Below are 54818 nucleotides of genomic sequence, written 5' to 3'. Positions count from 1 at the left end.
CGAAACGGCGGAAATGCTATAGCTCGAAGCGCGGGGATCCCGTGGATAAGGATGCGGCGTCCGGCGGCTGTTGCCCGTGTTCCGAAGGGTCGGCGCCTGTTGTTCTCCAGGGGGCGCTCCGGGGGGCGGCGGGTGGCCGCAGCGGGGATGAAAGCCGGGTTTTCGCCGGGGATCCGGCTTATCCACAGGATCCGGCCGGTTTCTTCACAGGATGTTGGGGACGGATGAAACAGTTCCATCTACATCTCGTATCCGATGCGACGGGCGAGACCATCAACAGCGTGGCGCGGGCCTGCGTCATCCAGTTCGACGTGCGGCCGATCGAGCATTTCTGGAACCTCGTGCGCACCGAGCGCCAGCTCGACATGGCGCTGGAGGGCATCGCGGACCATCCCGGCCTCGTCATGTTCACGTTGGTGGACGAGAAGCTGCGCCGCCGGCTCCAGGATTTCTGCCGCGAGCGTCAGGTGCCCTGCATCCCCGTGCTGGATCCGCTGATCAACGCGCTCGCCGCCTTCCTGGGGGAGGAGTCGCAGCGCCAGCCAGGCCGGCAGCACGCGCTGGACGCCGAGTATTTCGGCCGCATGGACGCGATGGACTTCGCGCTCGCCCATGACGACGGCCAGGCGAACTGGAACCTGCACGAGGCCGACGTGATCCTGATGGGCGTGTCGCGCACCTCCAAGACGCCCACCTCCATCTATCTGGCGAACCGTGGTATCAAGGCCGCCAACATCCCGATCGTCCCCGGCGTCGCCCTGCCCGCGGAGATCGACAAGCTGACCCGCCCGCTGATCGTGGGACTGATCAAGGACGCCGACAGCCTGATCGAGATCCGCCGCAACCGGCTGAAGCTGCTGAACCAGACGGAGAACTCCGACTATGTCGATCCGGAGGTCGTGCGGGCGGAACTGCTGGAGGCCCGGCGCCTCTTCACCAAGCGCGGCTGGCCGGTGATCAACGTGACGCGCCGCTCCATCGAGGAGACCGCGGCCGAGATCATGATGCTGCTCGCCCGCCGCCAGACCGGGGACATGCCATGAGCGGCATCGTTCTCGCCTCCGGCTCGAAAACCCGCGCCGCGATGCTGGAGCGCGCGGGCGTCTCCGTCACGCTGCACCCCGCTGCGGTGGACGAGGAGGAGGTCAAGCTCTCCTGCCGGGCGGAAGGCCTCTCCGCCGACGAGGTCGCGGAGGCGCTCGCCGAGCTGAAGGCGCAACGCGTGACGCGGCACCATCCGGGGGCGCTCGTCGTCGGCGCCGACCAGATGCTGGAATGCGACGGGCAGTGGTTCGACAAACCGGCGACCCGCGACGGCGCGCGCGACCAGCTCCGCGCCTTGCGCGGCAAGCCGCACCGGCTGATCAGCTGTGCCGTGGTTGTGCGCGACGGGGAACGGCTGTGGCACCAGACCGACCGCGCGCGGCTGCACATGCGCCCCTTCACCGACGCCTTCCTGGACGACTATCTCGACCAAGCCGGCGAGGACATCCTGCATTCGGTCGGCGCCTATCATCTGGAGGGGCTGGGAGCGCAGCTCTTCCACCGGGTGGAGGGCGACTTCTTCACGATCCTGGGGCTGCCGCTTCTGCCGCTTCTGGGCTTCCTGCGCGTTCACGGAGTGGTCAAGGAATGAGTTTCAGCGGCAAGGCCAGACTGGCCGGCGTCATGGGCTGGCCGGTCGGCCATTCGCGCTCCCCCCGTCTCCATGGGTTCTGGCTGAAACAGTACGGGATCGACGGCGCCTATGTTCCGCTCGCCGTCCGTCCGGAGCACGCGGCAGCGGCCATCCGCGCCCTGCCTGCCCTGGGCTTCCACGGCTGCAACGTCACCGTCCCGCACAAGGAGACGGCCTGCCGCGCGGTCGACCGGCTCGACGCGACGGCCAAGCGCATGGGGGCGGTCAACACCATCGTCGTGCTGGAGGACGGCACGCTGGAAGGGCGCAACACGGACGGCTTCGGTTTCCTGGAGAGTCTGCGGGCCGGGGCGCCGGGCTGGCGCGCGGGCAGCGGGCCGGCGGTGGTGATCGGCGCCGGCGGGGCGTCGCGGGCGGTGGTCGCCTCCCTGCTCGACAGCGGCGTTCCGGAGGTGCGGCTGGTCAACCGGACGCGCGAGCGCGCGGAGGAGCTGGCGCGGGAAATCGGGGGTGCGGTCACCGTCGGCGACTGGGTTTCACGTGAAACGTTGCTGGAGGGCGCCGCGCTGCTGGTCAACACCACCAGCCAGGGCATGACGGGGGAGCCGCCGCTGGAGCTGAGCCTGCGCGCCCTGCCCGTCAACGCCGTGGTGACCGACGCCGTCTATGTGCCCCTGCTGACGCCCCTGCTCGCCGAGGCCAAGTCGCGCGGCAACGCCATCGTGGATGGCATCGGCATGCTGCTGCATCAGGCCCGCCCTGGCTTCCAAGCTTGGTTCGGCGTCGAGCCGGAGGTGACGGAGGAGCTGAAGCGCCACGTGCTGGAGGGCTGAGGCGCCATGATAGTGCTCGGCCTGACGGGATCCATCGGCATGGGCAAGAGCACCGCCGCGCGCATGCTCGCGAGGATGGGCGCGCCGGTCTGTGACTCCGACGCAATGGTCCACCGGCTGCTCGCGCGAGGCGGCGGCGCCGTGCCGGCGATTGATGCCGCCTTCCCCGGCGTGGTCCGCGATGGTGCCGTGGACCGGCGCGCGCTGGGCGCGGCGGTGTTCGCAGACCCTGCGGCGCTGAACCGGCTGGAAGGGATCCTCCACCCGCTGGTCCAGCGGGCGCAGGCCGGCTTTCTCCGACGTGCCGCGCGGCGCGGCGCGCGGGTCGCCGTTCTGGACATCCCCCTGCTGTTCGAAACCGGCGGGGAGCGGCGGGTGGACCGGACCGTCGTGGTCTCCGCCCCCTACCTCGTGCAGAAGGCGCGCGTGCTGGCGCGGCCAGGCATGACGCCGGAGAAGTTCGCCGCTATTCTCCGCCGCCAGACGCCCGACGTGGAAAAGCGGCGGCGCGCCGACCACCTCGTGCCCACGGGGCTCGGCCGGCGCCCGACCCTGCGCGCTCTGGCGCGCATAGTGAGAGATGTGAAGGGCCGCCGCGGCCGGCACTGGCCGCCGCGCGGTTATCAACCCGGACAGGTGATGCATGCGTGAGATCGTCCTCGACACCGAGACCACCGGCTTCAAGCCCGAGGAAGGCCACCGGCTGGTCGAGATCGGCTGCGTGGAGCTGGTCAACCAGGTGCCGACCGGCAACCGCTACCACGTCTACATCAACCCGGAACGGCCGGTGCCGCCGGACGCGACCGCGGTGCACGGGCTGACCGACGAGTTCCTGGCCGACAAACCCGTTTTCAACGACGTGGCGCAGGCCTTCGTGGACTTCATCGGCGACGCGCCGCTGGTCATCCACAACGCGGCCTTCGACATGGCCTTCCTGAACTGGGAGCTGAAGATCGCGGGATATCCGGTGATGCCGATGACGCGGTCCGTGGACACGCTGGCCATGGCGCGCCAGAAGTTCCCCGGCGCGCCGGCCACGCTGGACGCACTCTGCAAGCGCTTCGGCATCGACAACTCCAGCCGCACGTTTCACGGGGCACTGCTCGACGCCCAGCTCCTGGCGGAATGCTATCTGGAGCTGTTGGGCGGCCGCCAGGCGGGCCTCGCGCTCGCTGCCGGACCGGCGGCGAAGGGCGGATCCGGCGCGCGGATCGACCGCCCCTTCCGCGCCGCACGCCCCCACGCCCCGACGGCGGAGGAACTGGCGGCGCACGCGGAGCTGCTCGGCAAGCTCAAGAACCCGGTCTGGCTCGCCGAGTAGCCCCTCCTTTTCCCCTCAGGGAAGCAGGACGGTCGAGCCGGTGGTCTGCCGCGCCTGGAGCGCGCGGTGGGCCTCGGCGGCGTCGCGCAGCGGGAAGGTCTGGTTCACCTGGATCGACACGCCGCCGGCATGGACGACCTCGAACAGGTCGGCCGCACTCGCCATCAGCTCGTCGCGCTGGGCGACGTAGGTGAAGAGCGTCGGGCGCGTCACGTAGAGCGAGCCCTTGGCCGCGAGCGTCTGGAGATCCAGCGGCGGCACGGCTCCCGACGCGGCGCCGAACAGCACCATCAGGCCGCGCGGCCGCAGGCAGTCGAGGCTGTCCATGAAGGTCGTCTTGCCGACGCCGTCATAGACGACCGGCACGCCCTTCCCGTCCGTCAGCTCGCGGACGCGCGCCACGAAATTCTCCCGCGTGTAGACGATGGCGTGGTCGCAGCCATGGGCCTTCGCCAGCTCGGCCTTCTCGTCCGAGCTGACCGTGCCGATGACCGTGGCGCCGAGATGCTTGGCCCACTGGCAGAGGATCAGCCCCACCCCGCCGGCCGCCGCCTGCACCAGGATGGTGTCGCCCGGCTGCACCGCGTAGGTGGAGCGCAGCAGGAACTGCGCCGTCATGCCCTGGAGCAGCATCGCCGCCGCCTGCCGGTCCTCGATCCAGCTCGGCAGCGGGATCAGCCGGTCGGCGGGCATCACCCGCGCTTCCGCGTAGGCGCCGACGAAGGGCACGGCGTAGCCGACGCGGTCGCCGGGCTTCAGCGTCGTGACGTCCGGCCCCACCGCCTCGACCACGCCCGTCCCTTCCGTCCCGAGGATCGCCGGCATCTGCGGCAGCTTGTAGAGACCGGAGCGGTGATAGGTGTCGATGTAATTCAGCCCGACCGCGGTCTGCCGCAGCCGCACCTCGCCGGGGCCGGGGTCGGCAAGTGCCACCTCCTCCCAGCGCATCACCTCCGGCCCGCCATGCTCGTGAATGCGGATCGCGTGAACCATGTCGCCTTTTCCTCCGGTGTCGTTGTTTGAACCGGCTCTCATTGAGGAGAGCCAACTCGCTTTTGCGCAAAGGCGCTAACTTCAACGGCTGTTATCTCCCTCGCCCCTCTGGGGAGAGGGAGGGACCCAGCCCGCCAGGGCTGGGAGGGTGAGGGGGTCCCGCATTTGCCGAACTCTCCTGTCCCCCTGCAACCCCCTCACCCTAGCCCTCTCCCCAAGGGGAGAGGGAACGATGATGCATTGCTTTCGGGTGCCCTTCCGCTCAAACGGCGGCCTCCGCCGGTGCCAGGGCGAAGCGCCGCTCATGCTCCAGCAGCCAGGACTTGGTCCCCAGTCCGCCCATGCCGGAATAGCCGCCGGGTGCGCCGGAGCCGCCGACGACGCGGTGGCAGGGGATGAGGATGGGCAGCGGGTTGGCGCCGCAGGCGCCGCCGACGGCGCGTGGCGCGGTGCCGATGCCGCGGGCGAGGTCGCCGTAGGTGGCGACACGGGCGTAGGGGATGGTCCGCATCGCCGCCCAGACCTTCTGGCGGAAGGGCGAGCCAGCCGGGGCCATCGGCAGGTCGAAATCGGTGATCCGGCCGGCGAAGTACAGGTCGAGCTGCCGCGCGGCTTCCGCGAGGAGCGCGTCTGGATCGTCAGCACCAACCCGTCCCCAGTCGAGCGCCGCGAGCGCGCCCCCGGCGCTGGTGAGGGTCAGCGGGCCAAGGGGGCTTTCGACGGTCAGGCGTCCCACGGGATCACTCCGTTTGCAGCGCCCGCGCGAGGTCGTCCGGCGACGTGACCGGCGGCGAGCAGGTCGTTCCACGGCAAACATACGCCGTGGCGGCCCCGTCCCGCATCCCCTTTCCGGCGGCCGGATGCCCCTTCGGCAGCGCCGATCCGGGTGCCAGGACGGTCATGACGCGGTTCGGCAGGGAACGGCCGAGCACCGCACGGCGCAGCGCCAGCGTGTCGGGCGCGTCCGGCGCGCCGGCGATCACGACCTGCACCGCCTCCTCCAGCAGTTCGACCGCGTTGAGGAAGGTCGTCAGGGGGAAGAAGTTGCGGCCCAGCTCGCCGGAGAAGGCGGCGATCAGCGCGTCGGCCCGCTCGCGGTAGGCGGCCTCGCCCGTGCGGTGGTGGAACTGCGCCAGCACGGCGAGCATCGTGCCGTTGCCGCTGGGCGTCGCGCTGTCGGCGGCGGACTTGGTACGGACGATCAGGTCGCGGGCGTCGTCGGCCGTGTAGAAGTAGCCGCTGGCCTCCCCGTCCCAGAAATGCCGGTCCAGCACCGCGACCCAGTCCCGGGCCTGGTCAAGCCGCGCGGGATCTCCGGTCGCCTCGTGGAGCGCCAGTGCGGCGCGCGCCATGTGGGCGTAGTCGTCCAGCGTGGCGGCGTGCTTGGCCTGGCCCGCGCGCCAGCTGTGGCGCAGCCGGCCTTCCACCGTCATGCGGCCGCGCACGAAATCGAAGGCGCGCTCCGCCGCGGCGAGCCAGCCCGGCTCGTCGAAGACGAGCGCGGCTTCGGCGAGTGCCGCAATCATCAGCCCGTTCCAGTCCGCCAGCACCTTGTCGTCCCAGCCCGGCCGGACGCGCTTCTCGCGTTCGGCCCAGAGGATCGCCCGCGCCGCGGTGAGCCGCGCCTCGATGTCCGCCGGCTTCATCTTGAGCGAGCCCAACCGGTTGGGGATGTTCTTCCCCTCCCAATTGCCCTGCGGCACGATGCCGTAGACGCGCTTGAACAGGGCCGACTCTTCGGCGCCGAGCAGGGCGTCGATCTCCGCCTCGCTCCAGACGTAGAAGCGGCCCTCCTCCCCCTCGCTGTCGGCGTCGAGGGTCGCCGCGAAGCCGCCGCCCTCGGCGACCATTTCCCGCAACAGCCAGCCGACCGTCTCGCGCACGCGCTGCTCGTAGAGCGGATCGCGGGTTTCCTGCCAGACCAGCGTCAGCAACTCGACGAGCTGGGCGTTGTCGTAGAGCATCTTCTCGAAATGCGGCACGAGCCACATCTCGTCCGTCGAATAGCGCGCGAAGCCGCCGCCGAGATGGTCGTAGATGCCGCCCTGCGCCATGTGGGTCAGCGCCGTCTCCACCGCCTCGCGGTAGGCCGAGAGGCCAGTCCGCTGCCCGGCGCGCCAGAAGAGCGCCAGCACCGGCACCTGCGGGAACTTCGGTGCCGAGCCGATGCCGCCGTTGATGGGGTCCGTCTCCTCCAGCAGCCGCTCCGCGATCTGGTCGATCAGCGCGGGGTCGAGCGCGCCGGCCGAGGCACTCCGCGACATGCGCGACAGCGCGTCCTTCAGCGCGCCGACGTTCCGCACCACCTTGTCGGGTTCGTCGCGGTAGGTCTCGGCGATGCCGCGCAGCACGTCGGGAAAGCCCGGTCGGCCATAGCGCGGTCCCGGCGGGAAATAGGTGCCGCCCCAGAAGGGCTCCCCATCGGGGGTGAGGAACATGGTGAGCGGCCAGCCGCCCTGCTGGCCGAGCAGCGCCAGGGCCGCCTGGTAGATCTGGTCGACGTCCGGCCGCTCCTCCCGGTCCACCTTCACGTTGACGTAGAGGTCGTTCATCAGCGCGGCGACCTCCGGGTTCTCGAAGCTCTCGTGCGCCATCACGTGGCACCAGTGGCAGGCCGCGTAGCCGACCGACAGCAGGATGGGCTTGCGCTCCGCCCGCGCCCGCTCGAACGCCTCGGTTCCCCAGGCCATCCAGTGGACGGGGTTGTCCTTGTGCTGGAGCAGATAGGGGCTGGTCTCCTGATCCAGCATGTTGGCGGACATGGCGTTGCTCCTCTGCGTCGGCGTTTTTGGTGTGGCCCGGACGGTCCTTTCCTCCGGTAACCGGCCCGGCGGCGCTGCCGTTGCGCCCCGGCCTTCCTATCTCTTGTTCCGACTGTATAGTGGAGCGGGATCGCGCGGCGGCAAACGGGCCGCTCGCCGGACCGGCCGGACTTTTTCATTCCGGCCGTCCCGCCCCCGGCTCATGGGAGACAGCGGCCATGAAGATCACCGTCGACATCGATTGCACGCCCGACGAGGCGCGCCAGTTCCTCGGCCTGCCCGACGTTAAGCCGATGCAGGACGCCATGATGCGGGAGATCCAGGCGCGCATGCAGGCGAGCCTCGGCGCCATGGACCCCGACACCATGCTCAAGACTTGGCTGCCTGCCGGCATCCAGGGCATGGAGCAGATACAGAAGATGTTTTGGAACCAGATGGCCACGGCCATGGGACAGGATGGACGGAAGTGACGGATCCCAAGCCTTATTTCGAAGCGCATGTCTTCGTCTGCACCAACGAGCGGCCGGCCGGGCACAAGCGCGGGAGCTGTGCCGCCAAGGGGGCGGAGAAGCTGCGCGACTACATGAAGGCCCGCGCCAAGGAGCTGGGCGTCGGCGCGCGGGTGCGGATCAACTCCGCGGGCTGTCTCGACCGCTGCGAACTCGGCCCGACTCTCGTCGTCTATCCCGAGGGCGTCTGGTACAGCTACCGCAGCAACGCCGACCTGGATGAGATCATCGACACGCATCTCCTGAAGGGCGGGCGCGTGGAGCGGCTGATGCTGACGCCGGAGCAGACCGAGCTGCGGCCCGAACAGGTGGGCTGATCCGAACCCCATGACCGCGACCATCTTCGCCCTCGCCACCGCCCCCGGCCGCGCCGGTGTGGCGGTGGTTCGCATTTCGGGTCCCGGCGCCGCCGGAGCGCTGACGGCCCTCACCCGCCGTCCGCTGCCGAAACCGCGCGAAGCCACCTTCCTGCGCCTGCGCCATCCGGAAACGGGCGAGGTGCTGGACAGCGGCCTCGCCATCCTGTTCGTGAGCCCCCGCAGCTTCACCGGCGAGGACGTTGTCGAGCTGCACCTGCATGGCGGCCGCGCCGTGACGGCCGGCGTCATCGAGGCGCTCGCCGCCCTGCCCGGCCTGCGCGTCGCCGAGCCCGGCGAGTTCACCCGCCGGGCCTTCGAGAACGGAAAGCTCGACCTGACGGAGGCCGAAGCCGTCGCCGACCTCGTCGACGCGGAGACGGCGGCGCAACGCCGCCAAGCCCTGCGGCAGATGGAAGGCGCGCTCGGCTCGCTCTATGACGGCTGGCGCCAGGCTCTCACCCGCGCGCTCGCCCACATCGAGGCCGACATCGATTTCCCCGACGAGGACCTGCCGGGGGGCGTCGCCGACGCGGTGCGTCCGCAGATCGAACGGCTTGCGGCGGAGATCGAGGCGCACCTGAACGACAACGGCCGGGGCGAGCGGCTGCGCGAGGGGCTGCACATCGCCATCGTCGGCGCGCCGAACGCCGGCAAGTCCAGCCTGCTGAACGCGCTTGCCCGGCGGGAGGCGGCCATCGTGTCCGCGCGCGCCGGCACCACCCGCGACGTGATTGAGGTGCATCTGGACCTCGGCGGCTATCCCGTCATCCTCGCGGACACCGCCGGGCTGCGCGAGGCGGCCGCGGACGAGGTCGAGGAGGAAGGCATCCGCCGCGCCCTTGACCGCGCCGCCCGCGCCGACCTGAAGATCGCGGTGTTCGACGCCACGGCTCCCGTGCCGGACGCCGCCACGCTCGCCCTGCTCGACCGCAACACCCTTCCCGTCCTGAACAAGCTGGACGTGGCGGGCGTGGCTGAACCGGCGGTCGCCGGCCATCCCGCCGTCGCGGTGTCCGCCCGGACCGGTGCGGGCCTGCGCGATCTGGAGGAGCGGCTGACCGCGCTGACCGCCGATCGGTTGTCCACCGGCGGTGTCCCTGCCCTGACCCGCGCCCGCCACCGATCCGCCCTGGAGGAGTGCCGCGACGCCTTGACCCGCGCGCTCGGCGCACCACTCCCCGAACTCGCGGCGGAGGACGTCCGCCTGGCGAGCCGGGCGCTGGGGCGCATCACCGGACGGGTCGATGTGGAGGATCTGCTGGACGTGATCTTCCGGGATTTCTGCATCGGCAAGTGACGCGGTGTTTCACGTGAAACACGGGCCGATGTAGGCCTGCCGGACCGGCAGCTATCACTCACCCGTCATCCCCGCGAAAGCGGGGATCCAGAACCCCACAGCGCGAAGCTGTCGAAGGTGATCTGGATCCCCGCTTTCGCGCATAGACGCTAACTTTTGCACATCGGCCCGGTTATCCGAAGCCTGCAACCTCCCTCCTCGTCATTCCCGCGAAAGCGGGAATCCAGTTCCTCCCCAAGCGGAACCGTTGGAAACCCTGGATCCCCGCGTCCGCGGGGATGACGGTGGAGGGGTGGTCGGATGCTTGCTTCAGTCAGTCAGCCGTGAAAGTTAGCGCCTATGCGCTTTCGCGGGGGTGACGGTGAGGTGCAAAGTTCAATCGAACAGGCTGCGTTGGAACGCTTCGGCCAGTAACGTCCTTGCCGAGAACCATGCCAACATGCCTGTGACCAAAGACCCTATCACGGCACCCATTCCCGCGCGGACTCTTGGCGCGCCGCACGCACTCGGTTATGGTCGCGCCATGCAGAAATACGATGTCATAGTGGTCGGCGGCGGCCACGCAGGGTGCGAGGCTGCGGCGGCTGCGGCGCGGCTCGGCGCGCGCACGCTTCTCCTGACCCACAAGGTGGAAACCATCGGCGAGATGTCCTGCAACCCGGCCATCGGCGGGTTGGCGAAGGGGCATCTCGTGCGCGAGATTGACGCGCTGGACGGCGTCATGGCCCGCGCCATCGACCGGGGCGGCATCCAGTTCCGTATCCTGAACCGCAGCAAGGGACCCGCCGTGCGCGGCCCGCGCGCCCAAGCCGACCGTAAGCTGTACCGTCAGGCGGTGCAGCAAATTCTGGCGGAGCAGGAGAACCTGACCATCGCCGCCGGCGGTGCCGAGGACCTGATCCTTGACGCGGAGCAGCGCGTCCGCGGTGTCGTCACCGGCACGGGCGAGCGCATCGCGGCGGGTGCCGTCGTGCTCACCACCGGCACCTTCCTGCGCGGCGTAATTCACATTGGCGAGGAGACCACCCCCGCCGGCCGCGTCGGCGAGGCTCCGGCGCTGGGGCTGTCGGAGACGCTGGCGCGGCTCGGCTTCCCGCTTGGGCGCCTGAAGACCGGCACGCCTCCCCGGCTCGACGGCCGCACCATCGATTGGGCCGCACTGGAGAAGCAGCCTGGCGATCTGCCGCCCCCGCCCTTCTCCTACATGACCGACCGCATCGACACGCCGCAGGTCGATTGCGCCATCACCTGGACGACGCCGGAAGCGCACGCGCTGATCCGTGCCAACCTGAGCCGGGCGCCGATGTATTCCGGGCAGATCCAGGGCACCGGCCCGCGCTACTGCCCGTCCATCGAGGACAAGGTGGTTCGCTTCGCCGACAAGGAGCGTCACCAGATCTTCCTCGAGCCGGAAGGGCTGGACGACGACACGGTCTACCCGAATGGCATTTCGACCTCCCTGCCCCGCGACGTGCAGCTCGGCATCCTGAAGACCATGCCGGGTCTGGAGCGCGCGGTGATGGTCCGTCCCGGTTACGCGATCGAATATGATTTCGTCGATCCGCGCGAGCTGAAGCCGACGCTGGAGACGCGCCGCGCTCCCGGGCTCTTCCTCGCTGGTCAGATCAACGGAACCACGGGCTACGAGGAAGCGGCGGCGCAGGGCCTCATGGCCGGCATCAACGCCGCTTTGCGCGCCGGCGCTTCTGCCGACCGGACCGACGAGGGCTTCGTGCTGGACCGCGCCGACGCCTACATCGGGGTGCTGATCGATGACCTGATCGGGCGCGGCACCAACGAGCCCTACCGCATGTTCACCTCGCGCGCCGAATACCGTCTGCTGCTGCGGGCCGACAACGCGGACCAGCGGCTGACGCCGCGCGGCCTCGCCGTGGGCTGCGTCGGGTCGGAGCGGCGCGAGCGTTTCACCGCGAAGGCGGAGGCGCTGGCTGCCGCGCGCGCTCTGGTCGGCTCGCTCCAGGCGACGCCGGTCGAGCTGGCGCGTCAGGGCGTCCATGTGAACCAGGATGGCGTGCGACGCTCGGTCGCCGACCTGCTGCGTTATCCCGACCTCGACCTCGCCACCCTCTCCCGCCTCTGGCCGGAGCTGGCCGAGATCCCCGCGGACGTCGCCGAGCAGGTGGAGATCGACGGCAAGTACTCGGGATATCTTGATCGGCAAGAGGCCGACATCCGCGCCTTCCGCAAGGATGAGGCGCTGGCCCTTCCCGACGATCTCGACCCCGACGCCATCGGCAGCCTCTCGGCGGAGATCCGCCAGAAGCTGCGCCAGTCGCGTCCGGCGACGCTCGGTGCCGCCGCGCGGATCCCCGGCATGACGCCGGCCGCCCTTGTGGCGCTGCTGCGCCATGTGCGCCGCCGCGACAGCAACCCGGCCTCCAAGGTGGCGGCGTGAGTGGTGTGATGGACGCGTCCGCCTTCCAGGCGGCGACCGGCGTTTCACGTGAAACACTGGACGCGTTGAGCGCCTACGAGGCGCTGCTGCGCAAGTGGCAGCCGAAGATCAATCTCGTCGGCCCTTCCACCATGCGCGAGTTGTGGAGCCGCCACTTCCTGGACTCCGCCCAGCTCCACGCGCTGCTGCCGGAAGGCGCGCGCGTGCTGGTCGATCTTGGCAGCGGCGCCGGCTTCCCCGGCCTGGTGCTGGCGATCCTCGGCGTGCCGGAGGTTCACCTGATCGAGAGCGACAGCCGCAAGGCCGCCTTTCTGCGTGAAGCCGCGCGGGAGGCCGGCGTCAAGGTGACCGTCCACAACAAGCGGATCGAGGCGGTGCCCGCCTTCCCCGCCGACGTGGTCTCGGCCCGCGCGCTCGCCCCGCTCAAGGATCTGCTCGCCTGGGCCCATCCCTTCATCGGGGACCGTGGCCATGGGCTGTTTCCCAAGGGCCAGACCGTGGAAGACGAATTGACCGATTCCACCCCACATTGGAGGTTCACGGCTGAACGTTTCGACAGCCGGACCGACTCCACCGGAACCATCCTGCGCGTGAGGGGCCTCGACCGTGCCTGAGACCGAACTCGACTCTCTCCCCCCGACCGAAGCCCTGGAGGATCTCGACCCGTCCGACGGCGCGCCAGCCGCCCGGGTGATCGCCATCGCCAACCAGAAGGGCGGCGTCGGCAAGACAACCACCACCATCAATCTCGCCACGGCCCTCGCCGCCATCGGCAAGCGCGTGCTGGTAATCGACCTCGACCCGCAGGGCAACGCCTCGACCGGGCTCGGGATCCCGCGGTCCGACCGGCGCGTCGGCATCTACGATGTGCTGTTCGACGGGCTGCCGCTGGAGCGCGCCTCGGTCGCGTCCAGCGTGCCGAACCTGTCGATCGTCACCTCGTCCGCCGACCTTTCGGGTGCGGAGCTGGAACTGGTGAACGAGGACAAGCGCGAGTACCGCCTGCGCCAGGCGGTGGACAAGAGCGCCCTGGAATACGACTACGTGCTGATCGACTGCCCGCCGGCACTGGGCCTGCTGACGCTGAACGCGCTCGCGGCGTCGCACGCCGTCATGGTGCCGTTGCAGTGCGAGTTCTACGCGCTGGAAGGCCTCAGCCAGCTGGTGCGCACCATCGAGCGGGTGAAGCGCAGCTTCAACCCCGGCCTGGACATCCATGGCGTCGTGCTGACGATGTTCGACAAGCGCAACAACCTGTCGGACATGGTCGCCGCCGACGTGCGCGGCTTCTTCGGGGAGAAGGTCTACGACACCGTCATCCCCCGGAATGTCAAGGTGTCGGAGGCGCCGTCGCACGGCAAGCCGGTGCTGATCTACGACATGCGCTGCCCTGGCTCCCAAGCTTACATCCACCTGGCGGGCGAGGTGCTGCGCCGTGAAAAGAGGCTGAGCGCCTGATGGAAGACAACAAGACCGGCGCGCGGCGCGCCAGCCTCGGTCGCGGCCTCTCCGCCCTGTTCGGGGAGGAGACGGAGGACTACACCGCCCTCGACAAGGTGCGCCAGTCCAAGCAGGTGCCCATCGAGTTCATCCATCCCGGCAAGTACCAGCCGCGCCGGCAGTTCGACGAGGAGGCCATCCAGGGCCTCGTCGAGTCCATCCGCGACAAGGGCATCCTCCAGCCCCTTCTGGTGCGCCGCGACCCGGACTCGACCACGTCCTATGAGTTGATCGCGGGCGAGCGGCGCTGGCGCGCCGCGCAGATCGCCGGCCTGCACGAGGTGCCGGTCGTCATCCGCGACTTCACCGACCGTGAAGCGCTGGAAATCGCGCTGATCGAAAACATCCAGCGTCAGGACCTCACCCCTCTGGAAGAGGCGGAGGGCTATCGGCGCCTGATGGACGAGTTCGACCACACGCAGGAGGATCTGGCGAAGGCGCTCGGCAAGAGCCGCAGCCACGTCGCCAACATGCTCCGGCTGCTGGCCCTGCCCGATCCGGTCAAGACGATGGTCCAGGAGGGCGACCTCACCGCCGGCCACGCCCGCGCCCTGCTCACCGCCTCCGACCCGGCGGCGGTCGCCCGCGAGGTCGTGAAGCGCGGCCTGAACGTCCGCCAGACCGAGGATCTGATGCGCGGCGCGGCGCCCAAGGCCAAGAAGCCCGGTGCCGCAGGCGGCGGCGATCCCGCGCTGAAGGACGTGGACCTCATCAACCTGGAGGAGGAGATCTCCGCCCGCATCGGGCTGAAGGTCGCCATCACCCCCCAGGGCAAGCGCGGCACCATCACCATCCACTACCAGACGCTCGACCAGCTCGACGACGTGCTGCGCCGGCTCGGTGGCGGGGAGTGAAGAGTTAGCCCTCCTTGGGTTACAAGCACTGTCCCGTCATCCCCGCGAAAGCGGGGATCCAGAACTCCTCAAAAGGGACGACATGGCTAAGTTCTGGACCCCCGCTTTCGCGGGGGTGACGGACAAGTGGGTGCTTTGCGCCGAAGGGCAGGAACGAAAAAAGGCGGCGTCCCATCCGGATCGCCGCCTTTTCCTTGCCCGGAAGCCGCCCTTACAGCAGCGTCTCGATCACCCGGTCGGGCGGGGCGTGGTTGTCGACGAAGGTCTTGATGTTGATGACGACCTTCTCGCCCATGTCGATGCGGCCCTCGATGGTGGCCGAGCCCATGTGCGGCAGCAGCACGACGTTGTCGAGCCGCAGGAGCTTCGGGTTGACCGCCGGCTCATGCTCGAACACGTCCAGCCCGGCGCCGGCGATCTCGCCCTTGGCGAGCATCCTGGTCAGGGCGGTTTCGTCCACCACCTCGCCGCGCGCGGTGTTGATGATGTAGCAGTGCGGGCGCAGCAGCTTCAGGCGGCGCTCGGACAGCAAATGGTAGGTGGCCGGCGTGTGCGGGCAGTTGACCGAAACCACGTCCATGCGCGCCAGCATCTGGTCCAGGCTGTCCCAGTAGGTCGCTTCCAGCTCGTTCTCGACGTCCGGATGGACGCGGCGGCGGTTGTGATAGTGGATCGACATGCCGAAGGCGCGGGCGCGACGCGCGAGCGCCTGGCCGATGCGCCCCATGCCGAGGATGCCCAGCCGCTTGCCGGAGATGCGGTGGCCCAGCATCGTCGTCGGCCCCCAGCCTCCCCATTGGCCGGAGCGGACCAGCCGCTCGCCCTCAGACAGGCGGCGCGCCACGGCGAGCAGCAGCGCCATGGTCATGTCGGCGGTGTCCTCGGTCAGGACGCCGGGCGTGTTGGTCACGCAGATGCCGCGTTCGCGCGCGGCCTTCAGGTCGATGTGGTCGACACCCGTTCCGAAGGAGGCGATCATGCGCAGCTGCGGACCGGCGCCACGGATCAGCTCGGCGCTGATGCGGTCGGTCACGGTGGGCACGAGCACCTCGGCGGTCTTCAGCGCGTCGGCGATCTGCGCCTCGTGCATCGGCGTGTCGTCGGGGTTGAGCCGCGTGTCGAACAGCTCCATCATCCGGGTCTCGATGACGTCGGGCAGCTTCCGGGTCACGACGACCACCGGTTTCTTCTTTTCGGCCATCTTGCGTTGATCCCTTCCAGGCCGGCTCTTCGCGGCGCACTGTTGCCATAGCAAGCAGTCCACGGGCTGTCCAGACACCACGTGGGTGCGCGCTTGCAACAGCGGTGTGACGAAGGCGGGACAGGGGCCGCCGCACCTTGCCGCCGGGCTTTACCCCTAACTATAGTGTTCTGAATTCGGCTTTTGCTTTAGGGATTTCGCGCGTGCAGAGGATGTCCACGTTCCGCCTTCCGCTTGCCCTGGCTCTGGCTCTCGCCGGCGCGGCTGTCGGCGCGTCGGGTGCGTCCGCGGCCACCCCCGCCACCCAGCCGGCACAGGCCGCCGCGGCACCGGCGGCACCCCCCGCCGCACCGGCCGCGGCACCGGAGAGCGGCGGCAAGGCGCCGGACAAGGCGGACAAGTCGCCGGTGCATGGCACCGGCCTGCCCCTGCCCCGCTTCGTGACGCTGCGCTCGAACGAGGTCAACGCACGCAGCGGGCCGGGCGTCCGCTACCCCGTGGAATGGGTCTTCGTGCGCAAGGAAATGCCGGTCGAGATCACGGCGGAGTTCGACACCTGGCGCCGCATCCGCGACTGGGAGGGCAGCGAGGGCTGGGTCCACCAGAGCATGCTGTCGGGCAAGCGCAGCATCATGATCCGCGGGGAGACGCGCACCATCCTCAAGGAGGCGCGCGACGGCGCGCCGGCCGTGGCGCGTGCGGAACCGGGGGTGATGGGCTGGCTGCAGCGCTGCCAGGGTCCGTGGTGCGAGGTCAATCTCCAGGGCTACAAGGGCTGGCTCCCTCGCGACGCCTTCTGGGGCGTCTACGAAAATGAGGTCGTCGAGTGATTGTCAGCCGCGTTCGCGCCCCAGACGGCGGGCGTTGGCGCTGACCGTGCGGTGAACGGGCGCCAGCCCCGCGCTCGCCACGGCGGACCAGGCCTCGGCGAGCCGCAGCCCGGCGGCCATGCCCCCCATCATCATGCCCGATGCCATGGCGCCGGCCGCCCGGCTCTGCCAAGCGAGCCAGTCCGCGGGCGTGGGCACCCGCCCGAAGGCCGGGGATCCGGGCAGGAGCGGCCCGGCCGCGAGCGCCGTCCAGGCTTGGCCCAGCTCGGCCATTCCCTTCGCCATCGCCTGCCCGGCCTCCACCGCGGCTTCCAGCTTCTCGGTCCCCATGCGGACGAATTCGGGGTTGGCCATGGCGACGGGATCGCCGGCCGCGGCGGCCATCATCGCGGTCCGGTGGGTGATGGTCCGCGCCGCGGCGATCCCCACCTCCCCGCCCTGCACGCCGGTGCGCGCGAGTTCGCCCGCGAGCGCCAGCATCCGCGCCGGCGTGACCCGTTTTCCACCCCTTCGGCGCGTCATGCCGTCTTCCTCCCGAATGCGAAAAGCCCGAACCCCTCGAACAGCGGCAGGCTGCGAAAGGTCCGGGCTTCCGGTGCGGGACTTGACACTTGACGCAACCGGCCCGCGGGCCGGTCGCGTCAGCGGTTGAGCGTCACAGGGTGGAGAGGCCGCGCTCCAGGTCGTCGATGATGTCCTGCGGATCCTCGAGCCCGACCGACAGGCGAAGCAGGTTCGGCGTGATGCCGGCCAGCTCCTTCTCCTCGGGCGTCAGCTTGGAGTGGGTGGTGGTCGCCGGGTGGGTGCTCAGCGACTTGGAGTCGCCGAGATTGTTGGAGATCATCACCATGCGCAGTTCGTTCAGGACGTGGAAGGCCTGCTCCTTGCCGCCCTTCACGAAGATCGACAGCATGTTGCCGCCGCCGGTCATCTGCTTCCTGATGAGGTCGCGCTGCGGGTGGCTGTCCAGGCCGGGATAGAGCACGCGCTCGATCTTCGCGTGGCCTTCCAGGAACTCCGCCACCTTCTGCGCCGAGGCGCTCTGCGCGGCGACGCGCAGCTCCAGCGTCTCCATGCTCTTCAGCAGCAGCCAGGCGTTGAAGGGGCTGATGGTCGGGCCGGTGTGGCGCAGGTAGGGGTGGATGACCTCGGCGCCGTAGGCCTTCTCCTTGGTCAGGATCACGCCGCCCAGGCAGCGGCCCTGCCCGTCGATGTGCTTGGTCGCGGAATAGACCACGACGTCCGCGCCGAACTCGAAGGGGCGCTGCAGGACCGGGGTCGCGAAGGCGTTGTCCACCACCACCTTGGCCCCGGCCTTGTGGGCCAGCTCGCAGACGGCGGCGAGATCGACGACCTCAAGGCCCGGGTTCGACGGCGTCTCCAGGAACACCATCTTCGCCGGCCGCGACAGGGCGGCCTCCCAGGCGCCGAGGTCGGTGCCGTCCACGAACTCCGCCTCGACGCCGAAGCGCGCGGACAGCTCCTTTATCACCCAGTAGCAGGAGATGAAGAGCGCGCGGGGCGCCACGATGCGGTCGCCGGTGCGCAGGTTGCTCCAGAGTGCCGCGTGCACCGCCGCCATGCCGCTCGCCGTCGCGTAGGCCCACTCGGCGCCCTCGTAGGTCGCCAGGCGCTGCTCGAACATGTTCGAGGTCGGGTTGCCGAAGCGCGAGTAGACGAGCCGCGACCCGTCGTTGGCGAAGGCGCCTTCCGCCTCCTCCGCCGAGCCGTAGACGAAGCCGGAGGTCTGGTACAGGGCCTCGCAGGTCTCGTCGAAGGACGAGCGCTGGATGCCGCCATGGACCAGCTTGGACCGGGGCCGCAGCCCCGCGACGTTGGGTGTGCGATGATCGGTGCGCGCCATGCCATTTGCTCCTGACAAGCCGGCGGGGCCCACCGGCCAAACAAAAAACGCCCCGACCGAAGGGTCGAGGCGCGGACGCATCTCGGACCTTTTTAGCGGATTGTTTTACGTGGCCCGCAAGCCGGCCGACCAAATCACCACGTTGGTCCGGTTGTACGCCCACCTCCGCGCGTGCGTCAAGTGGGGGGTTGAAGCCTCGGTCTTCCCCGGCGGAGCATGGAGGGAAAAGGGTGCCGCCTTCCGAAGGGAGCGGCGCGCCCAGGGAAGTTCATGCAGCGCTGAAGTGAAAGAGCCGCGCGGCCACTGCTTTCACTCACGCGCGTGCAATGAAAGCCCTGGCTGATTATGGCTTTTTCATGAAGCCGGACTCCGCGTGGTTCCTCTTGAACTTGGCCTAGGACTTGCCAATATGGTGGTCGTTCTGGGAACAACCCACCTTTCGAGGTTCACCATGGCTGACCCGACCTATAACCGCTACGCGACCGAAGGCCGCGCGTTTGATCGGGGGTATTTCGACGAAGGCCTTCGGCAGCACATGCTGCGCGTCTACAACTACATGGGCGCCGGCCTCGTCCTGACCGGCCTCGTGGCCTTCCTGGTCTCGTCCAGCCCCTCCATGATGGCCGCCATCTTTGGCACGCCGCTGAAGTGGGTCGTCATGCTGGCGCCGCTCGCCTTCGTGATGGTGCTGTCCTTCGGCATCAACCGGCTGTCCTTCGCCTCGGCGCAGATGGTCTTCTGGGCCTACTGCGGCGCCATGGGCCTGTCGATGGCCGCGATCTTCCTGGTCTTCACCGGGGCGTCGATCGCGCTGACCTTCTTCGTCACCGCCGCGACCTTCCTGGCGATGAGCCTCTACGGCTACACCACGAAGGCCGACCTGTCGAAGATGGGCTCCTTCCTGATGATGGGCGTGATCGGCATCCTGATCGCCGGCCTCGCCAACCTGTTCTTCCAGTCGAGCGCGCTGCACTTCGCGATCTCGGCGCTGGGCGTGGTGATCTTCACCGGCCTCACCGCCTACGACACCCAGCGCATCAAGGAAGAATACGCCGAGGGCTACGGCCACGAGGCGCAGGGCAAGCTGGCGCTGATGGGCGCACTGACGCTCTACCTGGACTTCGTCAACCTGTTCCAGTTCCTGCTGAGCTTCCTGGGGCAGCGCGACGAGTAAGCATGAGGGTCCGGCCCACCCGGGCCGGAACCGGCTGATGAACCGCCCGGAGGCACCCCGCCTCCGGGCGGTTTCTTTTTTCCGTGGCGCCGCGCCCGCTCACGCTCCTTCCCGCTCCCGTCCCCGCTCCGCCGCCCCCTCCCCGCCGAAGCCCGCCGCCAGCCGGTCGATGAACAGGCGGACCGATGGCAGGAGGCCGCGCCGGGAGGGGAAGACGGCATGGACGATCCCCGACGGCAGCGTCCAGCCGGGGAGCAGCGCCTCCAGGTCGCCGCGCGCGAGGTCGCCGGCGATGAGGATGCGCGGCATCACCGCGATGCCGACCCCGCACAGCAGCCCCTGCCGCACCATCCGCAGGTCGTCGGTGACCAGCCGGGGGCTGTGCGGCACGCTGTGCGGCCGGCCCTCGGGATCCAGCAGGCGCCAGGCATGCACGCCCGACGCCTGCGGCATGTCCAGGCTGTCGAAGCCCGCGAGGTCGGCGGGTTGGCGGGGACGCTCCCGCCCCCCTCCCGGCCCCCCTCCCGAGCTCTCGAACAGGCGCGGGCTGGCGGCCAGGACGGACCCGTGCAGGTCCAGCCGGCGGATGACGAGGTCGGTGTCCTCCAGCGGCGGCATGCGCACGCGGATGGCGACGTCGAATCCCTCCTCGATCACGTCCACCCGCCGGTTGGTCGATTCCAGATGGACCCGCAGGCGCGGATGCTCCGCCATGAAGCGGCCGACGATGGGGCCGACGCGGTCCTCCACAAGCGACACCGGGCAGCTCACGCGGATCAGCCCCTGCGGCTCGGCCCGGCTGCGGTCGATGACCTCCTGGGCGGCCTCGGCCTCCGCGGCGACGGCGAGGCAATGGCGGTGGTAGGCCTGGCCCAGCTCGGTGACCGCGAAGCTGCGGGTGGAGCGCTGGATGAGCCGGACGCCCAGCCGCTCCTCCAGCACCGCCACCCGCCGGCTCAGCTTCGACTTCGGCACGCCGAGCGCGCGGCCCGCGGCGGCGAAGCCGCCATGCTCCACCACCTGGGCGAAGAGATAGAGATCGTTCAGGTCCTGCATCGCATCCGCCAGCTATCCGTCGAGCGACCGTTTCGCCCGGCCGCTCAATCGGCGTGCCATTGAAGCACGGGCCATCGTTCCAGAAAATAGGACGATCTGTGCGGAAAACGCCGTCTTACGGGCGCAGCGTTCCGAATCTACCTTTCCTGTCAACGGAGCGCGGGGCGGACCCGCCGCTCAAACGAAGGAAGATCCACCATGAAGCTCCTGCGCATCGATTCCAGCCCGCTCGGCGCCAACTCCGTCTCCCGCGAACTCACCGCCTCCGTCGTCGAGGCCTGGACGCGCGCCGAACCGGCGATCGAAATCGTCGAGCGCGACCTCGCCATCGCCCCGCCGGACCATCTGGACGGCCAGCTTCTCCAGGTCGTGAAGTTCCGGAACCTCGAAGGGCTGAACGATCGGCAGAAGCGCGAACTCGCGCTGACCGACAGGCTGGTGGACGAGTTCCTGGCCGCCGACGTCGTGGTCATCGGCGCCCCGATGTACAACTTCTCCATCCCGAGCCAGCTCAAGTCCTGGATCGACCGCATCGCCCAGCCGGGCCGCACCTTCCGCTACACCGAAAAGGGTCCGGAAGGGCTGGCTGGCGGCCGCAAGGTGATCATCGCCTCCACGCGCGGCGGCGCCTACGCCGGCACCGCCTATGAGACGGCGATGGACCACCAGGAGGCCTACCTGCGCGCCTTCCTCGGCTTCATCGGCGTGACGGACGTGACGGTCGTCCGCGCCGAGGGCGTCGCCATGGGTCCGGAAGCGCGGGAAAAGGCGCTGGGCGCCGCCAAGGCGCAGATCGACGGGCTCCTCCTCGCCGAAGCCGCCTGACGCCTTGAACCAGGGTTAAGCCGGGCATGAAAAAAGGGGCCGCGCACGAGGCGCGGCCCCTTTCGCTTACCGTGAGCAAACCGGAGACCGGCTCACTCCTTCAGGTCTTCCCACAGCTCCTTCACCTTGGCGAAGAAGCCTTCCGACTGCGGGCTGGACCCGCCGTCCTTGCCGGCCGTCTCGAACTCGCGCAGCAGCTCCTGCTGGCGCTTGGTGAGGTTGACCGGCGTCTCCACCACCGACTCGACGTACATGTCGCCCCGGTGCGGGCTGCGCAGCACGGACATGCCCTTGCCCTTCAGGCGGAACTGGTGACCGCTCTGCGTGCCGGGGGGCACCGTCACCTTGGCGCGGGTGCCGTCGATGATCGGCACCTCCACCGTGCCGCCCAGCGCCGCCGTCGTCATCGGGATGGGCACGCGGCAGTGGATGTTGGCACCGTCGCGCTGGAACAGCGGGTGCGGCGCCACCGACAGGAAGATGTAGAGGTCGCCCGGAGGCGCCCCGCGCAGCCCCGCCTCGCCCTCGCCGGCCAGCCGGATGCGGGTGCCGTCCTCGACGCCGGCGGGGATGTTGACCTGGAGGGTCTTCTCCTTGCGTTGGCGCCCGGCGCCGCCGCAGGCCTTGCAGGGGTCCTTGATGACGCGGCCCTGGCCGTGGCAGCCCGGGCAGGTGCGCTCGATCGTGAAGAAGCCCTGCTGGGCGCGCACCTTGCCGTGGCCCTGGCAGGTCGGGCAGGTCACCGGCTGGGTGCCGGCCGCCGCACCCGACCCGCTGCACACGTCGCACTGCGCCGAGGTCGGCACGCGGACCGTCGCCTGGGAGCCCTTGAAGGCCTCCTCCAGCCCGATCTCCAGGTTGTAGCGCAGATCCTGCCCGCGCCCGCCCTGGCCGGCGCCGCCACGGCGCCCGCCCATGAACTCCCCGAACATCTCGTCGAAGATGTCCGCGAAGCCGCCGCCACCGCCGCCGCCGAAATCGAAGCCGCCGAAGCCGCCGCCCGCACCGCCGCCGCGTCCGCCCTCGAAGGCGTCGTGACCGAAGCGGTCGTAGGCCGCGCGCTTCTGATCGTCCTTCAGGACCTCATAGGCTTCGCTGATTTCCTTGAACTTGCGTTCGGCTTCCTTGTCACCCTGGTTGCGGTCAGGGTGATACTGCATCGCCATCTTGCGATAGGCTTTCTTGAGTTCATCGGCACTCGCGCCTTTCTGAACACCAAGAAGCTCGTAATAGTCCTGCTTCGCCATGGACCGCGCGCCTCACCTAATCCACACCCAGCCTTGAACCCCCGTCTCCCCCGGCCCGGCTTGAGGCCCGAACATCTCCGGCCCGCCGCCCGGAAGGGGCGACGGGCCGGAGCATGCCGGACACGGGGGCCGGAAGAAAGCGGCGTGACTTACGCCGACTTCTTCTTGTCGTCGTCGACTTCCTCGAAGTCCGCGTCGACCACGCCCGGCTCGTTCGGCTGCGCGCCGGCACCGGCCGCACCGGCCCCGGCGGCACCCTCCTCGCCCTGGCCGGCCTTGTACATGGCCTCGCCCAGCTTCATGGCGACCTGGGACAGCGCTTCGGTCTTGGCCTTCACCGCGTCGAGGTCGTTGCTGTCGAGCACGCCCTTCAACTCGGCGATGGCCGCCTCGGCCGCGGTCTTCTCTGACGCCGGGATCTTGTCGCCGCCGTCCTTGATGGTCCGCTCGGTCGAGTGGATCAGCGCGTCCGCCTGGTTGCGGGCGTCCACCAGCTCGCGCCGCTTCTTGTCCTCGGCGGAGTGGGCCTCGGCGTCCTTCACCATCTTCTCGATGTCGGCGTCCGACAGGCCGCCCGACGCCTGGATGCGGATCTGCTGCTCCTTGTTGGTGGCCTTGTCCTTCGCCGTGACGTTCACGATGCCGTTGGCGTCGATGTCGAAGGTCACCTCGATCTGCGGCACGCCGCGCGGCGCCGGCGGGATGCCCATCAGGTCGAACTGGCCGAGCATCTTGTTGTCCGCCGCCATCTCGCGCTCGCCCTGGAAGACGCGGATGGTCACCGCGTTCTGGTTGTCCTCGGCGGTCGAGAAGGTCTGGCTCTTCTTGGTCGGGATGGTGGTGTTGCGGTCGATCAGGCGGGTGAACACGCCGCCCAGCGTCTCGATGCCCAGCGACAGCGGGGTCACGTCGAGCAGCAGGACGTCCTTCACCTCGCCCTTCAGCACGCCGCCCTGGATGGCGGCGCCGATGGCGACCACCTCGTCCGGGTTCACGCCGCGGCTCGGCTCACGGCCGAAGAACTGCTTCACCGTCTCGATGACCTTGGGCATGCGGGTCATGCCGCCGACCAGGATCACCTCGTCGATCTCGCTCGCCTTCAGGCCCGCGTCCTTGAGGGCCGCCTGGCAGGGGCCGATCGTGCGCTGCACCAGCTCGTCGACGATGGCTTCCAGCTTGGCGCGGGTCAGCTTGACGTTCAGGTGCTTCGGGCCGCTCTGGTCGGCTGTGATGAAGGGCAGGTTGACCTCGGTCTGCATCGACGAGGACAGCTCGATCTTCGCCTTCTCCGCGGCTTCCTTCAGGCGCTGCAGGGCCAGACGGTCCTTCCGCAGGTCGATGCCCTGCTCCTTCTGGAACTCCTCGGCGAGATAGTCGATGATGCGCGCGTCGAAGTCCTCGCCGCCCAGGAAGGTGTCGCCGTTGGTCGACTTCACCTCGAAGACGCCGTCGCCGATCTCCAGGACCGACACGTCGAAGGTGCCGCCGCCAAGGTCGTAGACCGCGATGGTGCCGCTGCCCTTCTTGTCCATGCCGTAGGCGAGTGCCGCGGCCGTCGGCTCGTTGATGATGCGCAGGACTTCCAGGCCGGCGATCTTGCCGGCGTCCTTGGTGGCCTGGCGCTGGCTGTCGTTGAAGTAGGCCGGGACGGTGATGACCGCCTGGGTCACCGGCTCACCCAGATAATTCTCCGCCGTTTCCTTCATCTTCTGCAGGATGAAGGCGCTGATCTGCGAGGGGCTGTACTTCTTGTCGAAGGACTCCACCCAGGCGTCGCCGTTGTCGCCGGAGATGATCTTGTAGGGGACGAGGTCCTTGTCCTTCTTCGTCAGCGGATCGTCGTAGCGGCGACCGATCAGACGCTTGATCGCGAAGAGGGTGTTCTCCGGGTTCGTGACGGCCTGGCGCTTGGCCGGCTGACCGACCAGACGCTCCCCGTTCTGGGCGAAGGCGACCATCGAGGGGGTCGTGCGCGCGCCCTCGGTGTTCTCGATCACCTTGGCAGAGGAGCCTTCCATAACGGCGACGCACGAGTTCGTGGTGCCGAGGTCGATGCCAATGACTTTGCTCATGTTCAGCCTCTGTTGTTCGGCAGATGCGCGGCGGCCCGTCGCTTACGGCACCGTCGCGATCCCCATGGGTTCGGTGGAACGAATTGGGGTGAGATCACGATCTGTCGCCCGGAGATATAGGGGGGTGCGTTTCGGGCTGCAACGTCTTGGTCACCCCCGGAACCCCGGAAAGGGAGAAATAATCCGGCCTCCCCGCCCGTGCCGGACTGCCCGGTCCTGCACGCGGCGATGGAAAGCGGTGGGACGCTAAAGCCGAAACGGAAGGGGGCGCCGCCGGGTTCCCGCGCAAGCGAAGAAACCAGCCCACCGTTAATGACTTGTAATAAAGGCGCAGAAGCGGGGCGCCCTCTTAAGCCTTTGTTAATGACGAATGTTGTAGATTCTTATTGCTGGACAATTGAGGGTAAGCCCTCGTCAGTCCTTGTCCCAACAATCTAATAGTGAAGGCCATTTTCCCCTGTGCTATACCCGGTTGGGGATGAGCTACCCAGTCGAAATGGTTAGCTCCGGCGTCACGATCGGGTTGGACGAAGGTCCAAGGGGGACAGCATGCGGGGTGATCGGCGCGACGTGGCATTGGCGATCAAGTCATGCCTCGACAGCCTTCAGGACGACGCGAACCGGGTCGATCTCGACGACCTCGCGCGTTTCATCAGCCTGGCGGCGCTGGCCGCGGAGGAGGCGGCCGTGGCCGCCGATCCGAAGGCCATTCACATGAAGGCCCTGATGGCCGGCGGCGTCGGCCACTGCTGACCCCTTGAGGCCGCCCGCCCGCCCTGGCGTTCCGGGCCGGAGAGTTCCGGCCCGAAGGATTGCGGCCTACAGAATCTCGGCGGAGCGGATCGCCGGATCGAGGCGCGACAGCGTGGCCGCGGCCTCCTCGTCGCCGTCCGCCTCGGCCGGCAGGGCGTAGCTGAACATCGCGACGGCCGCCCGGCCCTCGCGCTCCGCCCCGACGAACCACAGGTAATGCGCCTCGGCGCGCCCGTCCTCGACCGTCCGCATGACGGCCTGGGCGATCAGCGCGCCGTCCTCGCGGTCCTCCACCGTGCGGTCGCCCGCGCGGGGATCGTCCGGCCGCACGAAGCGCAGCGCCATCTCGCGTAAGACCTCCTCCACACCGCCCTGCCCCGGCTTCGGCGCCACCCGGTCGGTGACCAGCCGCAACGCCCCGGCCTCGCCGCGCGGCGGGCGGAAGGCGGCGACCGCATGGCCCTCATGCTCCTCGACCTCCGGCAGCCAGCCGGGCGGCAGCCGGAAGCGGACCAGCTCGGCCCATTCGATCGCCATGTCCTGGCCGCTTTCCCGGCTGCCTTCCTGCCCGCCGCCCTGCCCGCCGCCCTGGCTGCTGTCCATCACGTCGCCCTCCCGATGCTGCCCTTTCACGCGGCGCGCACCCTGGGCCGAAGCCGCGCGCACCGCCAAACCCGCTGATCCATGCCCCGGAACGTTGTTCTTTTGCAACAGGCGGCGGGCTTGAAGCGCCCCTGCCGAATGACTTGATTGCTGCATGATCGTTTCAGCGAGTTACAAAACCGACATACCGGCCTTCTACGGCCGCTGGTTTCTCAACCGCTTGGCCGAGGGGCATTGCCGGGTGGTGAACCCCTATGGCGGGCGCAGCCACCGGGTCGATCTCACGCGCGCGGCGGTGGACGGCTTCCTGTTCTGGACCAAGAACCTGGAGCCTTTCGAGGCGGCGCTGGAGGTGGTGTCGGAGGCCGGCTTCCCCTTCGTCGTGCAGCACAGCGCGACCGCCCTGCCCGCCGCGCTGGAACGCTCGGTGCCCCACTGGGAACGGCAGGTGGCCGCCATGCGGCGGGTGCGCGGGCAATGGGGGCCGCGCGCGGTGGTCTGGCGCTACGATCCCATCGCGGTGACCGACGCCACTCCGCCCGCCTGGCACCGAGAGACCTTCGCCCGGCTGGCCGGCGCGCTGGAGGGCGTCACCGACGAGGTGACCGTGTCCTTCCTCCAGCCCTACCGCAAGACCGCCCGCAACCTCGCCGCCGCCGGGATCGCCTGGCGCGACCCGGAGGCGGAGGAGAAGCGCGACCTGCTGGCGGAACTCGCAACGGTTGCCGCAGGCCACGGCATGGACCTGACGCTTTGCACCCAGCCGGATCTGCTGGACGCGGCCGGCGCCGCCCCGGCGCGCTGCGTGGACGCCGCGCGCCTGTCGGACGTCGCCGGCAGGCCCCTGAGGGCGCGGGAGAAGGGGAACCGGCCGGGCTGCCTGTGCGCGGAGAGCCGGGACATCGGCGGCTACGACAGCTGCCCGCACGGCTGCGTCTATTGCTACGCCGTGTCCAGCCGCGCCCTGGCGCAACGCCGCTTCGCCGCCCACGACCCGGACGGCGAGTTTCTCTTCGCGCGTGGCCCGGATAATCGGAAGCAGGTGGGATAGGGGATCTCCCCTCGGCCCGCGCTTGCCGCGCCGGCCCGACCGGCCCTACCTTGCCCGCGGCAATCCTCCATCCGCGATCAAGGGAGCCGGCACCCGTGTCGACCGTCCTGCTGCTGTGCGTCTCCAACCTCTTCATGACCGTCGCCTGGTACGGCCACCTGAAATTCCCCGACCGGCCGCTCTGGCAGGTGATCCTGGTGAGCTGGCTGATCGCGCTGGTCGAATACTGCTTCGCGGTGCCGGCCAACCGGCTCGGCTATCTCAACGGCTTCACCGCCGGCCAGCTCAAGGTGATGCAGGAGGTGATCACGCTGCTGGTCTTCGCCGGCTTCGCCGTCTTCTTCCTCGGCGAGCGGCTGAGCTGGCAGCATCTCGGGGCGTTCCTCTGCCTGGTCGGGGCGGTCGCCTTCCTGTTCGCGGACAAGCTCTGAGAAGGGGCGGCGGGCCTGCCGCCCCATCCAGGACGCGGCTCAACCGGCCTTGTGCGCGACCATGATGATCTCCGGGCGGAAGAGCCAGAACTGGCCGAGCCGCCCGGCCTTGCGGCGCAACGCCGTGGGCAGGCGGCCGACGGCACCCTCCACCGCCTTCAGGTAGGACAGGTAGCCCGTGCCGGCGAAGCGCACCGGCAGGTGCCGGCGCACGGCCATCGGCGCGACGTAGGCCGCCTCCATCCGGGCGAAGCCGGCCTTGCGCAGGGCTTCCTCCGTCTCGGCCCAGCTGTATTCGCGCAGATGCATGCAGACCGGCTCGTCCAGCCCGAAGATCTCCGACAGGTCCATCGGCCCGGCGTGCCGGTGCGGCATGCTGAGCACATAGCGCCCGCCCGGCTTCAGGATGGCGTGCACGTTCTCCATGTGCGTGACCACGTCCTCGGGGTGCAGATGCTCGACGACGTGGGTGGAGACGACCGCGTCGTAATGCTCCCGCGGCTCGAATCGCGCGAGATTGACGCCGTCGCAGCAGTGCCAGGCGACGTTGGTCGTCTCGTCGGTCCAGCGCTCCCCGCGTTCCCGCGTGACCTCGGTGGCGACGCAGCGGAAGCCCTTGCGGGCGAGGTAGGTCAGCAGACGGGCCTTGCCGGACCCGACCTCGTAGATGTCCCGCGCGCCCTTCAGCAGCGTCAGGAAATGCCCGAAGTCCAGCTCGTCGTCCTGGGTGGAGTCGTCCACGCCCTCGTTCAGCCAGGGGCATTTGCTGTAGAGCGCGGTGTAGCAGCGCTCGAACACGCTCCACCGCTCGTCCGGCCGCGACTCGCGCAGTTCGCGCGCCAGCCGGCGTTCCAGGTCCCAATGCTGCAGGACCATGCTTTCGCTGAGGGGATAGCCCGGCGCCAGGCCGAACTTGCGCTTGTAGCGGGTGACCAGATCTTGCGTATCGGTGGATTGCATCGTCGACCTCATTGAGGTACCGCACCTCATGAGGTTTTACACTTTGTCGTACCGATTTTCGCCTGGGCGGACGGTGCAGGACGCGGTGTATCGGGATAGGGACCGCGAGTCTTGCGGTCCAACCCTTTCGGGCGGGGCCGCCTCCTGGGGGAGGCGCCCCGCCCGACGGGAGCTTCAGGCCTTGGTGTCGAGGTGCTGTCCGCCGTCCGCGCCGCCCTTGGCGACGCCGACCATGGCCTCGCGCAGCAGGCGGCCATGGATGGTGTAGCCGGCCTGGAGAACCTGGACGATGGTGCCGGCCGGCTTGCCGGTGTTCTCGATCTCGAACATCACCTGATGGAAGTTCGGGTCGTAGGGCTCACCCATCGGCTCGAGCTTCCTGATGCCGGCGCGTTCCAGACCGGCGAGGAGCTGGCGCTCGGTCGCCTCGACGCCGACCGTCAGGCTCTTGACCAGCTCGTTCTCGGCCGAGTCGGCAGGCACGGCCTCCAGCGCGCGGCGCAGGTTGTCGGCGACGCCCAGCATGTCCTTGGCGAAGCCGCTCACCGCGTATTTGGAGGCGTCCTCCTTCTCGCGCGCGGCGCGGCGGCGGGTGTTCTCGGCCTCGGCCATGGCGCGCAGCGCCTGGTCCTTGAGGGCGGCGACCTCGGCCTCGAGCTGGGCGACGCGGTCCTGCGCCGAAGCGCCATCGGTCCCGGGCGTTTGAGCCTCGGCCTGCTCCGCGCCGTTGATCTCGGCGCCGGTGTCTTCGGTGGCGGGCTTGTTCTGCTCTTCGCTCATGACTCTCTCTTGTCTTTATCGGCTGGTCGTCGAAATGGCGTTGGGGCCGGGGTGAAGGGTTTCTAGCCGATCAGCCGGCCGATGACCTTGGCGGTATAATCCACCAGAGGAATGATGCGAGCGTAATTGATGCGGGTCGGGCCGATGACGCCGATCGCCCCGATCACCCGCTCGCGGCTGTTCTGGAAGGGCGAGATGATGAGCGTGCAGCCGGAATGGTTGAACAGCACGTTCTCCGCCCCGATGAAGATCTGCACGCCGTCGCCCTGCCCCGTGGCGTCCAGCAGGCGCAGCATGGCCTCCTTGGTCTCCAGGGCCTCGAACAGGGAGCGTACCCGCTCCAGGTCCGACAGGGCGGTGACGTCCTCCAGCAGGCGCGCCTGGCCGCGCACGATGAGCTGGCCGTCGTTGCCGGCGCTGCCGGCCCAGGTGGCGAGCCCCGCGGCGACGACCCGGCGCGACAGCTCGTCGAGCTGGGTCTTCTGCTCCTCGATCTCGCGCAGGACCTCCTGGCGCGCCTCGTCCAGCGTGCGGCCGACGAGCTTCGCGCTGAGATAGTTGGACACCATCTGCAAGGTGGAGGCCGGAAGCCCGACGGGCACCTCGATGACGCGGTTCTCGACCAGCCCGTCCTCGTTCACCAGCACCACCAGCGCGCGGCCGGGGCCGAGCGACACGAACTCGATGTGCTTCAAGGGCCGGTCGGTCTTGGGCGCCACCACGAGGCCGGCGCAGTGCGACAGGCCCGACAGCATGGTCGAGGCCTCGCCCAGCACGTCCTGCATGGAGCGCCCGGAGGAGGAGCATTTCGCCTCGATGGCGCCGCGCTCGTCCTCGCTCAGCGCGCCGATCTCCAGCAGCCCGTTCACGAACAGCCGCAGCCCCGCCTCGGTCGGGATGCGTCCGGCCGAGGTGTGCGGCGCGTAAAGGAGACCCTGCTCCTCCAGGTCGGCCATGACGTTGCGGATCGTCGCCGGCGACAGCGCCATGCCGAGCCGGCGCGAGATCGTGCGCGACCCGACCGGCTCCCCCGTCGCCACATAGGCATCGACGATCTGCCGGAAGATCTCGCGCGACCGTTTGTTCAGCTCGGTGATCATGCCCTGGGACAGCTGTGATGAGGCGCGCGCGGCGGCTGCCGCGCGCGTCGGCGTCGAACCGGACGGAATTTAAGAAGCCCCGGGGACCGAATCAACGTGCACGGCTCCGATGGGTGCGTTCACGCACGCCTATCCCGGAAGGGCGGTGGTCAGGCAAGAGGCGGCTGCTTGCGGAACCGTTCGAGCAGATCCGGGGGAATTTCATCGCCTTCGACGGGTGGTCCCGGACGCACCCGGGCCAGGATCGCGGCCATGTCCTCGCCGGTCGCGTTCCCCGCGCGACGGCGCAGGAACTCGTGCGGATCCTCCTGCGCTTCGATCCGCTGTTTGATCGCGGCAGCCACCCACTGGTCGAGTGAAACTCCCTCGCGTTGAGCGAGGCGCGTCGCCATCTCATGAACCGCTTCCGGGAGCTGCACGGGGATGGTGGCATTTTTCATGGCTTCAGAGCCCTAAAGAAATCCGCTGGTGTGAGAACCGAAAGACCGAATCTGATCCCTTCCCTGGCGAAATCCCTGATGTTGTAGGTCACCAGAGCATCCGCCCGCCCATTGACCGCCGCCTCCAGCACCATATCGTCATTCGGATCGGGCAACAGGGGCCGCCATCGGAAATGGATGAGCACCCCCTCGGCGAGGAATGCGAAGCTGGACAGAAAACGGTCGACTTCATCCCTCGAAAGGCCATGCGCGGACATCTGCTCCGGACGGTTCAGCACCGCCTCATATTCCACAAACAATGTGGTCGTCACCACAGGCCTGACAATGCCCTGCCTGACCAACTCCAGAATTTGGAAGGAAAGCCCATTCGGGCTTCGCATCGCGGCGGTCAGTATGTTGGTGTCCAGCACGACACGGATCATCAAGGGTCCACCGTCATCGCCTGGGCGAGGTTTTCCATCCCTTTGTATTCTGGCGCGGCGGAAGAGGAAGTGAAAGCCCTTTCCCCGTGAGACCCCGGCCAAGACCCTGGACGGCGGGGGCGTTCGCCGTTAGCTTGCGGCCCTTTTCAACAGACCCGCGGGTGAATTCCATGCGTCCGTCCGGCCGCGCCAACGACCAGCTGCGCAGCATTTCGCTGGAACCCGGCTTCAGCAAGCACGCCGAGGGCTCCTGCATGGTGCGGTTCGGCGACACGCACGTGCTGTGCACCGCCAGCGTGGACGAGGGCGTGCCGCGCTTCCTGAAGAACACGGGCCTGGGCTGGGTCACCGCCGAATACGGCATGCTGCCGCGCTCGACCCATTCGCGCACTGACCGCGAGGCGGCGCGGGGCAAGCAGTCCGGCCGCACGCAGGAGATCCAGCGGCTGATCGGCCGGGCGCTCCGCGCCGTCACCGACCGTTCCGCCATGGGCGAGAAGCAGATCAAGATCGACTGCGACGTCATCCAGGCCGACGGCGGCACCCGCACCGCCGCCATCACCGGCAGCTTCGTGGCGCTCCATCTCGCCTTCCAGCACCTGATGCGGATCGGTGCCCTGAAGACGATGCCCTTGGCCGACCATGTCGCCGCCGTCTCCTGCGGCCTGCACCAGGGCGCCGCCGTGCTCGACCTCGACTACGCCGAGGACAGCAAGGCCGGGGCCGACGCCAATTTCGTGCTGACCGGCCGGGGCGGCATCGTGGAGATCCAGGGCACCGCCGAGGACCGCCCCTTCAGCGAGGCGCAGTTCCTGGAGCTGCTGGCGCTGGCCCGCAAGGGCATCGGCGAGCTGGTGGAATTGCAGAAGGCCGCCATCGGCGCGAAATAAGGCCGGCCCTTCCCTCAACGATCCGCTCAACCCCGAACCCGCGAGGTCAGACCCATGCCCGACGGCACCCCCCGCCGCTTCACCGGCGACGCTCTCGTCATCGCCAGCCACAACGCCGGCAAGGTGCGGGAGTTCGCCGACCTGCTCGGCCCCTATGTCAGGAGCTTCACCTCGGCCGGCCAGCTCGGCCTGCCGGAGCCCGAGGAGACGGGGACCAGCTTCGTCGAGAACGCGGAGCTGAAGGCGCGCGCCACGGCCGCCGCCGGCCATGTCGCCCTGTCCGACGACAGCGGGCTGGTGGTGCCGGCGCTGGGCGGCGACCCCGGCATCTATTCGGCGCGCTGGGCCGGCCCGTCCAAGGACTTCGCCATGGCCATGCGCAAGGTCGAGGAGGGGCTCGCCGGCGGCAAGGACCGCCGCGCCTATTTCGTCTGTGCCCTCTCCCTCGCCTGGCCGGACGGCCATGTCGAGACGGTGGAGGGGCGCTGCTGGGGCACGCTGGTCTGGCCGCCGCGCGGGGAAAAGGGGTTCGGCTACGACGCGATGTTTAAACCGGACGGCCATGACATCACATTCGGCGAGATGGACCCGGTGAAGAAGCACGAGATGAGCCACCGGGCCGACGCCTTCCGCCAGCTTGTGGACCGATGCTTCAAGTGATTCCGGATCCCGGTTTCGGGATCTACGTGCACTGGCCCTTCTGCAAGGCCAAATGCCCCTACTGCGACTTCAACAGCCATGTGCGCGAGCGGGTCGAGCATGACCGCTGGCGCGCGGCGCTGCTGCGCGAACTCGACCATTACGCGGATCTCACCCCCGGCCGGATGGTGACCTCGGTCTTCTTCGGCGGAGGCACGCCCTCGCTGATGGAGCCGGCGACCGTCGGCGCCCTGCTGGAGCGCATCGCCGCGCGCTGGCCGGTCGCCGACCGGCTGGAGGTGACGCTGGAGGCCAACCCGACCTCGGTCGAGGCCGGCAAGTTCCGCGCCTTCCGCGCCGCGGGCGTGAACCGCGTCTCGCTCGGCATCCAGGCGCTGGACGACGCCTCGCTGAAGTTCCTCGGGCGCCAGCACAACGCGGCGGAGGCGACCGGCGCCATCGAACTGGCGGCGAACAGCTTCGACCGCTTCTCCTTCGACCTGATCTACGCCCGCCCCGGCCAGACCGTCGCCGCCTGGGAGGCGGAGCTGACCCGCGCGCTGGATTACGCGGTCGGCCACCTGTCGGTCTATCAGCTCACCATCGAGGAGGGGACGGCCTTCTTCCCGCTGCACGCGCGGGGCGAGCTGGTGCTGCCCGACGAGGACCTGGCCGGCGACCTGTACGAGGCGACCCAAACGCTTCTAAACGCGGCCGGACTGCCGGCCTACGAGATTTCGAACCACGCCCGGCCGGGCGAGGAGAGCCGGCACAACCTGACCTACTGGCGCTACGGCGACTATGCCGGGATCGGTCCCGGCGCGCATGGACGGCTGACGCTCGACGGGCGCAAGCTCGCCACCCGCGCCCACCGCGCGCCGGAGATCTGGATGGAGCGCGTCGAGCGCGATGGCCACGGCGCCGCCGAGCCGGAGCCCATCGACCGCGCCGCGCGCGGGTCGGAGCTGCTGATGATGGGGCTGCGGCTGGCCGAGGGCGTGCCGCTCGCCCGCATCCGCGAGGAGACCGGCCGTGACCTGACGGAGTTCACCGACCCGGCCGGCGTGAAGCGCCTCGTCGAGGGCGGCTTCCTGGAGATCGGCGACGGCACGTTGCGCGCGACGCACGAAGGGCGGCAGCGGTTGAACGCGGTGCTGGCGGCCCTGCTCGCCTGACCGTCACGGCAAGGGGAGAAACGGCATGCGGATCAGCCTCGTGGTGGCGGCGGCGCGCAACGGCGTGATCGGCCGCGAGGGCACGCTCCCCTGGAGCCTGCCGGGCGACCTGAAGCGCTTCAAGGAGCTGACCATGGGCAAGCCCATGCTGATGGGCCGGCGCACTTGGGAGTCGCTGCCCCGCCGCCCCCTGCCCGGCCGCGTCCATCATGTGGTGAGCCGCGGTACGCCGCCGGGCGAGCGCGACGGTGCCCACTGGCATGCCAGCCTGTCCGACGCGCTGGCCGCCTGCCGGGCGGCTGGCGTTCCGGAACTCGCGGTCATCGGCGGCGCCGAGGTCTTCCGCGAGACCCTGCCGCTGGCCGACCGGGTCCACCTCACGCGGATCGAACAGGAGGTCCCCGGCGACACCCTGATGCCGCCGCTCGGCGATGGCTGGACCGTCGCCGCCACCGGCCCGCTCCTGCATGAGAACGGGCTGGATTTCCGCTACGTCGATTACGAGCGCGCCGCCCCTCTCTCCTGAAACGCCCGGTTCCTGAAACGGCGATGCCCCTGCCCCGCCGGTGCGGAACAGGGGCATCGAAGGCGCGCGGGTGCTTTCCGCCGCGCGGGGACCCTACTGCCCCAGCACGTCGAAGCTGTTCGGCGCCGGGTCGAGCACGCGGGGGCCGGTGGGGGTGACCTCCATCACGGCGAGGCTGCGTTCGGCGAGCCCGCCCGGGGTCAGCCGGAACAGCCCGTCCACGCCTTCGAAGCCGCCCGGACCCTGGAGAGCGCGCGCCTCGAAGGGGCGCGGGCCGCCGTTCTGGCTCAGCACGGCGGCGATGGCCGTGGCGTCATAGGCCAGCGTGGCGACGCGCGGGGGCCTGGCGCTGTAGAGCGACTCGAAGCGCGCCTCGAAGTCGGCGCGGGTCTGCGGGCTGGGCGCGGCGAACCAGGCGCCGTTCAGGGCGGGCTCCTGGGCGAGTGCCGGCTCGTCCCACAGCCCGGCGCCGAGGAAGCGCACCTGCGCCGGGTCCACCCCGGCGCCGGCGAGCGCGGCCGCGAGCGGCTGCACGCGCGGGCTGACCTCCGCGAGCAGCACCGCCTGCGGCCGGGGGGCCGCCCCGGCGAGCTGCTGCGCCGGTTGGGCGGGGTCGGCGATGGCCGGGTCGTAGCGCTCCACCTGTGCCTGGCCGCCGAGCCGCTGCGCCGTCCCCTGCAGCACCCGCACCACCTGCTCGCCGTAGGGGGAGCGCGGCACCAGCGCCGTGTAGCGGGTGATGCCCTGGGCGCGGGCGTAGCCGACCACCCGCTCGACGTGGTTGGCCGGGGTCAGCCCCAGCACATAGGTGCCGTTGCCCGCCAGCGTGGCGTCGTTGGTGAAGGCGAGCACCCCCACCCCGGCGCCCTGGGCGACCGGCTTCACCGCCGCGACCTCCTCGCGGAAGAGCGGGCCGAGGATCAGGGTCGCCCCTTCCGCGGCGGCCTGCCGGGCGGCGTTGGCCGCCCCAGCCGGGGTGCCCTTGGTGTCGCGGGGCAGAAGCTCGAAATTGCTGCCGGCGAGATCGAACAGCGCGAGCTGTGCTGCCTGCAGCATCGGCTCGCCCACCGAGGCGCGCGGGCCGGACAGGGGCAGCAGCAGCGCCACCTTGGTGGGGCGCTGCGCCTCCTGAACGGGTTGAGGCGCTTGTGAAACCGGCGCGGGGACCGTTACAGTCCGCCCGCAGGCGGCCAACAGGCCGACGAACAGCAGGGAGAGGGCGCGGTGCCCCTCCCGACCGCGCGAGAAGGGTGTTGCCAAGCGTGCCACCAATCGTCTCCACATCCGGTCCGGCTTCAGGTGCCGGTGAAGGTAGCGACCCGAGGGCGACAAGTAAATCCGGCCCGAAGCCTCTTAAGGCCGGGCTCTACGTCGTGGCCACCCCGATCGGGAACGCCGCCGACATCACCCTGCGCGCGCTCGACACCCTGCGCGCCGCCGGCGCGGTGGCCTGCGAGGACACGCGGGTGACCGGAAAGCTGATGGGGATCCACGGCATCGACACGCCGCTGGTTTCCTACCACGAGCACAACGCGGCCCGCATGCGGCCGGTCCTGATCGGGCGCATGAAGGCGGGCGAGGCCATCGCGCTGGTCACCGACGCCGGCACGCCGCTGGTCTCCGACCCCGGCTACAAGCTGGTGCGCGAATGCGTGGCCGAGGGGGTGGAGGTCACCACCCTGCCCGGCGCCTCGGCGCCGCTGGCCGCCCTGGTGCTGTCCGGCCTGCCGACCGACCGTTTCCTGTTCGCGGGATTCCTGCCCAACAGGCAGACCGCGCGCCGCGCCGCCATCGGCGAGCTGAAGGGCGTGCCCGCCACGCTGGTCTTCTTCGAATCGCCGCAGCGCCTGCCCGAATCCCTGGCCGACATGGCCGAGCTGCTCGGCCCCCGCGAGGGTGCCGTGGCGCGCGAGCTGACCAAGCTCTATGAGGAGGTGCGGCGCGGCCCCCTGCCCGGCCTCGCCGCCCATTACGCCGAGGCCGGCCCGCCCCGGGGCGAGGTGGTCGTCGTGATCGGCCCGCCGGGTGCCGAGGACACGCCGGGCGAGGCCGACGTGGACGCGCTGCTGCGCGAGGCGCTGTCCCGCCTGTCCGTGCGCGACGCCGCGGCCGACGTCGCCGCCCGCACCGGCCAGCCCAAGCGCGAGGTCTACGCCCGCGCGCTGGAACTGGCGCGGGACGCCGGTCCGGGAGGCGCTTCCGGCGGCGGCGAAGGGGGACGGCGGTGACCAGCGCCCGCGACCACCGCCGCCGCGCCGAGGATTACGGCCGCTACGCCGAGGCGCTGTGCCGGCTGAGCCTGCGGCTGCGCGGCTACCGCATCCTGGCGCAGCGGCTGCGCACCCCCATGGGCGAGATCGACATCGTCGCCCGGCGCGGGGCCACGCTGGCCATCGTCGAGGTGAAGGCGCGCGCCGACTGGGACCGCGCCAACGAGGCGGTCGGCGCCCGCCAGCGCGGCCGGCTGGCCCGCGCGGCGCATGCCTGGCTCGCCGCGAATCCGCGCCATGCAGGCTTGGCCTTGCGCTTCGACGTGATGCTCGTTACCCCTTGGTCCTGGCCGCGCCACCTCCGGGACGCGTGGCGCGCGTGATGCGCCGTGCTGGTCCGCCGGGAACCGGGCGGCCCCCGCGAGCATTGCAGAAGATTGCGGAACATGGTTGCCGCCCGGCGGTCCCGAAGGCGCCGACACAGCCATGCCGAGTCCGCCAGGAAGAAGGACGCCAACCTTGACCAGCCTCGCCGAAGCACGGGACATCCTGCGCCGCGTCGGGCAGCAGCCGGACCACGAGATCGACGTCGCCGAGACGGCGCTGGCGCTGGGCGTGCTGGACCGGCCGGGCACGGACCTCGACGCCTACCGCCGCCACCTCGACGCCATCGCCCGCGACATGCAGGAGCGCGCGCCCGGCGTGGACGACCTGCGCGAGCGCATCGCGCTGCTGCGCGCGGTGATCATCGAGCGGCACGGCTATTCCGGCGACCACGACACCTACGACGACCTGCAGAACGCCAACATGCTGCGCGTCATCGACCGGCGGCGCGGCCTGCCGGTGGCGCTCGGCATCCTCTTCCTGCACGCCGCCCGCGCCGCGACATGGGAGATCACCGGGCTGAACTTCCCCGGCCATTTCCTGCTGCGCATGGACCATGAGGGCGAGCGCTTCATCCTCGACCCCTTCAACGAGGGGCAGGTGCGCACGGTCATGGAGCTGCGCGACCTGCTGAAGGCGACCGCCGGCTCGGCCGCGGAGCTGGAGCCCGCCCACTACCAGCCGGTGACGAACCGCGACGTGCTGCTGCGGCTCCAGAACAACATCAAGCTGCGCCACCTCTCCTCCCACGAGGTGCCGAAGGCCTTGAAGGTGCTGGAGACGATGCGCCTCTTCGCGCCGGACGAGCCGTCGCTGTGGCGCGAGACCGGCCTGCTGGAAGCCCACGCCGGCAACCTGACCGACGCCATCAAGGCGCTGGAGATCTTCTTGGCGCTGGCCGACACCGACCACCACCGCCACCAGGCGGCCTCGCTGATCCAGCAGCTGAAGAACCGACTGAACTGACGCCGCCCGCCGGCAAGCCCCGTCTCCCACGCGACCCGAACCGAAAGACGCCCGACCGATGAGCCTCGCTGTCGCCTTCCAGATGGACCCGATCGAATCCATCAACATCGACACGGATTCCAGCTTCATGATGGCGCTGGAGGCGCAGAAGCGCGGCCACAGGCTCTACCACTACCACCCGCGCGACCTGGCCCTGAACGGCAACCGTCTGAGCGCGCGGGTGCGGGAGATGACCGTCGTCCGGCAGAAGGGCGCTCACTACACGCTGGGCGAGCCGCGGCTGACGGACCTCACGGAGATGGACGTGATCCTGATGCGGCAGGATCCCCCCTTCGACATGAACTACATCACCGCCACCCACCTGCTGGAGCATGTCCAGCCCAAGGTGCTGGTGCTGAACGACCCTGCCGAGGTGCGCAATGCGCCGGAGAAGCTGTTCATCACGCGCTTCCCCGACCTGATGCCGCCGACGCTGATCACCAGCGACAAGCAGGCCATCCTGGACTTCCGCGCCGAGCACAAGGACATCATCGTCAAGCCGCTGTTCGGCAACGGCGGCGCCGGCGTCTTCCACCTGAAGCCCGATGACGAGAATCTGGGCTCGCTGCTGGAGCTGTTCGGCCAGCTCTACCGCGAGCCGGTGATCGCGCAGAAATACCTGCCGGAGATCCGCCAGGGCGACAAGCGCATCATCCTGATCGACGGCGAGCCGGTGGGTGCCGTCAGCCGCATGCCCCTGCAGGGCGAGGCCCGCGCCAACTTCCACGCCGGCGGCAGCGCCCAGAAGACCACCCTGACCGAGCGCGAGCGCGCGATCTGCACGGCCATCGGCCCGACCCTGCGCGAGAAGAACTTGGTCTTCGTCGGCATCGACGTGATCGGCGACTACATGACGGAGATCAACGTCACCTCGCCCACGGGCATCCAGGAGATCAACCGGCTGGACGGCGTCCAGCTGGAATCCCTCCTCTGGGACGCCATCGAACGCCGCCGCGCCGGTTGACCCGGCCGGCGTTTAGGGGCGTTTAAGTTTCCCTCTCTCCACCGGGAAGAAGGAAACCAAGCTGCCCTGGATCGTCAGCCCACCGCCGCCAGACCGCGCCGCAGCAGGTCCAGCACCGTGCGCACCGCCAGTTCCTGGCGGTCGAGCGGCAGGCCTCGGCGGCCGGGTTCGCCTTCGACCATGTGGGGCAGGGGCGGCATGTGGATGAAGCCCATGGGAAGGTCGAGGCCTTCGGTCTCGATCAGGTGGCGCGCCCGGTAGAAGAGGTGGTTGCAGACATAGCCGCCCGCGAAGTCGCTGAAGGTGGCGGGCAGGCCGGCGGCACCCAGCGCCTGGACCAGCGCCGGCACCGGCAGGCCGGAGCCGTAGGCCGTCTCGCCGCCCTCCACGATGGCGAGGTCGTCGCGCACCAGCCCGGCGTTGTCGGGGTGGGGGCTCTCGTCGCGGTTCCAGGCGATACGCTCGATCTGGATGAAGTCGCTGCGCGCCGCCAGCCCGAAGCAGACGGCGGCGGCCGGCTCGTGCCGCCGGACCAGCTCGGCGAAGAGGTCGCCGCAGGCGCCGTATTCGACGGGAACCACGGCGGTGACGACCCCCGGCTCCCCGGACAGCCGCTCCATCAGCAGGGCCGTCGGGTTGACGCCGTGCGGCCCGAAGGGCTGGAAGCCGGTGAGCAGGATGGTGTGCGTCACGCGCGGGTGCCTCGCCGGAGGTCCGGAGGGGAAGGGCAGGGGATCAGGGCCGCAGCAGGCCGATGATGTCCTTGACCTCGTTCAGGTTCTTCTCGGCGATGGCGGCGGCGCGCTCGCCGCCCTTGCGCAGCAGCCGGTCGATCTCCGCCTTGTCGGCCAGCAGCTCCTTCATGCGGCTCGTCATCGGCGCCAGCTTCTCGACCGCGAGATCGACCAGCGAGCCCTTGAAGGCGGAGAACTGGGCGCCCGCGAACTGGCCCAGCACCTGCTCGCGGCTCTGGCCGGCAAGCGCCGCGTAGATCGTGACGAGGTTGTCGGCCTCCGCGCGCTTCTCCAGCTCCTCCACCGTCTCGGGCAGGGGCTCCGGGTCGGTCTTGGCCTTGCGGACCTTCTGCGCGATGGTGTCGGCGTCGTCGGTCATGTTGATGCGCGAATATTCCGACTCGTCCGACTTGCTCATCTTCTTGGTGCCGTCGCGCAAGCTCATCACGCGGGTCGCCTCGCCGAGGATCTGCGGCTCGGGCTGCGGGAAGAACTCCACCTCGTAATGGCGGTTGAAGGCGCCGGCGATGTCGCGGGCCAGCTCCAGATGCTGCTTCTGGTCCTCGCCCACCGGCACGTGCGTCGCCTTGTAGAGCAGGATGTCCGCCGCCATCAGCACCGGGTAGGCGTAGAGGCCGAGATTGGCCATGTCCTTCTGCTTGCCGGCCTTCTCCTTGAACTGCGTCATCCGGTTCAGCCAGCCCAGCGGCGTGTGGCAGGACAGGATCCAGGACAGCTCCGAATGGCCGGACACGAAGGACTGGTTGAAGAGGATGTTCTTCTCCGGGTCGATGCCGGCGGCGATGTAGGCCGCGGCGACCTCGCGGATGTTGTTGCGCAGCACCTCGGGCGGCTGGTCGATGGTCAGCGCGTGCAGGTCGACGACGCAGAAGATGCATTCGTACTGGTTCTGCAGGTCCACCCAGTTCCGCAGTGCCCCCAGATAGTTGCCGAGGTGAAGCTGCCGGGTCGGCTGCATGCCGGAGAAGATGCGGTTCACGGGGGTTCTCGCTCGAAACGTCTGGGAGGCGCGTTTTATCGCCCCCGGCGGTCCCTTGCGTCAAGTTGCGCGGCGGGCGGACCGCCCGCTATTCGGCTTCAGCGCACGGACGCCGGCGATCCGTCGCGGCGCAGGAAGCCCTTGAGGTCCGCCACCGAGGCGCCGCCGAGCAGCTGGGCCAAGCCCGCGAAGGCGAGCGCGCCGGCCCCGACCAGCAGCGCCAGGGCGGCGAAGCGCGGGCCGGAGGAGGGGGCCTGCAGCCAGGGCGCCAGCAGGGCTTCCGCCCCGGCCAGCGCCAGCCCCATGCCGACGGCGGCGATCGCGATGCGCGGCGCGCGGCGCAGCAGCCGCTCGTCCAGCGCCAGCCGGCCGGCCCGCTTCAGTGCCGCGGCGAGCAGGGCCAGGTTCAGCCAGGCGGTCAGCCCCGTGGCCAGCGCGATGCCGACATGGCCCAGCGCCGGCAGCAGGGCCAGCCCCAGCAGCAGCGTCGCCACGGTGACGATGACGGCCACGCGCACCGGGGTGCCGGTGTCCTGCCGGGCGAAGAAGGCGGCGTTCAGCGCCTTGACGATGACGAAGGCGGGGATGCCCAGCGCGTAGGCGCCGAGTGCCGCCGCCGTGGCCCGCGCCTCCACGGGGCCGAAGGCGCCGCGCTCGAACAAGACCGACACGATGGGCAGCCCCGCCACCCCCAGCGCCACCGCCGCCGGCAGGCCGAGCAGCAGGCTGAACTCCAGCGCGCGGCTCAGGTAATAGCGCACCATCCGCTCGTCCCCCGCCGCCGCGAAGCGCGACAGCACCGGCAGCAGCGCGGTGCCGATGGCGATGCCGATGATGCCCAGCGGCATCTGGTTCAGACGGTCCGCGTAATAGAGATAGGACACCGCACCCGAGGGCAGGAGCGAGGCGAGCACCACGTTGAGGAACAGGTTGATCTGCATGACCCCGGCGCCGAGCGCCCCCGGCCCGACCAGCCGGAACAGCCGGCGCACGCGCGGGCTCAGCCGCGGCCGCCGGATCGCGAGCGTCACCCCGGCGGCGCGGCAGGCCCAGCTCATCCAGGCGAGCTGCACGACGCCCGACAGCGTCACCGCCGCAGCCATGGCCCGGCCGGGCTCCAGCCCCAGATGCGGGGCGGCGAGCAGCGCCGCGATGAGCGTCAGGTTGAAGGCGATGGGTGCCGCGGCGAAGGGGCCGAAGCGGTCGAGCGCGTTCAGCACCCCGCCCAGCAGCGCCACCAGCGAGACCAGCGCCAGGTAGGGGAAGGTCAGCCGCGCGAGATCGACGGCCAGTTCGAACTTCGCGGGGTCGTCGGCGAAGCCCGGCGCCAGCCCTCCCATCAGCCAGGGCATGGCCGCGACCGCCAGCACGGTGAAGGGGATCAGCAGCGCCAGCAGCACGGCCATCGCCTCTTCCGCGAAGGCCACGGCGGCGGCGCGCCCGTCCTTTTGTAGGGTCGCCGCGAAGAGCGGCACGAAGGCGACGCCGAAGGCGCCCTCCGCGAAGAGGCGGCGGAAGAAGTTCGGCAGTTTCAGCGCGACGAAGAAGGCGTCGGCGACCGGCCCGGCGCCGAGTAGTGCGGCGGTCAGGATGTCGCGGGCGAAGCCGGCCAGCCGGCTCAGCAGGGTCAGGCCGCCGACGGTGGCGATGGCGCGGGCGAAGCTCATGTCCGGCCCCGTATAGCCGCGCCCGCGCCCGCTGGAAAGCTTGGCGAAGGCCAGCCCGCGCAAGGCCGGCCAAGCCCTGAACTTTTGGGCCGATATAGGACCATCGGCAGATATAACAGCCCGCGCCTTTGAAGAAGTGGTATGAAAAGGGCATTCTGCTCTCCTGGGTTGGCCGGAGGCGGGCGGACGATTGGGCGAGGGCGAGCGATTGGGACGGGTTGCATGGATTCCGCGCCGGCTGGACGCCCGGCTGGTCCTTCCCGGGCTGGCCGTGGCGCTGGCCATCGGGGCGCTCTGGTGGAACCTGCTGGACCGGCTGCACCGCGAGGAGCAGCTTCTCGCCCGCACCGCCCGGCAGAACACCGCCATCGTCGCCCGGCTGGTCGAGGAGCATGCGGTCGCCACCTTCCGGCAGGTCGACGACCTGCTTCTCGACGTCGCCCGCTCCGACCAGCCGAACCTCGCCCAGCGCCTCGACAACCGGCGGGTCTTCGAGGAGGGGGTGGTCACCGCCGTCCGGCTCTACGACGAGCGGGGTGAGCTGCGCGACGCCGCCGGCCACACCTTGGGTGCCGGCCGGGCGCGCGCGTCCGTCGCCACGCGCGAGGAGTTCCTGAGGCACCGCGCCGCCGCGCGGCTGGGGCTGGTCATCGCGCCGGCCCTGTTCGCGGAGGGCACGGAGGAGATCGTGATCCCCGTGTCGCGCCGGATCAGCAGCCCCGACGGCCGCTTCGCCGGCGTCGCCGTCGCCGACATCCCCGCGGGCACCTTCTCGCGCTTCTACGCGATGATCGGCCTGCCGCCGGACAGCTCGGTCTCGCTGCTGCGCGGCGACGGCCAGACGCTCGCCCGCAACGCGCGGCAGGAGGAGACCGTCGGCAAGACCTTCCCGCACCTCATGCTCTGGAACCTGGTGGAGCGGGAGCCCGCCGGCACCTACCGGACCACCAGCCCGGTGGACGGGATCGAGCGCATCCACACCTACCGCCGCGCCGAGAGCTACCCGCTGATCGTGCTGGTGGGGGAGTCGGTGCAGGCCACCTTCGCGGCCTGGCGGGAGAGCGCCCGGCTCTACATCGGCTGGGCCAGCGCCGCGACGGCGGTGATCCTGCTCTTCACCACGGGCTTCCTGATCGAGTTCCAGCGCCGCCGCCGGTCGGAAAGGGCGCTGGGCATCCGCAACCGCGCCATGGCGTCGAGCGGCGACGGCATCCTCGTCGCCGACGCGACCCTGCCCGGAATGCCGATCCTCTACGGCAATCCCGCCATCGAGCGGCTGCTCGGCCTTCCCTTGGCGGAGGTCGCCGGACACGGCGTGCTGCGCGTGCTGGAAGGCCCGCTGCACGACGCCACCGTGCTCGAGCCCCTGCGCGGGGCCATCGCCGCCGGCCAGGATGTGACGGTGGAGTTCCGCAACACCCATCCGGGCGACCGGGCGGGCGACCGGGCGGGCGACCGGGCGGCCGGGCGGCCGGGCGGGGAGGACGCCGAGCGGTGGCTGGAACTCCGCGCCTCGCCCGTCCGCGACGACGGCGGGCGGATGGTCAGCCTCATCGCCATCGTCCGCGACATCTCCGAGCGCAAGCGCAACGAGGCCGAACTGGTCGAGGCGCGGCGCGAGGCGGAACGCGCGAACATCGCCAAATCCACCTTCCTGGCCGCCGCCAGCCACGACCTGCGCCAGCCCGTGCAGTCGCTGCTGCTGCTGCTGGAGGTGCTGTCCAGCCGCACGACCGACGCCGTGTCGCGCAACGTGCTGGGCACCATGGACCGGGCGCTCGGCGCCCTGAAGATGCTGCTGGACGGGCTGCTCGACGTGTCGCGGCTGGACGCCGGGGCGGTGGAGCCGGAGCCCCGGGTCTTCCCCGTGTCGGAGCTGCTGGAGCGCGTCGCCGCCAACTCCCGTCCGGTGGCGCTGCGCAAGGAGCTGATCCTGCACATCGTGCCCTGCTCGGCCCATGTGCACAGCGACCCGATGCTGCTCGGCCGCATCCTCCAGAATTTCGTCGAGAACGCGCTGCGCTACACCGAGACGGGCCGCATCCTGATCGGCTGCCGGCGCGCCGGCGGCTTCCTGAGGCTGGAGGTGTGGGACACCGGCATCGGCATCCCAGCCGACCGGCAGGAGGACATCTTCCAGGAGTTCGTCCAGGTCGGCAACGCCAGCCGCAACCGCGACCAGGGGCTGGGGCTCGGTCTGGCGGTGGTGCGCCGCCTCGCCCAGATGATGGGCCACACCGTGGCCCTGCGCTCCGAGCCCGGCCGGGGATCCGTCTTTTCGGTGCTGGTCCCGCTGGCCGAGGCGCCGCCCGCGGCACCGGAGCCCGTCCCCCAGGCCGAGCCGGCGCGGGCTCCGTCCGCCACCGTTCTGGTGGTCGAGGACGACGTCATCGTGCGCGAGGGCATGCGCGCCATGCTGCGCGAATGGGGGCACGACGTGCTGGTCGCGGACGGGCGCGCCGCCGCCCTGCGGCTGGGCCGCCAGAACGGCGGCCCGGACATCGTCGTCACCGACTACCGCCTGCAGGACGGCGAGACCGGGACCGAGGTCATCCGCGAGCTGCGCCGCGCGCTCGGCCGCCCCGTCCCCAGCATCCTCGTCACCGGCGACACCGCCCCCGAACGCCTCCAGGAGGGCGAGGCCGGCAACTTCCGCGTCCTGCACAAGCCCGTCGCCTCGGGCGAACTGCGCCGCGCCATCGCCGACGCGCTGGCCGGGGCCCGCGCGGGCGAGGTGGTGGGGTAGGGTCTGAAGTCAACGGAGGACGGCGGCAGACGAAGCGGTGCCGAGTTCCCTGCCGGGGAGCGGGCATAGGGAAGGCCGTTGTGACACCCGGCCGATCCGCTTGCTGTCCCCGCCGGTTGCCTGTAGGCAACGATTTTGAAGGCAACCGGAACTTGGCGGTTGCGAGCTCGGAAGGCAGGAAACCCCATGGGAAGCGTCGCCGACAAGATCGCCAGGAAGGTGGCGACCCAGATCCGGTCGAATGTGATCGATCTGTGCGAATTCCGGGCGGGCCGGGAACTTGCCCATGAGGCCGGCCTCGACGGCAGCCGGTTCAGGGAGCTCATCGAACAGGGCTACGATCCCGCCTTCGCCTTCTACGCCCAGGGGCTGAGGCTGGTGTCCCTGTTCGCCGAGGCGATCTCCGCCATGCCCGAGGCGAAGGGGTACGTCAAGGCCCTGGTGAAGGCGGAGAACGAGTACATGCCGGAAGGGCCTCCGATCAGCCCTCTCACGGCGAGCCATTTCAACATGTGGGCCTTTTTCGACCTCCAGTTCGGGTCGAGCCGGGAAACCATCGGGACCTGCATCCTGCGGGTGACGGAGACCGTCGGCATGCCGGCCTGGATCGCCGGCATCGTCCGGCCGATGCAGGACTCCCGCATGGGGTTCTACCTCCATATGGGCCTGGATGGCCCGCTGGTGCTGCTGAAGGACATCGTGACCCAGGACATCCTGCGGTGCCACTCGGCCACGGGTTATGTCGGGGAACGCGGCCAACTCTGGTACACACGCCTGCTGCCGCCGCCCGTCCTGGACATCGGCCACCATGTGGTCATCACCACGCCCTACGTGGTTCTGGACGGAACGGAACAGCGGTTCCTGGATTACATCGGGCGCGAGGTCGCCCGGATGGCCGCGTCCGGCGGGCGGAAGGCGGCGGACGCGGAAACCCTGTTGAAACACGGCCCGACCATCAATTATTGGAACGAGTATATCTTCCAGGCCTATTCCAATCACCGGAGCGACGCCATCTTCCTGGCCGGCGTTCCCGACCTTCGGGAGAGTCTGCCGCACGCTCCGCACGAAGAGCCTCCGCACCGGCAAGGGAGCAACGCCAGGGCCGGAGCCGCCACTCACATCGTCCGGGCCGCCCTTCGGCCCAAGCTCTACCGCGACATCGAGATCCCGAGCGACCGTTCTCTCCACGACCTCGCCGCGGCGATCATCCGGGCCTATGGCTTCGACCTGGATCATGCCTTTGGCTTCTTCCCCAAGCTGACGGGCAACATCTTCACCGCCAAGCCCCGGTACGAGCTTTTCGCCGACATGGCCGAAGGCGAGGCTGAAGACTCCCTGAGCGTCAACAAGACGACGGTGGCCCAGGCGTTCCCGAAGGTGGGGAAGGCGATGACCTTCCTGTTCGACTATGGGGACGAATGGCGTTTCCGCGTCGAGGTCCTGGCTCGCGGCGAGCGGGAGCCACGCAAGCGCTACCCCAAGGTGATCGCGTCGGTCGGCAAGGCCCCGCCACAGTATCCGGACCCCGACGAAGATCTCGATGACGACATCGACGACGAGGAATGAGCCGTCCAGCCCGCCGCAGCCCGGCTGTCGGAACGCCGCCTTGAACATCTGCGGCCAGCCAGCCCGTCCGGCATGAAACAAGGGCCTCGGCCTTCACGTGGAGCTGGCGGCATCCCGGATGCGGATACCGAGCGGTTCGCCGCCGCTTCACCCCTTGCCCTGTTTCTTGAGCTTCTTGATCCGGTGCTTCTGGTAGCGGGCCACCTCCGCGGCCAAGGGATTGGTGGGTGGAAGCAGCAGATGGGTCAGGGAGGCCAGAAGCCGCTCTTTTCCGCCTCCCGGATCAAGATGGCAGACGATCCCACCCTCGTCGCCGAGGTACGACAGCTGAGTGACGCGGTGGCGGCCCTGTCCGTCCACGCCAGCGGCGCTGGTTTGCAGATGCTTGGCCAGCATCGGGGTGAGCCGGACCTCGAAGGGGAGGGCGGCCTTCAAGGCCAGGAGCAAACGATCGGTTTTCTCGGGATCATCCAGCATCACCACATCTCCGTATGACCTGGGAGCAACGGCAATGTCCGGCGGCACGTCGCGCTCGATGCCCGCGCATCAGCAAGACCAGAGACCGACCGGAAGCGTTCCTGACAAATCGCTTCTTCGGAACCCTTCACGCGCCGGCTCCATGAAACAGCGGGTTTCGGGCGCGAGGGGAGCGATCAGGCTGCCGTAGCGTGCGGCAAGGGATGGCACGCCAGGAGGATTCAGCGCATTCCGGGCGAATTCCGGCGTCACATCGGCGTCTTGAGGATTGTTGGTGGAGCCGAGGAGGATCGAACTCCCGACCTACGCATTGCGAACGCGTCGCTCTCCCAGCTGAGCTACGGCCCCACGTCGCCACTTCCGGCGTGGCGCGGATAATCGCGCAGACGCGCGCGGGCTGTCAAGACCCCCGGTCCGCCGTTCCAGCCAGCCGCACGCCCGGGCCGGGGAAGGAGCCGGGCGGCGAAAGACAGTGACTTTGACGGGGGCAGCGACTAGCTTGCACGACCGAACCCCGAACGCCCCACCTTAGGTGAACACCGGCCGTTGACGATGCACGACACCGACGCCTTGGCGGCCCGGGATTTTCGGCCGGGCTTTCCGGCCGGCGGGACGCCCGCGCGGTATCTGCCGCTGGCCTTGAAGGCCGCCGTCACCGTTACGGTCCTCGTCCTGCTGCTGTCCCGCGCCGACTGGCCGGGTTTGGCCGCGCGGCTGTCCGGCGCCTCGCCCGGGCTGCTGCTTCTCGCCTTCGCGCTGAACGTGGCGAGCGTGCTGCTGGCGGCGGAACGCTGGCTCTGGGCGGCCGCCTCGGGCGTGCGCTTCTCCCGCTGGACCGCCTACCGGCTGATGCTGGCCAGCCTCTTCTTCGGCCAGGTGCTGCCGGGCGGGCTGGGCGGCGACGTGGTGCGCGGCTGGCTCGCCCACCGCGCGGGCTGCCCGGCGGCAACGGCGGTGACGGCGGTGGTGCTCGACCGGCTGCTGGCGCTGGCCGGCGTCATCCTCCTTCTCTTCCTCGGCCTGCCGCACCTCATGGCGACGGCGCCCGCGGCGCTGGCCTGGGCGGCGCCCCTGGCGACGCTGGGCCTTGCGCTCGCGGTCGCCCTGGGTCTCCAGGCCGACCGGCTGCCGCTGCCCTCCGCCCTGCGCCGGCCCGCCCTGGAGCGGCCGCTGGCCGAGCTGGCGCGGCTGCGCGCGGCGCTGGCGACGCGGGAGACGGCGCTCGGCTTCCTGTGCAGCGTCGCGGTCCATCTCTGCACCGTGGGCTCGGTCCTGGCCTCGGCCCACGCGCTCGGCGTGCCCCTGTCCGGCTGGGACGCGCTGGCCGTGGTGCCCGCGGCCATCTTCGCCGCGGCCCTGCCGATCTCGCTGAACGGCTGGGGTGCCAGGGAGGGGACGATGGTCGCCGGGCTCGCGCTCTACGGCGTGGGTGCCGGGGAAGCGACGCTGGTGTCGGTCATGATCGGGCTGTCGGTGATGATCGCCACCCTGCCGGGCGGGCTGCTGTGGCTGAGCCTGGACCGCGTGTCCACCGACCGCTCCCTCCCGCCGGCCCACCCGCCCGGCACGAAGCCCTAAGACAAGCCATAAGAACGGCACGAGAGATGATCGAGACGACCGCGGCCCCCACCGGCGGCCCGCTTTCCCCCCGTCAGCAATCCGTGCGCGCGCTCTTCGACGCGCTGGCGCCGGGGATCGACCGCTGGGTGTCCCGGCACCGCGCCTTCCACGAGGCCGACCGCGCCTACCTGCGTTTCCTGGTGCCGGAAGGCGCCAGCGTGCTGGAGGTCGGCTGCGGGGCGGGCGACGTGCTTGCCTTCCTGGCGCCCTCGCGCGGGGTCGGCATCGACCTGTCGCCCCGCATGGTCGAGCGGGCGCGCGTGCGCCATCCCAATCTGGAGTTCCATGTCGGCAACGCCGAGGATCCGGCGGATCTCGCGGCCATCGAGGGGACCTTCGACGTCATCCTGCTGTCGGACACCATCGGCTTCCTCGACGACGCGGAGGAGACGCTGCGGCTGCTGCGGCGCTTCGCGACGCCGCGCACGCGGGTGATCGCCAGCTACCATTCCCGCCTGTGGGAGCCGGTGCTGCGGCTGGCCGAGCGGCTCGGGATGAAGATGCCCCAGGCCCAGCAGAACTGGCTGTCCACCGCCGACACCATGAACCTGATGGAGCTGGCGGGCTGGGAGCCGATCAAGCGCGAGTGGCGCCAGCTGCTGCCGGTCCGGCTGCTCGGGCTCGGCACGCTGGTGAATCGCGTGCTGGCGCCGCTTCCGGGCGTGCGGCGGCTCTGCCTGCGCAACTATGTGGTGGCGCGGCCGGAGCCGGAAGCGGAACTGGTGCCGCCGCCCTCCTGTACCGTGCTGGTCCCCTGCCGGAACGAGCGCGGCAACATCGAGAACGCGATCCTCCGCCTGCCGCGTTTCGCCCCCGACCTGGAGGTGATCTATGTCGAGGGGCACAGCCGCGACGGCACCTACGAGGAATGCCTGCGCGTGCGCGACGCCCATCCGGACTGGGACATCAAGGTCATGCGCCAGCCCGGCAAGGGCAAGGGCGACGCGGTGCGCGCGGGCTTCGCCGCCGCGCGCGGCGAGGTGCTGATGATCCTCGACGCCGACCTCACCGTCCCGCCGGAAAGCCTGCCGAAATTCTACCGCGCCATCGCCTCGGGCCAGGGGGAGTTCGTGAACGGCACCCGGCTGGTCTACCCGATGGCCGGCCAGGCGATGCGCTTCCTGAACCTCATCGCCAACCGCAGCTTCGCGAGCATCTTCTCCTTCCTGCTGAACCAGCGCTTCACCGACACGCTGTGCGGCACCAAGGTGCTTTGGAAGCGCGACTACGAGCAGATCGTGGCGAACCGGCATTATTTCGGCGACTTCGACCCGTTCGGCGATTTCGACCTGATCTTCGGCGCCGCCAAGCTGAACCTGAAGTTCGTCGAGGTGCCGATCCGCTACGCCGACCGCTCCTACGGCGAGACGCAGATCTCCCGCTTCCGCCACGGCGCGCTGCTTGCCCGCATGGTGCTGTTCGCCTGGCGCAAGCTGAAGGCCTTTTGATGCCAGCGGCCTGTCAGGCCGCCGGAGGCCGCGACTGCGGCCCGCGCACACGTGTGCGCGAAGCCAAGCGGCCGGACGGCCGCGCCCGGCGTCTGAGGGCATAGAAAACAGCCGCGCCCCTTCAGGGGCGCGGCGGGCAGAAGGGAAAGCCCTGGATCCTGGTCATGTAGATGGGGATCCAGTCGCAATGGGCGGCCGGATCCGGGCGGCGGCGTTCGGCGATGACCGGCCAGACATGGGCGAGCGCCAGATAGAGCGCCAGCACGCCGTAGACCTGACGCCGGTTGCGCGCGGCTTCCAGCAGCGCCGGAAAGCGCGCGAGCGCGAGTGCGGCGGCGAGCACCACCAGCGGGTCGGTGTACACATGGTAGGCGCGCTTGAAACCGCGCAGCGCGAACAGCGTCTCCAGCCCCCAGGCGGTCAGCAGCAGCAATCCGACCCGCAGGGCCGTGGCCCGGTCCCCACGGCGCCAGGCCACGGCGGCGGCGGCGATGGCGAACCATTCCAGGATCAGCGTCTGCGGAATGTTGTCGGGGTGCAGCACGATGGTGCGGATCGCGAAGGTCCGCCACAGCCCGTTCAGCAGCACCATCAGCAGGGACTCGTTCAGCACCTGCTGTTCGGCGCCGAGCGTCGCCGCGTGGCGCCAGCTGGAGAAGACGTACATGTGCTCGATCGGGTTGGCGACGGCGATGGCGTTCTGCTCGTGCCAGCGCAGGGTCAGAACCAGGAGCCCGAGCCCGAGCCCGCCGGCCACCGCCGCGAGGACCGAGGCCGCATAGGCTGCGGGCACCCGCCAGACGGCGGCATAGACCAGCACCCCCAGCGCCGCCCAGCCGGCGATCACCCCCTGATAGAGACCGGACAGACCGCCGCCCACCTTGGCGTAGGGGAAGAGGGAGTGACCGGCCGCGGCGATCCCCTCCAGGATCAGCCCCGCCGCCGGCACCAGCGCCAGCGCCGCCAGGGCCGCGGCCGCGCCGGCCCGCAGCCAGGCCCCGCCACCTCGCGTCCAGGAGGCCCCGTCCACCGGCCGCCGGCCGAAGGCGAGCGCCAGGACCGGAAGGGCCATCAGCGGGAAGATCGCCTGCACCTTGCTGATCATCGCCAGCGACGCGCTGGCCCCGGCCCCCGCGAAGAGGAGCAGCGGGACGGCGCCCGGCCGCTTGCGCAAGGCCACCAGCACCAGCAGCAGCGCCAGGGCGGCGAAGGCGGCGGACAGCAGGTCGGTGCGCATCTGCCGCGCCTGGGAGGCGACGCCCACCGCGAAGGCGAGCGCCAGCCCCGCCAGGAAGCCGATCCGCCGGTCGTCCAGCAGGTGTCGGACCAGGGTCGCCACCGCCACCACCCAGGCCGCGCAGAGCAGCATGGACAGCACCCGCCCGGCCTCGACGAGCTGCTGCCAAGCCAGATCGTAGGCCGCCGTGTCGGCGAGCGGCGGCAGGGCCGACAGGGTGTGGACCGGCAGCAGCCCCAGCCCGTGCAGCAACCGGTACCAGCCGGCGATGACCAGGAAATAGGTGTAGCCGGGGTGGTCGAAATACTCCTGCGGCAGCCCCTCGTTCAGCAGCAGCCCGTGATAGGCCAGGACGAGATCCTGGTCGGCGTTCCACCAGTAGGGCAGGCGCAGCCCCAGCAGTGAGGCCGAGGCGAGCAGCGCGGCCGCCAGCAGCGCGCAGGATGCCCACCAGGGCAGGGCGGCGATCCCGCCGGGGCCTCGCGGGCCGGGCGGGGGGAAGGCGGCCGGGGGAGGGGTTGGGCGCATCGCGGCGTCGTTCCGTGTGGGTCCGGTTGGCAAATCCGCCGCCGGTATCGCACGCGGCCCGCCGGATGTCATCCCGGTGCCGGAAAGGGAGCCGGAAGGCGGCCGCCTCCGAGGGGGATGCGCCGGAATGGCGCATCCGCGCCGCCCGAACCGCACTTGCGGCCCCGCACCCCAGCGATTAGGGTGCGGCGCAACCCGCGCGTTTGGAGGCCGACACCACCATGGAACCGCTTGTCAGTGCGTTGCTCATTCTCGTGCTCACCATTCTCGACCTGTTCTGGTGGATCCTGATCATCCAGGTGGTGATGAGCTGGCTGATCGCCTTCAACGTGATCAACACGCGCAACCGGTTCATCTACATGATCGGCGACTTCGCCGACCGCGTGACCGAGCCGGTGCTGCGCCCGATCCGCAGCGTGCTGCCGAATTTCGGCGGGATCGACCTGTCGCCGCTGGTCGTGCTGCTGCTGCTGGGCTTCGTGCAGAACCTGATCGCCGGCTATGCCATGCAGATCCGGGGCGGCTTCTAAGGAAACGGCCCCCGAGGAGATGGCGCCCATGAGCGCCGGTCCCTTCGAGCCGGTCGCCGGCGGCGTGCGGGTGGCCTTGCGCGTGACGCCCAGGGCGTCGCGCAACGCCGTCGCCGGGCTGGCCGAAACGGCGGCGGGGGGATGGGCGTTGAAGGTGTCGGTGACGGCCGTGCCGGAGGACGGCAAGGCCAACGAGGCGGTCGTGAAGCTGCTGGCCAAGCACTGGAAGCTGCCGAGAAGCAGCATCGCGCTGGTGGCCGGGGCGACCGACCGGAACAAGATCTTGCAGGTGGCCGGGGATCCGGCCGAGCTGATGCGCCGCCTGACCGCCGCCCTGCCGGAAGGCGCGGGCGGCGCAAGTGCGGAGGATGGGGGGTCATATGGCTGATGCGACGATCATCGACGGCAAGGCCTTCGCGGCGGGGCTGCGGGCGCGCGTCGCCGAGGGCGTGAAGGCGCTGAAGGCGAGCCACGGCGTGACGCCCGGCCTCGCCGTCGTGCTGGTCGGCGAGGATCCGGCGAGCCAGGTCTATGTCCGCTCCAAGGAGCGCGCGCTGGTCGAGCTGGGCATGAACAGCTTCGATCACCACCGCGACGCGGACATGACCGAGGCGGAGCTTCTGGCCCTCATCGACGGGCTCAACGCCGACCCGGCGGTGCACGGCATCCTCGTGCAGCTTCCCCTGCCGCGCCACATCGACTCGGCCAGGGTGCTGGCGCGCATCGCGCCGGAAAAGGACGCCGACGGCTTCCACGTGGTCAACGCCGGGCTGCTCTCCACCGGCCAGCCGGGCGCCATCCTGCCCTGCACGCCGCTGGGCAGCCTGCTGCTGATCCGCGACGCGCTGGGTCCGAACCTGCGCGGCAAGCGCGCGGTGGTGCTCGGCCGCTCCAACATCGTCGGCAAGCCGATGGCGCAGCTGCTGCTGCAATCGGACTGCACGGTGACCATCGCCCATTCCGGCACGGCCGACCTCCCCGAGGAATGCCGGCGCGCCGACATCCTGGTCGCCGCCGTCGGCCGGCCCGAGATGGTGCGCGGCGACTGGATCAAGCCGGGCGCCTGCGTCATCGACGTGGGCATCAACCGCGTGGCCGCGGCCGAGCCCGGCAAGACGCGGCTGGTCGGCGACGTCGCCTTCGCGGAGGCCGTGAAGGTGGCCGGTTCCATCACCCCGGTGCCGGGCGGGGTGGGGCCGATGACCATCGCCTGCCTGATGCTGAACACGCTGACCGCCGCCTGCCGCGCCGCCGGCGCGCCGGTCCCGCCCGAAGCCGTCCTGGGATCGGGGAAATGATCACCGTCCGCGCGCGGGCGGAAGGGCGCGTCGCCGAGCACCGGATCGCCGTCGGCGACCCGCTGCCCCCCGGCACGGTGTGGATCGACCTGCTGCGCCCGGACGAGGCGGAGCGCGCCCATGTCGGCGCGCTGACCGGCTGCGACCTGCCGACGCGCGAGGAGATGAAGGAGATCGAGGCCTCCAGCCAGCTCTACGCCGAGGCCGAGGCCATCTATCTTACCGCCTCGGTCCTGGCGCGCGCCGACAGCGCCCAGCCGGAGCAGAGCGAGCTGACCTGCGTGCTGACGCCGCGGCACCTGATCACCTTGCGCTACAGCGAGCCGCGCGCGGTGTCCGCCTTCGCCATCCGCGCCCAGCGCCAGCCGGAGATGCTGGCGAGTGCCGAGGACGCGCTGCTGGCCCTGCTCGACGCGATCACCGACCGCATCGCCGACGTGCTGGAGCTGATCGGCGGGCGCATCGACGCGCTATCCGCGCAGATCTTCAACGACTCCCTCGACCCCGCCGGATTCGGCAACGCCGCCAAGAAGCCGGACGAGCTTCAGGACGTGCTGCGCGGCATCGGCCGCGCCGGCGATCTGACGCACAAGGTGCGCAACAGCCTCGCCGGGCTCGACCGGCTGGTGGCCTTCCTCGGCACCGTCACCAGCGGCCGTCTGTCCAAGGACCAGAAGGCCATGCTGAAGACGCTGACGCGCGACGTGCGCTCGCTGAACGAGCATGCGGGCTTCCTGTCGCACGAGGCCAACTTCCTGCTCGACGCCACGCTCGGCCTCATCAACATCGAGCAGAACGCGATCATCAAGATCTTCTCCGTCGTCTCGGTCGCGCTGATGCCGCCGACCCTGATCGCGTCGGCCTACGGCATGAATTTCCAGT

The 54818-nt window shown here is 69.9% G+C and carries 55 protein-coding genes, 1 tRNA gene and 1 riboswitch (1 of these 57 running past the window's edge); of the genes, 34 read left to right on the top strand and 22 right to left on the bottom strand.

Annotated elements, in window-relative coordinates; all coding sequences use genetic code 11:
• Positions 1-224 precede the first annotated feature (224 nt).
• The 5 genes from JUB11_RS01950 to dnaQ are packed head-to-tail and all read left to right on the top strand — an operon-like array spanning position 225 to position 3793.
• Positions 225-1043: a pyruvate, water dikinase regulatory protein gene (locus JUB11_RS01950; protein WP_207455734.1), complete on the top strand. Its 819-nt coding sequence runs from the start codon at positions 225-227 to the stop codon at positions 1041-1043.
• On the top strand, positions 1040-1636 hold the full coding sequence (locus tag JUB11_RS01945; protein ID WP_207455732.1) for a nucleoside triphosphate pyrophosphatase: 597 nt from the start codon (positions 1040-1042) through the stop codon (positions 1634-1636). Before JUB11_RS01950 ends, JUB11_RS01945 begins: the two co-directional genes overlap by 4 nt.
• Positions 1633-2472, top strand: coding sequence for a shikimate dehydrogenase (locus tag JUB11_RS01940; RefSeq protein ID WP_207455730.1), 840 nt, complete (start codon positions 1633-1635; stop codon positions 2470-2472). The genes JUB11_RS01945 and JUB11_RS01940 overlap by 4 nt, the downstream gene beginning before the upstream one ends.
• Before the next feature lie 6 nt (positions 2473-2478).
• Positions 2479-3123 carry a dephospho-CoA kinase gene (coaE, locus tag JUB11_RS01935; protein ID WP_207455728.1) on the top strand — a complete coding sequence of 215 codons (645 nt, stop codon included), beginning with the start codon at positions 2479-2481 and terminating at the stop codon, positions 3121-3123.
• Positions 3116-3793 carry a DNA polymerase III subunit epsilon gene (gene dnaQ, locus JUB11_RS01930; protein ID WP_207455725.1) on the top strand — a complete coding sequence of 226 codons (678 nt, stop codon included), beginning with the start codon at positions 3116-3118 and terminating at the stop codon, positions 3791-3793. The genes coaE and dnaQ overlap by 8 nt, the downstream gene beginning before the upstream one ends.
• Positions 3794-3808: 15 nt before the next feature.
• Here dnaQ and JUB11_RS01925 read toward each other — a convergent pair whose 3' ends face one another.
• The 3 genes from JUB11_RS01925 to JUB11_RS01915 all read right to left on the bottom strand — a co-directional run bounded on the left by JUB11_RS01925 (position 3809) and on the right by JUB11_RS01915 (position 7548).
• Positions 3809-4786 carry a quinone oxidoreductase gene (locus JUB11_RS01925; RefSeq protein WP_207455723.1) on the bottom strand — a complete coding sequence of 326 codons (978 nt, stop codon included), beginning with the start codon at positions 4784-4786 and terminating at the stop codon, positions 3809-3811.
• Between the two features lie 262 nt (positions 4787-5048).
• On the bottom strand, positions 5049-5522 hold the full coding sequence (locus JUB11_RS01920) for a methylated-DNA--[protein]-cysteine S-methyltransferase (protein ID WP_207455721.1): 474 nt from the start codon (positions 5520-5522) through the stop codon (positions 5049-5051).
• A gap of 4 nt (positions 5523-5526) precedes the next feature.
• Complete coding sequence (locus JUB11_RS01915) at positions 5527-7548, bottom strand: thioredoxin domain-containing protein (RefSeq protein ID WP_207455719.1); 2022 nt, start codon at positions 7546-7548, stop codon at positions 5527-5529.
• A gap of 218 nt (positions 7549-7766) precedes the next feature.
• Here JUB11_RS01915 and JUB11_RS01910 point away from each other — a divergent pair, with 218 nt between their 5' ends.
• The 7 genes from JUB11_RS01910 (at position 7767) to JUB11_RS01880 (ending at position 14483) form a co-directional block, all read left to right on the top strand.
• On the top strand, positions 7767-8018 hold the full coding sequence (locus JUB11_RS01910; RefSeq protein WP_207455717.1) for a DUF6489 family protein: 252 nt from the start codon (positions 7767-7769) through the stop codon (positions 8016-8018).
• Complete coding sequence (locus tag JUB11_RS01905; RefSeq protein WP_207455715.1) at positions 8015-8374, top strand: (2Fe-2S) ferredoxin domain-containing protein; 360 nt, start codon at positions 8015-8017, stop codon at positions 8372-8374. The genes JUB11_RS01910 and JUB11_RS01905 overlap by 4 nt, the downstream gene beginning before the upstream one ends.
• A 10-nt stretch (positions 8375-8384) precedes the next feature.
• Positions 8385-9713, top strand: a complete 1329-nt coding sequence (mnmE, locus tag JUB11_RS01900; protein WP_207455713.1) for a tRNA uridine-5-carboxymethylaminomethyl(34) synthesis GTPase MnmE — start codon at positions 8385-8387, stop codon at positions 9711-9713.
• A gap of 523 nt (positions 9714-10236) precedes the next feature.
• Positions 10237-12129 carry a tRNA uridine-5-carboxymethylaminomethyl(34) synthesis enzyme MnmG gene (mnmG, locus tag JUB11_RS01895; protein ID WP_207455711.1) on the top strand — a complete coding sequence of 631 codons (1893 nt, stop codon included), beginning with the start codon at positions 10237-10239 and terminating at the stop codon, positions 12127-12129.
• Between the two features lie 8 nt (positions 12130-12137).
• Positions 12138-12743 (top strand): 16S rRNA (guanine(527)-N(7))-methyltransferase RsmG, encoded by a 606-nt coding sequence (gene rsmG / locus JUB11_RS01890; protein ID WP_207455709.1) that lies wholly within the window; start codon positions 12138-12140, stop codon positions 12741-12743.
• Between the two features lie 34 nt (positions 12744-12777).
• Positions 12778-13587 (top strand): ParA family protein, encoded by an 810-nt coding sequence (locus JUB11_RS01885; protein WP_207455999.1) that lies wholly within the window; start codon positions 12778-12780, stop codon positions 13585-13587.
• Complete coding sequence (locus tag JUB11_RS01880; RefSeq protein WP_207455708.1) at positions 13587-14483, top strand: ParB/RepB/Spo0J family partition protein; 897 nt, start codon at positions 13587-13589, stop codon at positions 14481-14483. Before JUB11_RS01885 ends, JUB11_RS01880 begins: the two co-directional genes overlap by 1 nt.
• Positions 14484-14694: 211 nt before the next feature.
• Here the strand turns inward: JUB11_RS01880 and JUB11_RS01875 are convergent, their stop codons facing one another.
• The gene (locus JUB11_RS01875) at positions 14695-15684 is read right to left on the bottom strand and encodes a D-glycerate dehydrogenase (protein WP_207455707.1); all 990 of its coding nucleotides are present in this window, start codon (positions 15682-15684) and stop codon (positions 14695-14697) included.
• Positions 15685-15896: 212 nt separating this feature from the next.
• Between JUB11_RS01875 and JUB11_RS01870 the strand changes: the two genes are divergently transcribed.
• Entirely contained in the window at positions 15897-16514 is a 618-nt protein-coding gene (locus JUB11_RS01870; RefSeq protein ID WP_207455997.1) for an SH3 domain-containing protein, read from the top strand.
• A 3-nt stretch (positions 16515-16517) separates the two neighbouring features.
• On the opposite strand, the gene JUB11_RS01865 is transcribed toward JUB11_RS01870, so the two are convergent.
• Together JUB11_RS01865 and metZ are read right to left on the bottom strand one after the other, a co-directional pair.
• Positions 16518-17036, bottom strand: coding sequence for a phasin family protein (locus tag JUB11_RS01865; RefSeq protein ID WP_207455706.1), 519 nt, complete (start codon positions 17034-17036; stop codon positions 16518-16520).
• A 133-nt stretch (positions 17037-17169) separates the two neighbouring features.
• Positions 17170-18378 (bottom strand): O-succinylhomoserine sulfhydrylase, encoded by a 1209-nt coding sequence (gene metZ / locus JUB11_RS01860; protein ID WP_207455705.1) that lies wholly within the window; start codon positions 18376-18378, stop codon positions 17170-17172.
• A gap of 71 nt (positions 18379-18449) precedes the next feature.
• Positions 18450-18529: riboswitch (SAM riboswitch) on the bottom strand.
• Positions 18530-18829: 300 nt separating this feature from the next.
• Here metZ and JUB11_RS01855 point away from each other — a divergent pair.
• Positions 18830-19552, top strand: a complete 723-nt coding sequence (locus tag JUB11_RS01855; RefSeq protein WP_207455704.1) for a Bax inhibitor-1/YccA family protein — start codon at positions 18830-18832, stop codon at positions 19550-19552.
• Positions 19553-19651: 99 nt separating this feature from the next.
• On the opposite strand, the gene JUB11_RS01850 is transcribed toward JUB11_RS01855, so the two are convergent.
• Complete coding sequence (locus JUB11_RS01850; RefSeq protein WP_207455703.1) at positions 19652-20608, bottom strand: LysR substrate-binding domain-containing protein; 957 nt, start codon at positions 20606-20608, stop codon at positions 19652-19654.
• Positions 20609-20806: 198 nt separating this feature from the next.
• On the opposite strand from JUB11_RS01850, the gene JUB11_RS01845 reads away from it, so the two are divergent.
• Positions 20807-21433: an FMN-dependent NADH-azoreductase gene (locus JUB11_RS01845; RefSeq protein ID WP_207455702.1), complete on the top strand. Its 627-nt coding sequence runs from the start codon at positions 20807-20809 to the stop codon at positions 21431-21433.
• Positions 21434-21525: 92 nt separating this feature from the next.
• Here the strand turns inward: JUB11_RS01845 and dnaJ are convergent, their stop codons facing one another.
• Both dnaJ and dnaK read right to left on the bottom strand, forming a co-directional pair.
• Positions 21526-22680 carry a molecular chaperone DnaJ gene (gene dnaJ, locus JUB11_RS01840; RefSeq protein ID WP_207455701.1) on the bottom strand — a complete coding sequence of 385 codons (1155 nt, stop codon included), beginning with the start codon at positions 22678-22680 and terminating at the stop codon, positions 21526-21528.
• Between the two features lie 149 nt (positions 22681-22829).
• A complete protein-coding gene (gene dnaK, locus JUB11_RS01835; RefSeq protein ID WP_207455700.1) occupies positions 22830-24752 on the bottom strand; it encodes a molecular chaperone DnaK in 1923 nt (640 codons plus the stop codon).
• Between the two features lie 549 nt (positions 24753-25301).
• On the opposite strand from dnaK, the gene JUB11_RS01830 reads away from it, so the two are divergent.
• On the top strand, positions 25302-25505 hold the full coding sequence (locus JUB11_RS01830) for a hypothetical protein (RefSeq protein WP_207455699.1): 204 nt from the start codon (positions 25302-25304) through the stop codon (positions 25503-25505).
• A gap of 66 nt (positions 25506-25571) precedes the next feature.
• Here JUB11_RS01830 and JUB11_RS01825 read toward each other — a convergent pair whose 3' ends face one another.
• Positions 25572-26108 carry a hypothetical protein gene (locus tag JUB11_RS01825; protein WP_207455995.1) on the bottom strand — a complete coding sequence of 179 codons (537 nt, stop codon included), beginning with the start codon at positions 26106-26108 and terminating at the stop codon, positions 25572-25574.
• A 154-nt stretch (positions 26109-26262) separates the two neighbouring features.
• Here JUB11_RS01825 and JUB11_RS01820 point away from each other — a divergent pair, with 154 nt between their 5' ends.
• Both JUB11_RS01820 and JUB11_RS01815 read left to right on the top strand, forming a co-directional pair.
• The gene (locus JUB11_RS01820) at positions 26263-27159 is read left to right on the top strand and encodes a DUF1848 domain-containing protein (protein ID WP_207455698.1); all 897 of its coding nucleotides are present in this window, start codon (positions 26263-26265) and stop codon (positions 27157-27159) included.
• 95 nt (positions 27160-27254) lie between these two features.
• Positions 27255-27590, top strand: a complete 336-nt coding sequence (locus tag JUB11_RS01815; protein ID WP_348771336.1) for a DMT family protein — start codon at positions 27255-27257, stop codon at positions 27588-27590.
• 39 nt (positions 27591-27629) lie between these two features.
• Here JUB11_RS01815 and JUB11_RS01810 read toward each other — a convergent pair whose 3' ends face one another.
• From JUB11_RS01810 to JUB11_RS01790, 5 genes are all read right to left on the bottom strand, one after another.
• Positions 27630-28550: a class I SAM-dependent methyltransferase gene (locus JUB11_RS01810; protein WP_207455696.1), complete on the bottom strand. Its 921-nt coding sequence runs from the start codon at positions 28548-28550 to the stop codon at positions 27630-27632.
• A 174-nt stretch (positions 28551-28724) separates the two neighbouring features.
• Positions 28725-29330: a nucleotide exchange factor GrpE gene (gene grpE / locus JUB11_RS01805; RefSeq protein WP_207455694.1), complete on the bottom strand. Its 606-nt coding sequence runs from the start codon at positions 29328-29330 to the stop codon at positions 28725-28727.
• 62 nt (positions 29331-29392) lie between these two features.
• Positions 29393-30430 carry a heat-inducible transcriptional repressor HrcA gene (hrcA, locus tag JUB11_RS01800; protein WP_207455691.1) on the bottom strand — a complete coding sequence of 346 codons (1038 nt, stop codon included), beginning with the start codon at positions 30428-30430 and terminating at the stop codon, positions 29393-29395.
• 149 nt (positions 30431-30579) lie between these two features.
• Positions 30580-30870, bottom strand: a complete 291-nt coding sequence (locus tag JUB11_RS01795) for a pilus assembly protein HicB (protein ID WP_207455689.1) — start codon at positions 30868-30870, stop codon at positions 30580-30582.
• Positions 30867-31292, bottom strand: coding sequence for a putative toxin-antitoxin system toxin component, PIN family (locus JUB11_RS01790; RefSeq protein ID WP_207455686.1), 426 nt, complete (start codon positions 31290-31292; stop codon positions 30867-30869). Before JUB11_RS01790 ends, JUB11_RS01795 begins: the two co-directional genes overlap by 4 nt.
• Positions 31293-31462: 170 nt before the next feature.
• On the opposite strand from JUB11_RS01790, the gene rph reads away from it, so the two are divergent.
• From rph to JUB11_RS01770, 4 genes are read left to right on the top strand one after another with little or no spacing between them, the layout of a single operon-like run.
• Positions 31463-32182 carry a ribonuclease PH gene (gene rph / locus JUB11_RS01785; protein WP_207455684.1) on the top strand — a complete coding sequence of 240 codons (720 nt, stop codon included), beginning with the start codon at positions 31463-31465 and terminating at the stop codon, positions 32180-32182.
• A gap of 54 nt (positions 32183-32236) precedes the next feature.
• Complete coding sequence (rdgB, locus tag JUB11_RS01780; RefSeq protein WP_207455682.1) at positions 32237-32842, top strand: RdgB/HAM1 family non-canonical purine NTP pyrophosphatase; 606 nt, start codon at positions 32237-32239, stop codon at positions 32840-32842.
• Positions 32830-33996, top strand: a complete 1167-nt coding sequence (hemW, locus tag JUB11_RS01775) for a radical SAM family heme chaperone HemW (protein WP_207455681.1) — start codon at positions 32830-32832, stop codon at positions 33994-33996. Before rdgB ends, hemW begins: the two co-directional genes overlap by 13 nt.
• Before the next feature lie 25 nt (positions 33997-34021).
• Positions 34022-34522, top strand: coding sequence for a dihydrofolate reductase (locus JUB11_RS01770; protein WP_207455680.1), 501 nt, complete (start codon positions 34022-34024; stop codon positions 34520-34522).
• 93 nt (positions 34523-34615) lie between these two features.
• Here the strand turns inward: JUB11_RS01770 and JUB11_RS01765 are convergent, their stop codons facing one another.
• Positions 34616-35791: a penicillin-binding protein activator gene (locus JUB11_RS01765; RefSeq protein ID WP_348771335.1), complete on the bottom strand. Its 1176-nt coding sequence runs from the start codon at positions 35789-35791 to the stop codon at positions 34616-34618.
• A 104-nt stretch (positions 35792-35895) separates the two neighbouring features.
• On the opposite strand from JUB11_RS01765, the gene rsmI reads away from it, so the two are divergent.
• The 4 genes from rsmI (at position 35896) to gshB (ending at position 39085) form a co-directional block, all read left to right on the top strand.
• Complete coding sequence (gene rsmI / locus JUB11_RS01760; RefSeq protein ID WP_207455678.1) at positions 35896-36750, top strand: 16S rRNA (cytidine(1402)-2'-O)-methyltransferase; 855 nt, start codon at positions 35896-35898, stop codon at positions 36748-36750.
• Positions 36747-37115, top strand: a complete 369-nt coding sequence (locus JUB11_RS01755) for a YraN family protein (protein WP_207455677.1) — start codon at positions 36747-36749, stop codon at positions 37113-37115. The genes rsmI and JUB11_RS01755 overlap by 4 nt, the downstream gene beginning before the upstream one ends.
• 136 nt (positions 37116-37251) lie before the next feature.
• Positions 37252-38082 carry a transglutaminase-like domain-containing protein gene (locus JUB11_RS01750; RefSeq protein WP_207455676.1) on the top strand — a complete coding sequence of 277 codons (831 nt, stop codon included), beginning with the start codon at positions 37252-37254 and terminating at the stop codon, positions 38080-38082.
• 58 nt (positions 38083-38140) lie between these two features.
• The gene (gshB, locus tag JUB11_RS01745; RefSeq protein WP_207455674.1) at positions 38141-39085 is read left to right on the top strand and encodes a glutathione synthase; all 945 of its coding nucleotides are present in this window, start codon (positions 38141-38143) and stop codon (positions 39083-39085) included.
• 74 nt (positions 39086-39159) lie between these two features.
• On the opposite strand, the gene JUB11_RS01740 is transcribed toward gshB, so the two are convergent.
• From JUB11_RS01740 to murJ, 3 genes are all read right to left on the bottom strand, one after another.
• Positions 39160-39777, bottom strand: a complete 618-nt coding sequence (locus tag JUB11_RS01740; RefSeq protein WP_207455672.1) for a pyrrolidone-carboxylate peptidase — start codon at positions 39775-39777, stop codon at positions 39160-39162.
• A 43-nt stretch (positions 39778-39820) separates the two neighbouring features.
• A complete protein-coding gene (gene trpS, locus JUB11_RS01735) occupies positions 39821-40819 on the bottom strand; it encodes a tryptophan--tRNA ligase (protein ID WP_207455670.1) in 999 nt (332 codons plus the stop codon).
• Positions 40820-40917: 98 nt separating this feature from the next.
• A complete protein-coding gene (murJ, locus tag JUB11_RS01730; RefSeq protein WP_207455992.1) occupies positions 40918-42486 on the bottom strand; it encodes a murein biosynthesis integral membrane protein MurJ in 1569 nt (522 codons plus the stop codon).
• 208 nt (positions 42487-42694) lie between these two features.
• On the opposite strand from murJ, the gene JUB11_RS01725 reads away from it, so the two are divergent.
• Together JUB11_RS01725 and JUB11_RS32585 are read left to right on the top strand one after the other, a co-directional pair.
• A complete protein-coding gene (locus JUB11_RS01725) occupies positions 42695-45232 on the top strand; it encodes an ATP-binding protein (RefSeq protein ID WP_247886780.1) in 2538 nt (845 codons plus the stop codon).
• 186 nt (positions 45233-45418) lie between these two features.
• Entirely contained in the window at positions 45419-46798 is a 1380-nt protein-coding gene (locus JUB11_RS32585) for a plasmid pRiA4b ORF-3 family protein (protein ID WP_247886779.1), read from the top strand.
• 147 nt (positions 46799-46945) lie between these two features.
• Here JUB11_RS32585 and JUB11_RS01715 read toward each other — a convergent pair whose 3' ends face one another.
• Both JUB11_RS01715 and JUB11_RS01710 read right to left on the bottom strand, forming a co-directional pair.
• Entirely contained in the window at positions 46946-47275 is a 330-nt protein-coding gene (locus tag JUB11_RS01715) for a hypothetical protein (protein WP_207455668.1), read from the bottom strand.
• 272 nt (positions 47276-47547) lie between these two features.
• Positions 47548-47623, bottom strand: a tRNA-Ala gene (locus JUB11_RS01710).
• Between the two features lie 204 nt (positions 47624-47827).
• Here JUB11_RS01710 and JUB11_RS01705 point away from each other — a divergent pair.
• Both JUB11_RS01705 and JUB11_RS01700 read left to right on the top strand, forming a co-directional pair.
• The gene (locus JUB11_RS01705) at positions 47828-48853 is read left to right on the top strand and encodes a lysylphosphatidylglycerol synthase transmembrane domain-containing protein (RefSeq protein ID WP_207455666.1); all 1026 of its coding nucleotides are present in this window, start codon (positions 47828-47830) and stop codon (positions 48851-48853) included.
• A gap of 26 nt (positions 48854-48879) precedes the next feature.
• On the top strand, positions 48880-50343 hold the full coding sequence (locus tag JUB11_RS01700; RefSeq protein WP_207455664.1) for a glycosyltransferase: 1464 nt from the start codon (positions 48880-48882) through the stop codon (positions 50341-50343).
• A gap of 121 nt (positions 50344-50464) precedes the next feature.
• Here JUB11_RS01700 and JUB11_RS01695 read toward each other — a convergent pair whose 3' ends face one another.
• Positions 50465-52108 (bottom strand): glycosyltransferase family 39 protein, encoded by a 1644-nt coding sequence (locus JUB11_RS01695; protein WP_207455662.1) that lies wholly within the window; start codon positions 52106-52108, stop codon positions 50465-50467.
• A gap of 221 nt (positions 52109-52329) precedes the next feature.
• Here JUB11_RS01695 and JUB11_RS01690 point away from each other — a divergent pair, with 221 nt between their 5' ends.
• The 4 genes in view from JUB11_RS01690 to JUB11_RS01675 are tightly spaced (at most 28 nt apart) and all read left to right on the top strand, a layout consistent with a single transcriptional unit that may run on beyond the window.
• Complete coding sequence (locus tag JUB11_RS01690) at positions 52330-52638, top strand: YggT family protein (RefSeq protein WP_207455660.1); 309 nt, start codon at positions 52330-52332, stop codon at positions 52636-52638.
• Positions 52639-52666: 28 nt separating this feature from the next.
• Complete coding sequence (locus tag JUB11_RS01685) at positions 52667-53026, top strand: DUF167 domain-containing protein (RefSeq protein WP_207455658.1); 360 nt, start codon at positions 52667-52669, stop codon at positions 53024-53026.
• Positions 53019-53936, top strand: a complete 918-nt coding sequence (gene folD / locus JUB11_RS01680) for a bifunctional methylenetetrahydrofolate dehydrogenase/methenyltetrahydrofolate cyclohydrolase FolD (RefSeq protein ID WP_207455655.1) — start codon at positions 53019-53021, stop codon at positions 53934-53936. Before JUB11_RS01685 ends, folD begins: the two co-directional genes overlap by 8 nt.
• Positions 53933-54818, top strand: partial view of a magnesium transporter CorA family protein gene (locus tag JUB11_RS01675; RefSeq protein WP_207455653.1) — the 5' portion only. Its footprint extends 107 nt past the window's final position; only the first 886 of its 993 coding nucleotides appear in the window; its start codon is at positions 53933-53935; its stop codon lies beyond the right edge, outside the window. Before folD ends, JUB11_RS01675 begins: the two co-directional genes overlap by 4 nt.

This window comes from Azospirillum sp. SYSU D00513 (genome assembly GCF_017356015.1).
GTDB lineage: Bacteria > Pseudomonadota > Alphaproteobacteria > Azospirillales > Azospirillaceae > Azospirillum.
Note: the sequence above shows the minus strand (reverse complement) of the source record. Positions and strands in the feature narration are given on the sequence as shown.

Excerpts from the sequence above, each read along its gene's own strand:
- JUB11_RS01810 (WP_207455696.1), bottom strand. The coding sequence starts at position 28,550 with ATGCAATCCACCGATACGCAAGATCTGGTCACCCGCTACAAGCGCAAG.
- coaE (WP_207455728.1), top strand. The coding sequence starts at position 2,479 with ATGATAGTGCTCGGCCTGACGGGATCCATCGGCATGGGCAAGAGCACC.
- mnmE (WP_207455713.1), top strand. The coding sequence starts at position 8,385 with ATGACCGCGACCATCTTCGCCCTCGCCACCGCCCCCGGCCGCGCCGGT.
- JUB11_RS01820 (WP_207455698.1), top strand. The coding sequence starts at position 26,263 with ATGATCGTTTCAGCGAGTTACAAAACCGACATACCGGCCTTCTACGGC.
- JUB11_RS01855 (WP_207455704.1), top strand. The coding sequence starts at position 18,830 with ATGGCTGACCCGACCTATAACCGCTACGCGACCGAAGGCCGCGCGTTT.
- hemW (WP_207455681.1), top strand. The coding sequence starts at position 32,830 with ATGCTTCAAGTGATTCCGGATCCCGGTTTCGGGATCTACGTGCACTGG.
- folD (WP_207455655.1), top strand. The coding sequence starts at position 53,019 with ATGGCTGATGCGACGATCATCGACGGCAAGGCCTTCGCGGCGGGGCTG.
- JUB11_RS01695 (WP_207455662.1), bottom strand. The coding sequence starts at position 52,108 with ATGCGCCCAACCCCTCCCCCGGCCGCCTTCCCCCCGCCCGGCCCGCGA.
- JUB11_RS01950 (WP_207455734.1), top strand. The coding sequence starts at position 225 with ATGAAACAGTTCCATCTACATCTCGTATCCGATGCGACGGGCGAGACC.
- gshB (WP_207455674.1), top strand. The coding sequence starts at position 38,141 with ATGAGCCTCGCTGTCGCCTTCCAGATGGACCCGATCGAATCCATCAAC.
- JUB11_RS01705 (WP_207455666.1), top strand. The coding sequence starts at position 47,828 with ATGCACGACACCGACGCCTTGGCGGCCCGGGATTTTCGGCCGGGCTTT.
- JUB11_RS01850 (WP_207455703.1), bottom strand. The coding sequence starts at position 20,608 with ATGCAGGACCTGAACGATCTCTATCTCTTCGCCCAGGTGGTGGAGCAT.
- JUB11_RS01910 (WP_207455717.1), top strand. The coding sequence starts at position 7,767 with ATGAAGATCACCGTCGACATCGATTGCACGCCCGACGAGGCGCGCCAG.
- JUB11_RS01880 (WP_207455708.1), top strand. The coding sequence starts at position 13,587 with ATGGAAGACAACAAGACCGGCGCGCGGCGCGCCAGCCTCGGTCGCGGC.
- dnaJ (WP_207455701.1), bottom strand. The coding sequence starts at position 22,680 with ATGGCGAAGCAGGACTATTACGAGCTTCTTGGTGTTCAGAAAGGCGCG.
- JUB11_RS01870 (WP_207455997.1), top strand. The coding sequence starts at position 15,897 with ATGTCCACGTTCCGCCTTCCGCTTGCCCTGGCTCTGGCTCTCGCCGGC.
- JUB11_RS01940 (WP_207455730.1), top strand. The coding sequence starts at position 1,633 with ATGAGTTTCAGCGGCAAGGCCAGACTGGCCGGCGTCATGGGCTGGCCG.
- JUB11_RS01915 (WP_207455719.1), bottom strand. The coding sequence starts at position 7,548 with ATGTCCGCCAACATGCTGGATCAGGAGACCAGCCCCTATCTGCTCCAG.
- JUB11_RS01700 (WP_207455664.1), top strand. The coding sequence starts at position 48,880 with ATGATCGAGACGACCGCGGCCCCCACCGGCGGCCCGCTTTCCCCCCGT.
- JUB11_RS01875 (WP_207455707.1), bottom strand. The coding sequence starts at position 15,684 with ATGGCCGAAAAGAAGAAACCGGTGGTCGTCGTGACCCGGAAGCTGCCC.
- JUB11_RS01830 (WP_207455699.1), top strand. The coding sequence starts at position 25,302 with ATGCGGGGTGATCGGCGCGACGTGGCATTGGCGATCAAGTCATGCCTC.
- metZ (WP_207455705.1), bottom strand. The coding sequence starts at position 18,378 with ATGGCGCGCACCGATCATCGCACACCCAACGTCGCGGGGCTGCGGCCC.
- rph (WP_207455684.1), top strand. The coding sequence starts at position 31,463 with ATGCGTCCGTCCGGCCGCGCCAACGACCAGCTGCGCAGCATTTCGCTG.
- dnaQ (WP_207455725.1), top strand. The coding sequence starts at position 3,116 with ATGCGTGAGATCGTCCTCGACACCGAGACCACCGGCTTCAAGCCCGAG.
- JUB11_RS01715 (WP_207455668.1), bottom strand. The coding sequence starts at position 47,275 with ATGCTGGATGATCCCGAGAAAACCGATCGTTTGCTCCTGGCCTTGAAG.
- JUB11_RS01770 (WP_207455680.1), top strand. The coding sequence starts at position 34,022 with ATGCGGATCAGCCTCGTGGTGGCGGCGGCGCGCAACGGCGTGATCGGC.
- JUB11_RS01790 (WP_207455686.1), bottom strand. The coding sequence starts at position 31,292 with ATGATCCGTGTCGTGCTGGACACCAACATACTGACCGCCGCGATGCGA.
- JUB11_RS01825 (WP_207455995.1), bottom strand. The coding sequence starts at position 26,108 with ATGGACAGCAGCCAGGGCGGCGGGCAGGGCGGCGGGCAGGAAGGCAGC.
- rdgB (WP_207455682.1), top strand. The coding sequence starts at position 32,237 with ATGCCCGACGGCACCCCCCGCCGCTTCACCGGCGACGCTCTCGTCATC.
- JUB11_RS01690 (WP_207455660.1), top strand. The coding sequence starts at position 52,330 with ATGGAACCGCTTGTCAGTGCGTTGCTCATTCTCGTGCTCACCATTCTC.
- mnmG (WP_207455711.1), top strand. The coding sequence starts at position 10,237 with ATGCAGAAATACGATGTCATAGTGGTCGGCGGCGGCCACGCAGGGTGC.
- JUB11_RS01865 (WP_207455706.1), bottom strand. The coding sequence starts at position 17,036 with ATGACGCGCCGAAGGGGTGGAAAACGGGTCACGCCGGCGCGGATGCTG.
- JUB11_RS32585 (WP_247886779.1), top strand. The coding sequence starts at position 45,419 with ATGGGAAGCGTCGCCGACAAGATCGCCAGGAAGGTGGCGACCCAGATC.
- JUB11_RS01685 (WP_207455658.1), top strand. The coding sequence starts at position 52,667 with ATGAGCGCCGGTCCCTTCGAGCCGGTCGCCGGCGGCGTGCGGGTGGCC.
- rsmG (WP_207455709.1), top strand. The coding sequence starts at position 12,138 with ATGGACGCGTCCGCCTTCCAGGCGGCGACCGGCGTTTCACGTGAAACA.
- JUB11_RS01925 (WP_207455723.1), bottom strand. The coding sequence starts at position 4,786 with ATGGTTCACGCGATCCGCATTCACGAGCATGGCGGGCCGGAGGTGATG.
- JUB11_RS01845 (WP_207455702.1), top strand. The coding sequence starts at position 20,807 with ATGAAGCTCCTGCGCATCGATTCCAGCCCGCTCGGCGCCAACTCCGTC.
- hrcA (WP_207455691.1), bottom strand. The coding sequence starts at position 30,430 with ATGATCACCGAGCTGAACAAACGGTCGCGCGAGATCTTCCGGCAGATC.
- murJ (WP_207455992.1), bottom strand. The coding sequence starts at position 42,486 with ATGAGCTTCGCCCGCGCCATCGCCACCGTCGGCGGCCTGACCCTGCTG.
- JUB11_RS01795 (WP_207455689.1), bottom strand. The coding sequence starts at position 30,870 with ATGAAAAATGCCACCATCCCCGTGCAGCTCCCGGAAGCGGTTCATGAG.
- JUB11_RS01945 (WP_207455732.1), top strand. The coding sequence starts at position 1,040 with ATGAGCGGCATCGTTCTCGCCTCCGGCTCGAAAACCCGCGCCGCGATG.
- dnaK (WP_207455700.1), bottom strand. The coding sequence starts at position 24,752 with ATGAGCAAAGTCATTGGCATCGACCTCGGCACCACGAACTCGTGCGTC.
- grpE (WP_207455694.1), bottom strand. The coding sequence starts at position 29,330 with ATGAGCGAAGAGCAGAACAAGCCCGCCACCGAAGACACCGGCGCCGAG.